The following is a 56,489-nucleotide window of genomic DNA, read 5'->3' on the forward strand; positions in this document are numbered from 1 at the left end:
TGCGGGTGCCGTCGGCGCAGCGCCGCAAGCTGCTGCGCGCGGGATTTGGCGGCGTGGCGCTGGCGCTTGCGGGCGTGGCGCTGCGCGAGGGCGTGCATCGGCTCGGGCTCGACGCGGACTGGCAGAGCGCGATCGGCGAACGGCGCACCGTGAGTCTCGCCGACGGCTCGCAGATGACGATCGACGCGGGCAGCCGGGTTTATCGCGTCGATCGTAGCGATCGCGGCGTGGCGTCCGGCGACCGCGTGCTGCGCGTGTCGGCGGGGCAGGTGCTCGTGCATATGCACGCGTCGCATGCGGGACTTCTGCGCAGCATCGAAACCGAACATGGCGTCGTGCAGACCGAAGGCGGCACGATCAACGTGGGGCGCATCTATCGGCATAGCGTGGTCGCGGTGGGAAAGGGCGAGGCCGTGGTCCTGCAGCCGGGACGCCCGGCGCTGCGCGTGGCGGCGGGCGAGAGCGTCGCGTTCTCGTCCGATGGCGCGCGTCGTCTCGCGCAGCCGTTCGATCTCGTGAGCGCATGGACGCGCGGTATCTTCGTCGCCGACAACGTTTCGCTCGACGCGCTCGTCGACGTCTTCAACCGCTACGAGCCGGGCGTGATCCGCGTGACGGGCGAGGCCCGCGAGGCGCGCGTGAGCGGTGTGTTTCTGCTCGGCGACATTCCGCGCGCGCTCACGCAGGTCGCGGAAAGCGCGCCGGTCCGGCTCACGCGCGTCGGTCCGTATCTGAGCGTGTTCAGCTAGATTTTTTCGCGTACGCGCTGACGCTTTGCGCGTCTCGTTGCACAAGGTGGGCAGAAGCCGCTCGCGCGGCTGTTCCCCTAACCGATGCAACGTGACGGAGTCCCCGCCGTGCGCAGATATTCTTTCGCCGTGCGCGTGCTGCCAGCCTTGCTGGCGCTGCTCGCCGCGTTTCCGTTGCACGCCGCGCCACGCACGATCCTGCGCGACGACTTTGCGTCGTTCGACGCGCGTCGCTGGATTGTGGAGGCCGAGCCTGAGTACGAGACTGTGCCATCGACGAAAGCGAGCATTGACTCGCATTCGTCACGCGCGTCGCCACCGGTCTACACCGATCACCACGCGCTGGTGCTCGACAGCGCGCGCGGCCTGACCGTCTGGCTCGACCGGCGGCTCACGGGCCACTACGAGATCACCTATACGCGCACCGTGGTCGATGCGGGCGGCGCGCATGATCGTGTCTCCGATCTGAACCAGTTCTGGCTGGCCAGCGCGCGCGGCTCGAACGGTCGCGTCGCGCCGTTCGGCGGTTCGGGTCGCTTCGAGGATTACGACGCGCTCGATCTGTTCTACGCGGGCATCGGCGGCAACGGCAACACCACGACGCGTTTTCGCCGCTACGACGGCACGAGCGCGCGTCCGCTGCTCGCGCAATACACGACGCCGCCCTGGCTGCTGCGTGCGAATCATCCGTATCGCGTGCGCATCGTCGTCGACGGGCGCGGCACGCGTTTCTATCTCGACGGCAAGCCGTATTTCGCGGCCTCGCCGCCGCTGCCCGACGCGGGTTGGTTCGGTTTTCGCTCGACGGCCTCGCGCCAGACCATCCGCGACTTCTCCATTCGCGCGCTGCCTTGAAGGCGTCGCGCGTTGCCACTGCTCTTCACTGTATGACGCCGATGATGACCTTCCCGCATTCCCTTCGCCCGCGCCGTGCGGGCCTTTCCTCTTTGTTGTTCGCCGCGCTCGCGCTGTTCGCCGCAACGGCGCATGCCGACGACGCCCCCGTAACGGTGAGCGAAGACGCTGGCACGATCACGCTCGACAACGGCATCGTGCAGATCCGCGTCGAACGCGACGACGGCTATCTCGCCGCGATCCGTCAACACGACGCGATGGGCTGGCACGACCTCGGCGTGACCGCGCAGCGCGCCGCCTACGAAGCGCATGGCGATGACTTCGAAAACGACCCGGAAAAAGCCATGTACTGGGACGCGAACGCCGACGTTGCGGTCGTGCCGCCGGGCTACAAGGAAGACAAGAAAGGTTATTTCCGCATGCGGCCCGGCGAGGCGCAGGTGAGCGTGGTGGCGAACACGCCCGAGCGCGCCGAAGTCAGCGTGCGTTCGCGCCCGACACCCGTGTTTCCGTTCGATATCGACGTGCGTTACACGCTATTGCGCGGCCATAGCGGCTTCTACGCGCAGGCCGAAGTGCATCACGGCGCGGATCAACCGGCGGCGACCTTCTATCAGAACCGCTTCGTCGTGAAGACGGTGATGGACGGCACGTTCGATCACTGGGCCGTGGGCGACGGCAAGTTCGTGCCGATTCCGCAAGGCGCGATCAGCCGCGAACTGAGCGACGCGACCTTCCAGCTCGACGACGGCACGATCAAGACCAAGTACATGAATTCGGTGTTCTGGTCACAGGTGCCGGTGTACGGTTACGTGGGCGCGCAGCGCGGCCTCTGGATGATCGAGGCGAGTCCCGAGTATCACAACGGCGGGCCGGTCAAGCAGGGCCAGACGCTGCACGACAACGTGTTGCTGCGGGTGCTCCAGTCGGTGCACTTCGGCGCGTCGGCGGTCGTGCTCAAGGACGGCGAGGACTGGCGCAAGGTCTACGGTCCGTTCCTCGTCTACGCCAATCGCGCCGACGGCCCCGCCGCGCTGTGGGCCGACGCCGAACGCCAACACGCGAGCGAAGTCGCCGCGTGGCCGTACACGTGGGTCGATACGCCCGCGTATCGGCAGACGCGCGGCGAAGTGAGCGGCAGCGTGAATCTGGCAAATGATGCATCAAAGCCCGCATCAAAGCCCGCATCGAAGCCCGCATCGAAGCCCGTGACGCACGCGTGGGCGATCCTGTCCGACCCCGGCGTGCCCTGGAGCGCGCAGAACAAGGGCTACGCATTCTGGAGCGCGCTCGACGACGTGGGTCATTTCGATCTACACAACGTGATTCCGGGCGTCTACGATCTGCATGTGAGCGGCGCGGATCAACCCGAGGACCTCGTCGTGCGCAATGTGCGCGTGGGCGCGGACCAGCATCTCGATCTCGGCGCGATAACGTGGCCCGTCGAGGAGCCGGGCGTGCGCCTCTGGCAGATCGGCCGCTTCGATCGCTCGGCCGCGGAATTCCGCAACGGCGACGACGCGCGCAACTATCAGATGTTCCGCCGCTATCCGAAGCAGTTTCCGCACGATGTCGATTTCGTGATCGGCAAGAGCGATCCCGCGCGCGACTGGAATTACGCGCAATGGACCGTCTACGCGCAACGTCCGGACTGGCGCATTCATTTCGATCTCGACCGCGCGCAATCGGGCAAGGCCACGCTGACGATCGGCTTTGCGTCCGCGCAGCCCGAGCAGGGCAAGACGCTTACCGATCTGCGCGTGGCCGTGAACGGCACCGAGGTCGCGCAGATCCGTCTGCCCAAGACGGGCACGGCGGGTTATCGCGGCAGCGCGCAGGATTCGCCGTACAACGTGCGCGCGATCGTGTTCGATGCGGCGTTGCTGAAGGCGGGCGAGAACACGGTGAGCCTCTATCACGCCGACGGCGTGCCCTACGCGCGTTTCACGCTCGCGGGCCGCGATCAGCGCGTGCCGGCCAACACCACGCCGGGCCAGGTGATGTACGACGCGCTGCGGCTCGACGTGGACACACATGCGGACAAAAACGCCGCCGTATCCAACCCCTAAGCGCTCTGCCGCGACGCCAGCAGCCAGTTCGCGAGCCGCTGCGCGCCGTCGGGCAATTCGGCGTCGGCGCGCCAGCAGAGATAATAGTGACGGCCGTCGTCGAGTTCGTGGTCGAACAGCTTGCGCAGCGCGCCCGACGCCAGCTCGCGCGAGATCAGCGGCGCGCGCAGCAAGGCCGCGCCGAGGTCGGCGAGCGCGGCGCTCAAGGTGAGCTGGCCGTCTTCGAACAGCGGGCCTTCGACGCGCGTCATGTGACGCGCGCCCACGCTTTGCAGCCAGTTGACCCAGGTGCTGCGGTCTTCGTCGTGCACGAGCGGCACGCCGACGAGATCGGCGGGTTTGCGCAGCGGCCCGTAACGCTGCAGGAAGCGCGGCGTGCAGACCGGCACCACCGCGCCCGACATGAGCGGCGTGCTCGTATAACCGACCCAGTCGCCCGTGCCGAAGCGAATCGAAAGATCGGCCGCGTCGCTGCGGTAATTGCGGTGATTCGCGTAGAGCACGGTTACGTCCACGTCTTCATTCGCCGACAGGAAGTCGTGCAGGCGCGGAATGAACCAGCCCATGCCGAACAGCGGAATCAGGCTGATCGTGATCTGCCGGCGCGACGAACGCTCGCGCACGAAGCCCGTCGCGCTGCGCAGCACCGAAAACGCCGCGCTGATCGAACGGTAATAATCGCGGCCTTCGTCGGTGAGCACGAGCGAGCGGCCGTTGCGCACGGTGAGCGGCGTCTGCACGAACGACTCCAGCAACTGAAGCTGATGGCTCACGGCCGAGGGCGTGATATCGAGCTCCTGGGCCGCCGTGCTCACCGAGCCGTGGCGCGCGAAGGCCTCGAAGGCGCGCACCGCGCGCAGCGGCGGATCATCGGAGAGTTGCTGAATTTTTTTCATGTGTCGAATTATATCGAACGCACGATGCGTCGGGCATTCCTTATTTTGTATCGATAAATCAGTTATTTAAGTGCAAACTGAGCGGGCTGACATAACGATAGAACGAAAGGTCATTTAAGCGTGCGTGGGCCAAACCTTAATCTTTTTCAACTTTCGGAGCTCGCGTAACAGACGCCGGCTTCCTGACTCAACGTATAAGACACGCCCACACGCTCATGAAAAAGAACGCTTTGTTGTTGCCGCTCGCCGCGCTCGCTGTCTCCGCTTTCGCGCCCGGCGCGCACGCCCAGGACGAACAGGTCGTGCTGATCGGCCTGGCCGCGCCGCTCACCGGCGCATCCGCGCGGATCGGCAAGGATCTGGAAAACGGCGCGCAGCTCGCCATCGACGACGCCAACGCGAAGCATCCCACGCTCGGCGGCAAGCCCGTGCTCTACAAACTCGTGAGCGCCGACGATCAGTCCGATCCGCGCACGGCCGTGACGGTCGCGCAGCAACTCGTCGAGCGTCATGTGGTGGGCGTGGTCGGCCACTGGAACACCGGTTGCAGCGTGCCTGCCGCGCGCGTCTATCACGACGCTGGCATCGCGCAGATCGCGCCGGCTTCCACGGGCCATCAGTACACGCTGCAGGGCTTCGACACCTCGTTCCGCATCATGGGCCACGACGACGACAGCGGCGCCTACACCGGCGCTTACGCCGTGAAGACGCTCAAGGCGCAGCGCATCGCCGTGATCGACGATCAGACCGCCTTCGGTGCGGGCCTCGCGAACCAGTTCATCAAGGGCGTGCAGGCCAACGGCGGCACCGTGGTCGATCATCAATATGTGACCGACAAGACCATCGACTTCAGCGGCGTGCTCACGGAAATCAAGGGCAAGCGCGCGGATCTGGTGTTCCTCGGCGGTATCGACGTGGAAGCCGCGCCGCTCGTGCGCCGCATGCGTCAGCTGCATATTCAGGCGCCGCTGCTGGGCGCGGGCGGGTTCGTCAGCCAGACCTTCCTGAAGCTCGCCGGTCCGGCGGGCGAGGGTGTGACGGCGCTGGAGCCGGGCCGTCCGCTCGACCGCATGCCGGGCGGTCCCGCCTTCGACGCGCAATACCGCGCGCGCTGGCATGCGCCGATCGAACTGCACGCGCCGTTCGCCTATGACGCGGCCGCGACGTTGATCGCCGCCACGCAGCAGGTGAATTCCGCCGATCCGAAGAAGATCGTCGCCGCGCTGCATTCGATTCGCCGCGACGGCGTGACCGGCACGATCGCCTTCGACGCGCAAGGCAATCTCAAGGATCCGGCGTACACGATCTATCAGGTGCGTGACGGTAAGTGGGTTGTGGTCGATGTGCTGGGCGGCGGGTCGTCGGCGCAGGCTGCGAAGCCCGCAGTTGCGAAGACCGCCGCAAAGACTGCAGCGCGCTGAGCGGAGCGAGGAGAACACAGCATGACGCAAACTCATCACGAAGGCGGCGCGGAAGAAGTTAGTTCGCAGGAAGTCAACGTCAACGGCGTGACGCTTGGCATTCTCGAACGCCGCCGTATCGAAGCGGAAATCATCAAGCCGATCTACGAGATCATGAAGCGCGAATTCGGCGTGGAGCGCGCGCAGGCCGTGATCGGCGAAGCGGTGCGCGGCGCGGCGGTGAATGCAGGTCGTGAGTTCGCGGCGCGCGAGCCGAATGGCGCGAGCATCGCGTCGTTCGTGGCATTGCAGGTGCTTTGGGAAAAGGACGACGCGCTCGATGTCGAAACGCTGCGCGCCGACGACGAAGCCTACGACTACGACGTGAAGCGCTGCAGCTACGCAGAGATGTATCACGCGATGGGGCTGGGCGAAATCGGCCATCTGCTCAGTTGCGCGCGCGACAGCGAGTTCATCGCGGGCTACGAGCCGGGCGTCGAACTCACGCGCACGAGCACCATCATGCAGGGCGGCAAGCGCTGCGATTTCCGCTATCGCGTGCGCGATGCGCAAGGCGGTACGCATGGCTGAGATCGATACGCCCAACAAGCTCGATACGCTTGAAACGCGCGCCGCGTTGCGCGTGAATGGCCCACGTTTGTGGGACTCGCTCGAACGCATGGCGCGCATCGGCGCGACGCCCAAAGGCGGCGTCTGCCGTCTTGCGCTGACCGAACTCGATCGTGAAAGCCGCGATCTGTTCGTGCAGTGGGCGCGCGAAGCGGGTTGCGAAATTCGCATCGACCGCATCGGCAATATCTTCGCGCGACGCGCGGGCCGCGATGCGAATGCCGCGCCTGTGCTGACCGGCTCGCACGCCGATACCCAGCCGACCGGCGGCCGTTACGACGGCATCTACGGCGTGCTCGGCGGGCTCGAAGTGCTGCGCGCGCTCAACGACGCGAACGTGCAGACGGAACGGCCCATCGAAGTGGTCGTGTGGACCAACGAGGAAGGCTCGCGCTTCGCGCCCGCGATGATCGCGTCGGGCGTCTACGCGGGCGTTTATCCGCTCGATTACGGACTCTCGCGCAGCGACGCGTCGGGCACGACGATCGGCGAGGCGCTTGCGCAGATCGGCTATGCGGGCGACGCGCCCGTGGGTGGCACGGCGGTGCATGCGGCGTACGAACTGCACATCGAGCAGGGCGCGATTCTTGAACGCAGCGGCAAGACCATCGGCGTCGTTACGGCGGGGCAAGGGCAGCGCTGGTACGAGATCGAACTCGACGGCGTCGATGCGCATGCGGGCACCACGCCGATGGATCTGCGTCGCGATGCGCTCGTGGGCGCGGCGCGCGTCATCACGTTCGTGTCGGCGCTCGGGCGCAGCTATGCGCCGTACGGACGCGCCACGGTCGGCATGATCGAAGCGAAACCGAACTCGCGCAACACGGTGCCGGGACGCTGCTTTTTCACGGTGGAGTTTCGTCATCCCGAATCGGCGACGCTCGCTGAAATGGACGCGAAGCTGCGCGAGGAACTCACGCGCATCGCGCACGAAGAGCAGCTTGGTCATCGCATCGAGCAGATCTTCGATTACGCGCCCGTGCCGTTCGCGCCGGAATGCGTGGAGACGGTGCGCCGCGCGGCACAAGCGCTCGATCTTTCGCATGCGGATATCGTCTCCGGCGCGGGCCACGATGCGTGCTATCTCGCGCGCGTTGCGCCCACGGGCATGATTTTCGTGCCCTGCATCGACGGCCTGAGCCACAACGAAGCCGAAGCGATCACGCCCGAATGGGCCGAAGCGGGCGCGAATGTGTTGCTGCATTCGATACTCGCCAGCGCGGGTTGAATCGTCGCCGTTTAATCTGCTGCGGCGGACGAAAACACGCGGACCATATTACGCGCTGAGAATTGCTTATTCCACTGCGTAATTTAAGGGGTTTTCAGGCGAATCGGCGCTCAGCGCGTTGCGCCGATTCGCGCTAAGGTGTGCCTTTTCGTTTCCGCGAGAACGTCATGGCCCACAGTCGTCAATTGCGTCAATTGCATCTGGGCGCCTTCATGCGCCCCGTCAGCCTGCATACCGGCGCGTGGCGTTTTCCGGGCGCATGGCCCGATGCGAATTTCAATTTCGCACATCTGAAACGTCTCGCGCAAACGCTCGAAGCCGCGCGCTTCGACGCGTTTTTCATGGCCGATCATCTGGCCGTGCTGAACATGCCGGTGAGCGCGCTCAAGCGCGGCCACACCGCGACCTCGTTCGAACCGTTCACGCTGCTTTCCGCGCTCGCGGCCGTGACGTCGAAGATCGGCCTCGTCGCCACCGCGTCGACGACCTTCGATGCGCCTTACCACGTCGCGCGCCGTTTCGCTTCGCTCGATCATCTGAGCGGCGGACGTGCCGGCTGGAATCTCGTCACCACCTCGCATCCCGATGCCGCCTTGAATTTCGGCCTCGACGAACATGTGGAGCACGACGAGCGCTATCGTCGCGCGCGCGAATTCTTCGACATCGTGACCGGCCTCTGGGATAGCTGGGACGACGACGCTTTCATACGCGACGTCGCGAGCGGCGAGTATTTCGATCCCGAGAAAATGCACGTGCTCGATCACAAAGGCGAGCACTACTCGGTGCGTGGGCCGCTCAATATCGCGCGGCCGCCGCAAGGTTGGCCCGTGATCGTGCAGGCGGGATCGTCGGAAGCCGGACGCGAACTCGCGGCGCAAACCGCCGAGGCCGTGTTTACGGCGCAGCCGGATCTGGAGACGGGCAAGCGATTTTATGCGGACGTGAAAGGGCGTCTCGCGCGCTACGGGCGCGAACGCGATCATCTGAAGATCCTGCCGGGCGCATTCGTGGTGGTCGGCGAAACGCTCGACGAGGCGCGCGAGAAGCGCGCGCTGCTCGACACGTTCGTGCATGCGGAAAGCGGGATTGCGTCCTTGTCGATCGCGCTGGGTCACGATGTTTCGCGCTTCGATCTGGACGGGCCGCTGCCGGACATTCCCGAAAGCAATGCGAGCCGCTCGGCGCGTCAGCGCGTGGTGGACTGGGCGCGCGAAGAGAACCTGACCGTGCGCCAGCTCGCGCAGCGCGTGGGTGGCTATTCGGGACTGGAGATGGTCGGCACGCCCGAATCTATCGCCGACGAGATGGAGCAATGGCTCGTGCAGGAAGGTAGCGACGGCTTCAACGTGATGTTTCCGTTTTTGCCTGCGGGCGTGGACGATTTCGCGTTGAAGGTCGTGCCCGAGTTGCAGCGTCGCGGTATTTTCCGGCGCGAATACACGGGCGAGACGCTGCGCGATCACCTCGGTCTGCCGCGCCCCGCGAACCGCTTTTTCGCGCGTTGATTCGTCGGAGTTTCGTCAGAAAAACGCGCCTGTTGGCGGCAGTTGACCGTTCAGCAGATTCTGGCCGAGCAGCCGCTCCTTGTAGAGACGCGGATTGTGCGAAGCGATCACCTTGATATTGCGCCAGTGCCGGTCGAGCGCGGCGACGCTCGACACGGCCGAACCCGAACCGAGGTCGATGAGCCAACTCGCCACTTGCGGCGCGAGATCGTCGATCACGACCTTCGCTTCGGACGCGGCGAGCGTCGCGGCCAGTGTGCTCGCATATTCGTCGGGCGTGCCGTGGTGCGTGAGGGCGTCCTGCAGCGCCTGCACGGCGCGGTCCGCAGTGGCTTCGATACTCGCTGCGTAGGCGCGGATGCGGCCGAGCAAGGCCTGTAACGCGGGCTCGTCGGCGGGCTGCGCGGCTTCGCCGTGGTAGAAGTTGCGCTGTCGCGTGCGCAGCACGTCGACAGCATCCCACACCACGCGCCGCGCGATCCCCGCGATGCAGTTGCTCAGATAGACCTGGTGGAACGTGAAGCCCCACGGCGCGGCGTCGGGCTCTTTGGGCGGGTCGGGCGGATAGACGTGCTCGGGCCGCACCACGACATCGCGAAACCGTGCCGTGCCCGAGCCGGTGAGGCGCTGGCCGAAGCCGCGCCAGTCGTCTTCGGTGGCCACGCCGGGGCCGCGTTCGAGCACGTATTGCACGGTCGCGTTCGCGCGGCTTTCGATCGCCTGGCCGACGAAGGCGTCGTTGTAGAGATTGCCCGTGGCGTAGACCTTGTCGCCCGATCCCCGGTAGACCTGCTTGCCCGCATCCCATTCGAGCCGGCTGAGCACGCGGCTCGAGCGCGCGCCCGCGGCTGTCGCATCGCTCTCGACGAAACTGAGCCCGACGGTCTTGCGCTGCCGCGCGAGATCGAGCACGTGCGCATGGAACGGATGCTCGCGGCGCTGCAACGCCGCTTCGACTTGCCAGAGATGATTGCGAAACGCGTGAGCGATGTTCGAATCGGCGGCGGCGAGATCGCGCGCGACCGTAAAGAGCCCGCTCAGCGACACGCCGTGGCCGCCGTCTTCGACGGGCAGACGTAGCGCGCCAAAGCCGAGCGCTTTCAGCGTGGCGATGGCTTCATGCGGCAGACGTTGCTCGCGTTCGCGTTGCGCCGCCGTCGCGGCGATCTCGTTGATCGTCGCCGCGAGTCCGAGCGAGGCGGACAGCGCGGAGACCTGCGCGACCGGATTCGCGGCCTGCGTGGAAGATTCAGCCATACATTTTCCTGTTCATGGCGCAGCGGGCTGCGCCGGGACGGCCCGCCTGGTGCCGGTTAGTGCCGGTTCGTGCCTCAGACCTTGACGCTGTAATCGGCGACCTTGATCGGCGCGCTGATGATCTTGCGTTGCGCGAGCCAGTCGGCCGCGCGCTGGAACTGCGCCATGAAGGCCGCGTCGTCGGGTTCGTGAAACTGGTTCACGCGCTTGAGACTCGCGAGATAGTCGCGGACCTGATCCGGATATTTCGCTTCACGTTGCACGAGCCGTTCCGATTCCTCGGGATGCTGCGATTGCCACGCGCCTTCGACGTAATACGCATCGAGCACGGCGCGCACCAGTTCGGAGTTTTCTTCCGTGAATTTTCGGCGCGACACCAGCGAGCTGTAGTCGATCAGGAAGTCGAGATCGCGTCCTTCGTTGAAGATGTCTTTCGCGTCGTTTGCATAACGCGCGATATCGACGGCGGGCGACCACATCGACCACGCGTCGACGCGGCCTTGCGCGAACGCGGGCGCTGCATCGGGCGGATTCAGATAGACGAACTCAACCTTGCTGCGATCGACATGATTTTTTTCGAGCGCCGCGATCAGCAGAAACTCGCCGAGTCCGGAACGGTTCACCGCCACTTTGCGGCCCGCGAGATCGGCGACCGAATTAATCTTGCTGCTCTTCTTCACGATGATCGCGGTAGAGCGCGGCGAGTACACGTCGAAACCCGTGAAGACGATGGGCGAACCGGCCAGCATCGCGGCGAGCGCGGGCGTAGTCGATCCCCAGAAGCCGAAATCGGCGCTGCCGCCCACCACGGCCTGGATCGAGGGCGCGTGGTTCGGGAAGGGACCGACCCATTCGACCTTGATGTTTTTCGCGGCCAGCGTTTTCTCGAACACGCCGCGCTGCTTCGCGATATCGGGCAGCGCGCCATAGCCCCAGCCGATGCGCACGGTGTCGGTGTTGCGCGTGAGTTTGGCTGGCGGCGTAGCTTGGGCCGCTTGGGCGGCTTGAGCTGCGGGAAGCAGGCGCGCGGCGGCCGCGCCGGCCAGCAGTCCACCCGCCGCGCGCAACAGGCGACGGCGAGTCAGTGAAGCGTCGTTCATTCGGTATCCTTGTTAATTATGTAGCGTGTTTCAGAGCGTCAAAGCCTCAGTGCTCCTGCACGCCGAGTTCCGCGAGGAGCGTCTGCCGCAAGGCGTGCGGCGTGTGATCTTCAGGTTGAAACGCGGCCGCGATTCGCCCCGCACGCATGACGAGAATGCGATCCGCGAGCACGAGCGCTTCGTCCACGTCGTGCGTCACGATGAGCACGCCTGGCGCGTGACGTGCCACCAGCTCCTTGACGAGCCCGTGCATCTTGCGGCGAGTGAGCGCGTCGAGCGCGGCGAACGGCTCGTCGAGCAGCAACAGCGCGGGATCGCGCACGAGCGCGCGAGCGAGCGCGACACGCTGCGCCTGACCGCCGGAGAGATGGCGCGGCCAGTCAAGTTCGCGTCCTGCGAGGCCGACTTCGGCCAGCGCGTGCGACGCGCCGCTGCGTCCGATGCTCGATTCGTGGCCGAGCGCGACGTTCTCCCACAACGTCGCCCACGGCAGCAGACGATGCTCCTGAAACACCACGGAAGGCCGTGCGGGCGCGCGAATCTGTCCCGCGTCCGGTGTGTCGAGGCCCGCGAGCGCGCGCAGCAGCGTGGTCTTGCCGCAACCGCTTTCGCCCAGCAACGCGACGAATTCGCCCTTGCGAATATCGAGGTCGAGTGCGTCGATCACGACGCGCGAGCCATATCGGCGCTGAAGTCCGCGTACGGATACGGCCAGTGTCGAGTCGGCGGAGGCGGTTTCGATGTCGTTGTCGATATTGTTGCCGCGCTGAACCGAGGCGTTCGCGCGCGGCGACAAAGTGGCGGAAGCGCTCATGCTTTTTCTCCCTTCGTGTAATTCGCGTGCCACGACAGGAAGCGCGTTTCGAGCGCGCGAACCAGCGCGTCGGCGACCACGCCGATGATCGCGTAAATAATCATGGTCAGCACAATGACGTTGGTTTGCAGGAATTCGCGCGCGTCCATCGCGAGAAAGCCGATGCCTTTGGTGGTCGCGAGTGTTTCGGCGATCACGAGCGCGAGCCATGCGTGGGCGAGCGCATAACGCACGCCGGTGAGGATGGCGGGCATCGCGCCCGGCAGAATGATGCGTCGCACGACGGCGGGCCATTTCATGCCGATCACCTTGGCCAGTTCCATCAGCTTCGGATCGATCTGGCGAATGCCGAGCATCGTGTTGATATAAACGGGAAACAGCACGGCGAGCGCGACGAGAAAAATCTTCGCGCCTTCGCCCACGCCGAACCACACGATCACCAGCGGCAGCATCGCGAGAAACGGAATGGCGCGCACCATCTGGATCGAGCGGTCAAAAAGGGCTTGCGCGAGCCGCGAAAAGCCAACGAGCACGCCCAGCGCCAAACCGATCGTGCCGCCGATCAGAAAGCCGGTCAGCGCGCGCAGCAGCGACACGCCGAGGTGCACGAAGAGGTCGCCGCTGCGCGCGAGATTCCATGCGGTTTCGGCGACGCTGCTGGGCGACGGCAGCACTTGCGGTTCGATCCAGCCCACGCGCGCGGCGAACTCCCAGATCGCGAGAATCAGAATGGGGATGGCCCACGAGAGCCGGTTGTAGAAGCGGTCGCCGCTGAATAGCGAGGTAGCCCGCGACGGTGAGAGGTCGCGATGCGAGGAAGAGGTGACGTCAGCCATGTCGGTTCCGTGATGGAGATGAACGGAGATAACCGTGGGTAAAAAGCCTTCCATGCGGTTGGCTGCGAGGCAGGGTTCGCCCGACATTCGGGGGAGCGGCGGTTGTCCGCACGCTGTATTGCAAAAATCCGCGTTTGTGCGCCATGAAGCTGGCTATTAAAAGCGCATAGGCATGGCGCTGACAAACGGTTTTTTATGCTTTGCTTTTCGGAAATGCTGCGCTGGAAATCACACTTGACTCATGCGCGTGTTGCATGATTAAATGTGAAAAATATGTTTGTAGGGAATGGTGATCGCGCGCTGCTCAGCCGCTGTCGAGTGGCCTGACTCGACAGCCTTCGCCGTTATTTGGCGGTTTGCGCCGGAAAGTAATCGGGCAGGCGATAGCCCTGATACGTGGCGTTGCGCAGGATGGCGGTGCGAAAGGCGTCGGCGCGATAGGCGGCCACAATATCGGCGGTTGCCTGTGAATTTCGGTTCGATGCTTTCACGACCACCTGGTTCACATACGGCGACTGCATGTTTTCGAGCGCCAGCGCTTCAGTCAGCTTGTGGCCGCTGGAAATGGCGAAGTTGCCCTGAATCGCCGCGAAATCCACGTCTTCGAGCGCACGCGGCGCCTGCGCCGTATCGAGCGGCACGATGCGAATCCCGGCGGGATTGGCGATCACATCATGTTCGGACACATCCACGGGATTGGGATTCTCGCGGATGCGGACCCATCCCACCGCCTGCAATATCTTCAGCGCGCGTTCGAGATTGACGGGGTCGTTCGGCACGGCCACCGTGGCGCCGTGCTTCACATCCGATAGCGCATGATGGCGCGTCGAATAGAGGCCCATCGGCGGCGTCGGCACCTGCACGACGCCCACGAGGTCCGTGCCGTTGCGGTCGTTATAGGCTTTCAGATAGACGCTGTGCTGCATTACGTCGGCGGCAATTTCGTCGTGCCACACGGCCTGATTCGCTTCGAGCCCCGTGCTGAAATTCACGTACTGCACGGTGTAGCCCTTGAGCTTGAGCTGCGGCTCCACGCCTTCGCGGAATTCATCGGCATACGGACCGGGAACGAAGCCCACGCGCAATACGCGCGGCGCGGTGTCGGCTGCGTGCGTGGCCGGCGATTGCAGCGCGAACAGGGCAATCGTGGCGAGTAACGTTCGTGTGAATAATCGATGCCGCATGATGGCTCCTTGCACGTGGGCTGAATGAAGTCATCGATTATTCGTAAGCGCCGGGCGCGCGGTCAAACAACGAAAAGTGCAATGCGTTCGTGCGCGCGTGGTTTGCTTCGACGCTGTGGTTACGCAGCGGTTACGCAGCGCGCGCCATGACGTGCGAGTCCAACGCAGGCGCAGGCATAACCACATGCCAATTCGGTGGTTAGATGCATGCCGCCGTCTCCCTATACTTTTTCTCCTGGTGAATTTCGCGTTTCGGGAGTGCGAGCGAGATGAGTAGAACTTCGGCGGCCAATACACCGCGCCAGTTGCATCTGAACGTCAATATTCTGCACTCGGGTTTTGTGCCGTCGGCATGGCGTCTCGACGATGCCGATCCGCGCGCGTTCGTCGATGTCGCGCATTACGTGCGCGTCGCTCAACTCGCCGAACGCGCGAAGTTCGACGCGGTCTTTCTCGCCGACAATGCGGCTATCGTCGATCAGATCGACTTTCGTCCGATCACCGCGCTCGAACCGACGATTCTGCTCGCGAGCATTGCCGCGGCGACCACGCATATCGGCGTGATCGGCACGGCGTCGACGAGTTATAACGAGCCGTATAACATCGCGCGCCGCTTTGCCACGCTCGATCATGTGAGCGGCGGGCGCGCCGGCTGGAACGTCGTGACGACGGCCGATCTGCCCTCGGCGCGCAATTTCGGCCACGATACGGTGCCGGACCACGCGCAGCGCTATGCGCGCGCGGCCGAGTTCACCGAGGTGGTCAAGGCGCTCTGGGATAGCTGGGACGATGATGCTTTCGTCGGCGACAAACAGGGCGGCCGCTTTATCGACGTGACGAAAGTGCGGCCCGTGGCGCACGAAGGGCGCTTTTTCAAGGTGCAGGGGCCGCTGAATCTGCCGCGCTCGCCGCAAGGGCACCCGGTGCTGGTGCAGGCCGGTGCGTCGGGCGATGGCCGCGATCTCGCCGCGCGGCATGCGGAGGCGGTGTTCTCGGCGTCGCAATCGTTCGAGGAGTCGGTGGCGTACCGGCGCGATCTTCACGCCCGCGCCGCGGCTTACGGGCGTGCGCAAGGCGTGCAGGTGCTGGCGGGGCTCACGACCATCATCGGCGCAACCGAAGCGGAAGCGTTAAAGCGCCGCGATGAACTCGTCGATCTGATTCCGTGGCGCTACAGTCTCGCGCGGCTGGCCGGCACGCTGGGCATCACGCCGGACCAACTCGCTCTCGACGCGCGCCTGCCCGACAATCTCGCGCTGCCGAACGGCGGCAACGGCAATCACACGTTCTTTCACGCGACGCTGGCCGAGGCGCGGCGTGGCGGTTATACGGTGCGCGAGCTGATTCGCGCGCTTGCGGGCGGCGGCGGGCATCGCGTGATTGTCGGAACGCCCGAGCAGATCGCCGACGATATCGAACACTGGTTCAAGGGCGAAGCCGTCGACGGTTTCAATCTGATGCCGGACGCGTTGCCGGACGGTCTTGCTGCATTCGTCGACGGCGTGGTGCCGATTCTGCAGCGGCGCGGACTCTTTCGAACCGAATACGCGGGCGGTACCTTGCGCTCGCATCTCGGTCTCGAGCGGCTGACGCGGGTCGACGTAACGGTGTAACGACGTGACGACTTAAATGCCTGTGATCCGGCTGCGTATTGCATAAGTATTCCTGAAATGCTTGGTTGTCCGATGAAATATCGAGGAATAGATTGGACCTTATGCAATGCCACGGAGGCGTCGTTATGTCGATTCCGATTTCATCCCTGTTTTTCAAGGTATTCCGCAGCGAGCCTGCGCGTTCACGCGACATCGTTGAAGCGAAAAATGCGCGCGAGGAAACGCACGAACGCGTGGAGCGCGCCGCGCTCTATGCGCGGCACGGATACTTTCACTTGAGCTATACGCCGCTGCTTTATCCCTTCGTTCCGGAAATCCCGCTCGAATAAGCGCGATCATCGTCCCTGCGCTTGCCTGCGCGTTTAATCTCGCGCGTCGGCAAGCGTCACGTCTTTTCAGTCCCAGAAAACAAGTGCGCGCAATTCAATACTGCGACGCGGCGCGGCGTCCTCCGGCGTGTGCGGATCGTCGAAAGCCGTGTGCGCGGTGAATCGCGCCGTCCCTTCCTCGCGCGAATCGTAGATCTTCAGCAACAGCACTTCGTCGGCACGCAGACGGGGAAAATAAAACCAGCGATGTCGCGCGTTCGCGAGAAACGAATACGTTTCCCCGGTTTTGTCGCGGTAGACGAGATCGGTGGGCACGAGATCGTCGGGCGCAATGGAGCGTGCGTCGCAGAGCGCGAGCGGCAATTGCTCGACTTCGTTCAAGGGCCGCCACAGATTGATGATCGCGAAGCGCCGCTGAAGACGCTGCGCGGCTTCGTCCGCGTTCAGATGATCGCGGACGCGCCTCGGCCCCGAAACGAAAGTCTGATCGTTATGCACGCGGCGTACCGGTTCGCGCAGCGCGGCGTTGTCGCGCGAACCGCGTGCGCTGTCGCGCAGCGTGTGATCGAAGATCACGACTTTCGCGGCGCCCGTAACCGTGCGCAGCAGCGCTTCGGCTTCGGGCAGATAGACGTCGCGAATCTGCGCCTCGTCGCTGAAATCGTGCAGCGCGCTCGCATGCGCCACGTGCTGGAAGCCTTGCGTGTCGAGCGAAATACCGCCGCTTTGCGCGAGCGGGCGCGCATTATGAATCGTTACACGGCGCGGATCGAGCGTGCCCGAACTCCACGGTATGCCCGCGGGCGGTTCGAACGTGTAATTGACGGGCCGGACTGTGCCCGGCGCGAGATAGTTGAGTTCCGCTTCGACGGACGGGGCGGCGAACGGCAGCGCCTGCGCGTCCGGGTGGGCTGGCGGGGCGGCTAACACGGTGCTCATGAGTGCTCCGATGATCAGAACATACGTTCAAGATCATTCAAAGCTAGTCGCCGGCCGAGCTTTTTAGAACGAACGAAACCTCATATGGTTATGAGGCGGCGTTTGCCACTACGCGTACAGAATCTTGATGCCGAGACCGGTGATCCAGTTAGCGAATTCGGCATCGAGCCCTTCATCGGTAATCAGATAGTCGATCTGGTCCATCGCGCCGAAAGTCGCGAACTCGCGCTTGCCGAACTTCTTCGAATCGGCGAGCAGATACACGGTTTTCGCCGCGTCGATCATCGCGCGCTTCACGTGCAGGTCGATAAAGTCGGGATAGGAAATGCCCGATTCCATGGCGACGCCGCCCGCCGCGAGAAAGAGTTTGTCGACGAACATGCCTTCGAAAAAGGTCGATGCCTTTTCGCCCGACACGGCAATCGTCTCCGCCTTGAAGATGCCGCCCGTGAGCATCACGCGGTTGGTCGGCTCCGCGCCGAGCAGGATCGCAATGTTCAGCGCGTTGGTGACGATGCGCAGATTCTGGCGGTCCAGCAGATTGTTCGCGAGTTCGGTGGTGGTCGCGCCGCAATCGAGAATGACGGCGTCGCCGTTCGCGATAAGCGTCGCCGCCTTGCGGCCGATCTGCGCCTTTTCCTCGCTCGTCGGCAGAATGCTGGCGCTCGGCGCTTTGGGGGCGGGCTCGGCTTGCGCGGTCTTGAGGCGCACGTTGCCATGAACGCGCTCGACGTGTCCGAGGCGCTGCAACTCGTCAATGTCTTTTCGAATAGTGGGCATCGAAACGCCGAATTCGCTGGAAAGCTCCGAAAGCTTCACCAGCTTGGCCGCCTGCACCTTTTCGAAAATCTTCTCTGTTCTGGTCCTTTGGTCCATGTTTTTTCCCTGCAAGCCGCCCGCGCCCGCAAACCCGGACGTTATGGGTTGTATTTTGCCCGATTCGCGGCCGTATCGCGACCGACCTGGTGTTTTCCCTCTTTGCTTTTATTTCTCTTTGACTTTCTAAGGAAAGTAACAGAAACTGCATTTCACGCAAACAGGAAGTTCGGGAGCAGGGAATGGAAAACCCCTACAAGCAGTCTGGCGAGCCGCTGCACAGGCGGGCGCAGGAGATCCGCAAGAAGATCTGCGTGATGAATTCGGCGGCGAAGAGCGGCCATACGGGCGGCGACATGTCGGAAGCGGACATCCTCGCGGCGCTGTATTTCCATGTGCTCCGCTACGAGGTGCAGGGCGATCGCACCGTGAAGTGGCAGGACGAATTCATTCTCAGCAAGGGTCACGGCGTGGGCGGTCTGTATTCCTGCTTCGCGGAACTCGGCTGGCTCGAAGGCGCCGAACTGCCCACCTATCTGCAGGACCATTCGCGGCTGCCGGGCCATCCTGTCAGGCAAAAGCTGCCGACGCTCGTGACGGTCAACACCGGCGGCCTCGGTCACGGCATGCCGATCGCGGCGGGTCTCGCGATGGCCAAACAGCGCCATGCTCAAGCGTCGGAAGGCCCGGTCGGGCGCGTGTTCGTGCTGACCGGCGACGGCGAACTCGAGGAAGGATCGAACTGGGAAGCCGCGATGGCGGCGGCGCATTTCGAGCTGTCGAACCTCGTCGTGATCGTCGACCGCAACCGCCTGCAACTCGCCGACTTCACGCACAAGATCATGGATCTCGACCCGCTGGACGAGAAATTCCGCGCGTTCGGATTCGAGGTGCACGACGTCAATGGAAATGATTCGGACGCGATTTGGAAACTAATCGAAAGTCTCGATGGGGGAAATGGAAAGCCGAAAGTGTTGATCGCGCACACCATCAAGGGCCGTGGCGTGTCGTTCATGGAGAACGTGCCGGCCTGGCATCACAAATTCCCTGACGAGCAACAACTCAAGCAAGCACTGGAGGAGCTGGACCATGCGTAATTCCGCCGATTTGCGCGACGGTGCGGTCAGCGCGCTGAGCCGCCTGACGGCTGCGGGCCAGGACATCATCGTGATGGTGGCCGACTCCACCTCGACCTCGAAGATCGGCCCGTTTCTCGAAACCTATCCCGAACGCGTGATCAACGTGGGCATTGCCGAGCAGAACATGGTCGGCATGGCGGCGGGCCTCGCGCTGGGCGGACATATCGTATTCACGGCCAACGCCGCGCCGTTCCTCGTGGGCCGCGCGAACGAGCAGGTCAAGAACGACATCTGCTATAGCGCCACCAACGTGAAGATGCTGGGCCTGAACGCGGGCGTGGCCTACGGTCCGCTGGCGTCCACGCACCATGCGATCGACGACATCTCGATCATGAGCGGCTTCGGCAACGTGCAGATTTTCGCGCCGTGCGACGAAGCCGAAGTCGTGCAGATGATCGACTACGCGGCCGCCGTCGACGGCCCGGTCTACATCCGTCTCGACAACGCGAAATTTCCCGTCGTTCACGACGCGTCGTACCGCTTCCAGCCGGGCCGTCCCGACGTACTGATCGAAGGTCGCGGTGTGGCCGTGATCGCGCTGGGTTCGGTGGTCGGCGAAGCGCTCGAAGCGTGCGAGCGTCTGCAGCAGCAAGGCGTGCATCCGACGCTCGTGAATCTTTCGTCGCTGCGTCCGCTCGATCAGGACGCGCTTGCGACGATCATCGAACGCCACGACGCGATCGTCACGGTCGAAGAACATTCGCTGCATGGCGGAATTGGCGCGATGGTCGCGATGTTGATGGCGCGCCGCCAGATTCCGCGCCGCCTGACCACGCTCGGCGTGACCGAAGGCGAATTCGCGCAATACGGCACGCGCAAGGGCATTCGCCGCCATTACGGTATCGACGCCGATGGCATTGCCGAAGCCATACAGGCACAATCCGCGCGCTGACGCAGAGTGTCGCGACGCGTCGCACAGCATTTCATTGCCGCCCCCAGAGGCACAAGAAGGAGACAGAAAAGTGAGCATTCAATATGACATGTCGCTGCGCCACGGCGTCGATTTCGACTTTCGTCTGGACGGCAAAGTCGCGGTCGTGACCGGCGGCCTCGGCGGCATCGCCATGGCGACCAACACGGCGCTGATCGCGAAAGGCGCGCGCGTTGCGATCCTTTATCCGGCATTCGAGGAGCCGCGCGTGCAGGCCGCCGTCGAAGAACTCGGCGCAGCCAACGCGAAAGCTTTCGCCTGCGATGTCGCCAACGAAGCCGACGTCGAGCGCGCCATGAAAGCCGCCGTCCAGCATTTCGGCGACATTCATCTGCTCGTGAACGCCGCGGGCTGCATCACGCTCACGCCTGCTGAAGATATCGGCTTCGACGAATGGCAGAAGCAGATCGCCGTGAATCTCACCGGTCCTTTCCTCTGTTCAAAGCACTTCGCGCGTCACGTATTGGCGCGCGGGCATCGCGGCAAGATCGTCAACATCGCCTCGCAGGCGGCGACCGTCGCCATTGACCAGCACTGCGCCTATACGTCGGCGAAGGCGGGCTTGATCGGCATGACCAAGGTGCTCGCGAAGGAGTGGGCCGCGCGCGGCATTACCGTGAATACGGTGTCGCCGACGGTGGTGTTGACGCCGATGGGCGCGGCCGCCTGGGACGGTGAAAAAGGCGAGAACATGAAGAAGCTGATTCCGGTGGGCCGTTTCGCCTACACCGACGAAATTGCCGCCGCCATTCTGTTTCTGCTCTCGAACGGCGCGGACATGATTACCGGCGCGGACATCATGATCGACGGCGGCTACACCATTTGCTGACATGGCAGTGCGGGTGCGGCATCGCGCAAGGCGAGCCGCTTCTTGAAGAAAAAGAAGTTCAATCCGGAGACAAAACATGTGGAAGAAGCTTGCACTCACGGCCGCGGTCGCTGCCACCTGCGTAGCGGCACTGCAACCGGTCGACGCGCTCGCGGCGAGTAAAGGCACGATCGCGATTCTGGTGAACGCGCTCGACAATCCGTATTACGCGGCTGAAGCGAAAGGCGCGGAAAAGGAAGCGAAGAAACTCGGTTACGACACGATCGTGCTTTCGCATGGCGAGGACGTCAACAAGCAAAACGAACTGGTGAATCTCGTCATCGGCAAGGGCGTGAAGGGCATCATTCTCGATAACGCCGATTCGAATGCTAGCGTGGCGACGGTGCGCACGGCGAAAGAAAAACACGTGCCGGTGGTGCTGATCAATCGCGAGATTCCGAAAGACGGTATCGCCATCGCGCAGCTCAGCCATAACAATCTGGAAGCCGGTTCGGAAGTCGCGCAACGCTTTGTCGAAGCGATTGGCGAAAAGGGCGACTATGTGGAGCTGACCTGCAATCTCGCGGACAAAAACTGCGTGACGCGCTCGCAGGCGTTTCATCAGGTGCTCGACCAGTATCCGGATCTGAAGATGGTCGCGCGTCAGGACGTGAAGGGCGCGCTGCTGCCGGCCAAGCAGGCGATGGACTCGATTCTTCAGGAACATCAGAACATCAAGGGTGTGATTGCGGGTAATGGTCCGGCGGCGCTCGGCGCAATTGCTTCGCTCGATTCGGCGAATCGCAAGGACGTGATCGTCATGGGTATCGACGGCAGCAACGACGAACGCGATTCGATCCGCGCGGGCAAGCTGAAAGCCACCGTCATGCTGCAGGCGCAAGGTATTGCGCAGCACGGCGTCGATCTGCTCGACAAATACATTCGCACCGGTTCGACGGGCGAACCCGAACGTCAGCTCACGCGCGGCATCCTGATCACAAAGGACAACGCCTCGAAAGTGAACGATTTCTACTACACCAAGTAACGGATTGCCGGTGTCAAACGGGCATGGCGTGCGCCGTGCCCGTGGAAGTCTTCAAGTGAGGTCGTCATGGTGGATTCGATTGGCGCAGTGGTGCGACGCACATTCGGCGGCGCTGCGAAAAGCTTGCGGGTTGTGCTGGGCGTGGGCGTCGTTGCCGCCGTGGGCGGCTGTCATGTCGTGACCGATCAGGAGCTGGCAGCGATTCGCGCGCAAGGCCAGCATCACGGTCCGGATCCGGTCAAGATGTTCAACGACCAGATGATTCCGTATGCCGACAAGAACGCTAAACCCGCGGCACAGGTGATCGGCGCGCTCAGCCAGAATTTCGACGACGCGTGCAAGCAGTACGGGTTCCGCCAAAGCTCGGCGTTTCCCTGCAATTTCTGGATTCGCGTGGCGGGCAAGGTCACGCGTATCGACACGACTTCGCGCGTGGGCCGCGCTTACGTGGACGTGACGCCCCCGAGCGGCGGCGAAGCGGTTCATGTGGCGCTGGAGACCGGTCCCGTTGTGATCGGCACCGGCGTACGCGATGGTTTTCCCGGCGTGAAATATGGCGACTTCGACGATCAATCGAAATTCGCGGTGTTCGGCCAGGAAATCAACAAGCTCGTCGTCGCGCATGCGCAGGAATCGCTCAAGCTCAAGGTCGGTCAGAGCGTGGACGTGGCCGCGGTTTATAGCAGCTGGAGCGAACCGGCAGGCGAAATTCGGGCGATACCGGTGGCATGGAAATGAGCGAAGCGATCGAAGCGAATGAGGCACGGCTCGCGAACTCCGTGAATGTTATCGAAACGCGCGGTCTGTCGAAAATCTATCCGGGCACGGCTGCGCTCGTAGAAGTCGATTACAAGGTTCGCCGCGGCAAGGTGAACGTGTTGATCGGCGAGAATGGCGCGGGTAAATCGACGCTGATGAAACTGCTCGCGGGCGCGGAAACGGCCACGTCAGGCGAGATTCGCATCGACGGAAAAGTCGCCGCGATTACCGATGTGCGCAGCGCCGAAGCACACGGCGTGGGCATTATCTTTCAGGAGCTGAATCTCTTTCCCGACCTGAGCGTCGCCGAGAATATATTTACCGGCAACGAGCTGACGAGCGGCGGTGTGATCCGTTCGAAAGACGAAGTGCATCAGGCGAAGATTTTGCTGGACCGTTTGCAGATTCCGATTAATCCGCGCACGCGTCTGGGCGATCTTTACGTCGGCCAGCAGCAGCTCGTGGAAATCGCCAAAGCGCTCTCCAAGCACATCAAGGTGCTGATCATGGACGAGCCGACTTCCGCGCTCTCGCGCCACGAAGTGGAGATTCTCTTCAAGATTATCGGTCAGCTCAAGGAAGAGGGCGTGACCGTGATTTATATCTCGCATCGCCTCGAAGAAATCATGGCGATTGGCGATTGCATCACGGTGCTGCGCAATGGACGGCTCGTGGCCGAAGACGATATCGCGGACATCGATATTCCGTGGATCATCGAAGCGATGGTTGGTTCGTCGAAGAAGCGCTTCGCGTTTGAACAGCACGCAATCGGCGAAGAAATCCTGAAGGTCAACGATCTGGCTTTAAAGCGCTCGAATGGCATTTACGCCGTCGATCATGTGTCTTTCTCGGTGCGTGCCGGTGAAGTGATCGGCATTTACGGACTCATGGGCGCGGGCCGCACCGAACTCCTCGAAACGCTGCTGGGCGCGCAGCCGCACGCATTGGGCGAAATCGAACTGGCGGGCAAGGCGATCGAAGATCTGCCGATTCCGAAGCGTATCGAAGCGGGCATCGCGCTGGTGCCCGAGGATCGCCAGAAGCAGGGCATGATTCAGCTGATGTCGATTCTCGAGAACATGACCTTGTCGAGTCTCGGCAAGTTCGTCAACCGGCTGAAATTCGGCGCGCTCAAGCGCGAGAAGCAGGTCGAAGCGGCCGAGGACATCGTCAAGCGGCTCGCTATCAAGGCCGCCTCGGTGGACGCGCCGATCACATCGCTTTCCGGCGGCAACATGCAGAAAGTGGTGATCGGCAAGGCGCTGCTGACGTCGCCGAAAGTGCTGCTGATGGACGAACCGACGCGCGGTATCGACGTGGGCGCCAAGGAAGACGTCTACAAGACGATCAGCCTGCTCGCGAAGTCCGGCATCGCCGTCATTTACGCGACCTCCGAACTCGACGAGGCCGTGGCGGTTTCCAATCGGGTCTTCGTGATGGCGAGCGGCAAGCTCACGGCCATCATGGAACGGTCACAGTTTGACAGCGAACGCATCGTGCGCGCATCGACACCGGCCACGGCAGTGGTCTGAGGCAACCGAGGTAGACACCATGAATACTCCCAATAGCAGCAATCCTTCGCTGCATCCGGTGCATACGAAGCACAACCGGCAGAGCGCCTATATGGTGGCGCGCTTCACGGTCAATCTGCTCAAGCTGCGCATTTTCATCGCGCTGTTTGTGATCTTCATTGTCTTCTCGCTCACGGCGGATAACTTCCTCTCGGCCAGCAACATGCTGATCATGGCGAAGCACGTGACTGTCGTGGCGATTCTGTCGATCGGCATGACGCTCGTGATCCTGACCGGCGGTATCGATCTTTCGGTGGGCTCGATTGTCGGGATCAGCGGCATGGCGGCGGGTTATCTGCTGCTCCAGGGCGTACATATCGGCCATTACGTAGTGTTCTTCAATCCGCTTGGCGTCGCGCTGCTCGCGTGTGTTCTCGGCGCGTTGATTGGCGCCGTGAATGGTTATTTGATTACCGCGCTCAACGTCGCGCCGTTCATCGCGACGCTGGGCATGTTGTATGTCGTGCGCGGCGCCGCGCTGCTGGTGAACAACGGCAGCACGTATGCGGACCTCGAAGGCAATGCGGCGCTCGGCAATACGGGTTTTGAATTCATCGGCAACGGTACGATCATGGGGCTTTCCGTGCCGGTGTGGATCATGTTGTTGCTGGCGGCCGTCACCATTTTCATCGCACGCAAAACGCCGCTGGGCCGGCGCATTTATGCCATCGGCGGCAATGAACAGGCCGCGCGTTTCTCGGGTATTCGCACCAACCGCGTGAAGCTGTTCGTCTACACGTTCTCGGGTTTTTGCGCGGCAATCGTCGGGCTGGTGATTACCGCGCAGTTGCAGACCGCCCACCCGCTCACGGGCGAAACCTACGAACTGAACGCGATCGCCGCCGTGGTGCTGGGCGGCACGGCGTTGATGGGCGGACGCGGAACGGTGTTCGGCTCGGTGGTGGGCGCGTGCGTGATCAGCATTCTCGGCGACGGCATGGTGATGTGCGGCATCAGCGACTTCTGGCAGATGGTCATCAAGGGGCTCGTGATTATCTTCGCCGTCGTGGTGGACCAGTTGCAGCAGCGCCTCCAGTCGCGCATGGTTGCGATGACCGCCTGATCGATACCGGGATAAAAACATGCAATACGTTCTGGCCATCGATCAAGGCACCAGTGGCACGAAGGCGCTCGTTTTCGACGCCGAAGGACAGGTTCACGCGCGCGGCTTCGTTGCGGTCTCGTGCACGCATCCGCAGGCGGGTTTCGTCGAGCAGGATGCCGACGCGATTTACGATTCCGTGCTGCAGGCCGTTGCGCTGTGTCTCGCCGCATTCAAGGGCGAGCAGCGCGATATCGTCGGCGTGGGGATTTCGAATCAGCGCGAAACCGTGGTGTTGTGGGACGAGCAGGGCAGGCCGATCGTGCCCGCCGTGTCGTGGCAATGCCAGCGCTCGCTGCCGATCTGCGAGCGGCTCAAGCGCGACGGGCTCGCGCCACGCATCGCCGCGAAAACCGGTTTGCTGATCGACCCGTATTTTTCAGGCACCAAACTCATCTGGCTCACTGAAAACGATGCGCGCGTGCAGGCGCATATTCAGCGCGGCAGCGCGTATTTCGGCACGGTGGATAGCTGGCTGCTGTATCGGTTGACGAAGGGTGCCGCGTATTGCGCCGACTATACGAACGCGTCGCGCACGATGCTGTTCAACCTCGCGTCGCTCGAATGGGATCGGGAACTGGTCGAGGAATTCGGCTTGCGCGGGTTGCGTTTGCCGGAACTGAAACCGTCGGCCTCGCATTTTGGCGAAACGGATTTCAACGGCTTGCTGGCGCACGCGGTGCCGATTGTGTCGATGATCGGCGACTCTCACGCGGCTGCCGTGGGCGAGGGCTGTTTGACGCCGGGCGTGGCGAAGGCCACGATGGGCACGGGCTCGTCGATCATGATGAACGTGGGGCGCGAACCGCAAGCGCCCGCGCACGGCCTCGTCTCGACCTTGTGCTTCGCCACGGGTTCGCGCGTGGACTATGCGATGGAAGGCATCATCATCAGCGCGGGTTCGACGCCGGCTTTTCTCAAGGAGAAGTTCAATCTATTCGGCGATTTTGCCGAGGCCGAGCGCGCATTCACGGAATACGACAACGGCGGCGTCTTTCTGATTCCCGCGTTTTCCGGCATCGGCTGCCCGCACTGGAAATATCCGGGCGGCGCGCAGATCGTCGGGCTGCAGTTTTCAACGGCCTGGCAGCACGTTGCGCGCGCGGCGTACGAATCGATCGTCTATCAGATCAAGGACGTCATTACGGTGATGGAGGAGTCGGCCAACGTGCGTCTGAGCGAACTGCATCTCGATGGCGGCCTCGTGCAGCGGCCCTTCCTGCTGCAATACCTGGCCGACACGTTGAACCGGCCGGTCAGCACGCTGGCGCTCAGTGAAATATCGGCGGCCGGTGCGGCGGCGTTGGCGCTGCTCGAAACGGGCCTGATTCCGTCGCTCGACGCGCATCGCGCGAACCGCGTGATCGCGCGCCGCGTGGAGCCGGGCACGGGCGTGGACGCCGCCGCGCGCAATCACGAACAATGGCTGAAGTGGATCGGCCGTCTTTAAACGCAGGGTTTCCGGAGAATACACCGTGAGTAACGAAGCAAAGCGGTTCGCAGGCAAGGTGGTGGTCGTGACGGGCGGAAGCCGCGGTATTGGATTGGGTATCGCGGAGCGCTTCGCGCAGGAAGGCGCGAAGGTGTGCGTGTCGGCGAACGAGAAGAGCGTGCACGATGCAGCGGCCGGCTTGCGCGACGCGGGCTATGAAGCGATCGCCGTCGAGGTCGACGTGACGAGCAAAGCGCAAGTCGTGGCGCTCTACGACGAAGTGGCCGCGAAACTCGGCGAAGTCGATATTTCGGTGCAGAACGCGGGCGTGATTACGATCGCGAAGCTGCCCGATCTGAGCGAAGCCGAGTGGGACAAGGTGATGGCCGTGAACACCAAAGGCGTGTTCCTGTGCTGCCAGGAAGCGGCCACGCGCATGCTGCGTGCGGGCAAGGGCGGCCGCCTGATCAACACGGCGTCGGGCCAGGCGCGTCAGGGTTTCGTCTATACGCCGCACTACGCGGCGAGCAAATTCGGCGTGCTCGGCATTACGCAGAGTCTCGCGAAAGAACTCGCGCCCACGGGCATCACGGTCAACGCGTTCTGTCCGGGCATCATCACCACGGATATGTGGGCGTACAACGACGAGGCGTGGGGCAAGCTGCTCGGCGATTACAAACCGGGCGAGCTCATGAAGGAGTGGGTCGACAACATTCCGATGAAACGCGCGGGCAGCGGTAAGGACGTGGCCGGTCTCGTGGCGTTTCTCGCTTCGGACGACGCGTCCTATATCACCGGCCAGACGATCAACGTGGACGGCGGCATGTTCATGTCGTAAGCGCAGCGCGGGCGTGAACAGGCGACGCCGTGCGAGGCACGGGCGTCGCCACGGCGCGTGTTAGCGCACCGGCAGGGCGGCGAGCTTGCTGACCGTATCGGCGCAAGCGTGCGCGGCTTCCGCGCCCTTGACGACGAAATGCTCGCGGAAATACTTCACGTGTTCTTCGCCGTGGAAATGATGCGGCGTGAGCACGACCGAAAACACCGGCGTGCCGGTTTCCAGTTGCACCTGCATCAGGCCGTCGATGACGGCCGTCGCGACGAAGTCGTGGCGATAGATGCCGCCGTCGACCACGAGGCCCGCTGCCACGATGCCGGCATAGCGGCCCGTTTGCGCGAGGCGTTTGGCGTGCAGCGGAATTTCGAAGGCGCCCGGCACTTCGTACAGATCGACGTCGTCGGCGCTGTAACCGTGCTTCTGGATCGATTGCACGAAGGAATGCTTGGCCTGATCGACGATGTCGCGATGCCAGCAAGCCTGAATGAAAGCGAGACGCGGACGTTGACCGGCGGATGCAGCGACAGCCTGGGATTCGATGGTGCTAGAGGTGTTCATGGACTTCAGCCTGTTTTGTGTGAACAGGGCGTAGAACGGCAGCGCCTTTCGCGAGACGCGAAAAGACGGAGGCCATCCTGTTCTCTTTCATCCGGACTATGACCGTCGGCCCCGGAATCCAACCGGGTCTGCTGACCTCTGCAACCGCAGAGCGCTCGCGGGCTACGTCGTGTTTAACGCCGATTACCGCCGGTGGGGAATTGCACCCCGCCCCGAGAACGTGTTCGTTAGCGTGTTGATTAACGAACGGGTTGTACGGTAGCACGAAACCCGGTTTTGTGCACAGCCGCAATCAGCCTGAGTTTGTACTCTAAATCTGGCACTCAATTCGTTGCGCCGTCATGTTGTCGATTGCGGTGCTCGAACGCATCAGGATCGAATGAGGAGCGAATGTCATGAAGCGCAAGCTGGTGTTGGGCAACTGGAAGATGAATGGATTGGTGGCGGCGAAGCGGATGATGGAGAAGGCTCGCGCGTTCGCCGAGGCGTTGGCATGACGGCCGCGAATCGCCTCCGCGTTCCACCGCGCGCGTCGAAGCAATGGTTGCTGCCGATGCCGCACGAATCGGTTCGCAGCTTGTCGTTGAATGCGCATCTCGCGCTGGAAGCGTGCCGCGAGGGACGGGGTCATCAACGCGAAAATCAACGCGGCAATCAGCCGATGCTCAATGAACTCACGCGCCTCACCTACCTCTCGTATTTTCTGTGGAAGACCGGTCTGGGACACGCCGACGATGGCGTTTATGCCGGTGCGGAAGATGCGTTGAATGCCGCCGTCGAGCGTGCGCAGCACAGCGGAGAATGGATGATCGGCTCTTGCGACGTTGCCGCGATTCAGGCGTTGCTCAAGGTGTACGACGAACAATTGGCTTCGGTAACGGCGCGCGACTATTGCGCCGCCGTCCAGCGTTTGAACAAACTGCTTGAGACGCCGCGAACGGTTTCTCCTGTGATCCGGCAGACTTCGCACGCGGTATGACGCGCCCGATCTCTGAGTGCCGCGACTGGAAAACGTTTGCGCCCAACGCATTCGCGGTTCATCAACGCGCTTAGAATAGGCGGTCTTCTTTGTCGCGCACACTCGATGCTTACCGTCCTGCCTCTCAGCAACGAATCGGCCAGCGACCGCGCAAGCGTGTTGCGCGTGTTCGTCGAAGCCGCTTCTTACACAGCGCTCGTGGAAGGCCGTCCTCCCTCGGAAAGCGATGTCGACGACTTCTTTTTCGGTAAGCCAGTGAGCAAGGCTTTCGCCGATAAAACGGTATTCGGTTTCTACGCCGGGCAAGACATGATCGGCTGCGCGGACGTCATTCGTGCGTATCCCGCTCACGATTGCATCTGGATCGGCCTCATGCTGTTTTCAGAAGGCCATCAAGGACGAGGCTACGGAAGGGCTGCATTACGCCTGCTGTTTGAAATGGCGGCGACGTGGGGTTATCGCACCGCGCAGCTTGCCGTTGTTGCCACCAATGCGCGCGCATACGCGTTCTGGAAGCGCGAAGGTTTCGCGGAGATTCGGCGCGCGAGCAATGCGAGATTCACGGGCGAACTGATCGTCATGCAACGCGCGATCCTCTAATCGTCTCGCGCAGAAACAGAAAAAGTGACCGACGCCCGTTGGTGTCGCGGTCTTAAGCGCTGGCTTAAACCTGCCACGGCAAATCGATGTCGACAAAGACGATTTGCGTCGTAATAACCGACACAAGGTGGGTCGATAACACGATCCGCTTGACGAGATTGCCGCGCGTGCGCACCATGCGTTTCCGTATCGACAATTCGCGCCGCGCTTCAACATTGGCGTGAGCGAACCGACGGGATGGAAACGTTTACGCATGGCGACCCATCGCACATTTCACGCTCGAATGTTGTCCTCCGAAATGAGCGTTGGTGCGTTTGTCATGAATGGAGGCGCTGCGAGCGCATTGAGAGCCGGTTATCACCTCATAGCCATCGGGGGGATTCAAGCGGCTTCCTGCGTTTTCCATACAGTCTCGATACGGCTTGGAAGCCTGATTCGTACGATCTCGCGATATCGAAGTAAAAAAAACTTAGGAAAGCTTTGATGCGTTTTTTGAGGAGAGGCTTGGCCGTCGAGGCCGAGCGCTGGTTCGGTCCAGATGGGCATACGCGCGTCGAGGCGCGTGAGAATGGCTGGGCGATCGCCACGCCCGATGGCTGGTGGCCAGTCGCGCCCGGCGACTGGATTCTCACGGATGAAACCGGCAATGCGCGGGCCTTGAGCGACCGTCAGTTCAGCGCGCTTTACGCACCGGCTTGAATGTGTGCGATCGCGCCCGCGCGCCAGGCTGGCGGCGGGTGCGAACCATTGCTTGCTTCATGCCCTGAAATTCGCGCTTTCGCGCGGCGCCGCTAGAGCGTCGATAGTGGCTTCGGTTTGGCCACTCTGCGCTCGCAAGGCGGCGTTTTCATTCTGAACGGTATTGAGATCGACTGACGTTTCGCTTATTGCGCAAACGTTAGCCGATATTGAAATGTACGCGAATATCCTGTTCGGATTCAATCGCGTGACCGTCTTTCAAGGCGGGCGAAAATCGCCAGCTTTTCAAAGTTTCCATCAGCAATTGATTCAGTCGCGGATTAGGCGTCGGCTTGATTAGCGCGACGTCGACTGTGCCATCGACGTGAATCGTGAAGCGTGCCAGCGCGATCGCGCGATAGGCGTACGCGCGCAGATCGTCGGGAATCTCGGGCAGCGGTTGCACAACCGGACGCGCGGCGACGTCGCCAGACGGGCCGGAGGCGACGGTAGGCGTAGCGTGTGTTGGCGGTGTCGCGTCGTCCGTTGCTGAAGATGTGGATGGCGTGGTCACCGAGTTTGACTGGGTTGGCGCAGCGGTGGCTGGCGGCGCGAGAGGCACGATGTGTGCGGGCGGCGAAGGCGGTGCAACGGGTTGTCTGGCAACTTGCGTCGGATGGTGCTGCGCGACGGGGCGCATCGCGTGCGTCACGGCAATAGCTGGCGAAGGCGCAGGCTTCGGTGGCGCAATGTCGACGAGTCGCGCATCGAGCGTTGGCGGCGGTGCGCTGGTTTTTTCGCGTGGCTTGAAACGCTCCATCAAGCAATCGATCGACAGCGCGCACAACACGGCGGCGAGCACGCAGCACACCAGCGTTCTTGGGCCTTGTGCGTCGAGCAGCGTGACGAGGCGCGCAGAGTTATTCGTGCTCACGTTGAACCGCGATGAGAAAGTGAGCGGCGCCGCCTTCGCGTGCCCGCAACATGGCCTGCACGACGAGTCCATTCGGCGCGCCGGCATCCGCGGCAACGACCACGTTGCCATCGGCACCGAGCAGACGTTTGATCGATGCAGGAATGTCCTGCAACTGCACGGTCCGGCGATTCAGCGCGATCAGACCGTTACGGTCGATGCTCAGCGTGAGCGGTTGCTGCGCGGCAAGCGGCTGTGCGTTGCCCTGAGGCAATTCGAGCTTCACCGCATCGAGCCGTTGCATCGTCAGCGACGCCAGCATGAAAGTGGCGAGCAGAAAAAACATCACATCGATCATCGGAATGATTTCGATGCGGCCGCGTTTCGATGTGCGGGAGCGACGCAATTTCATGGCGTAGTCGCCTCGCTTTCATTCACGCTTTCATTGGCAAGACGCACATCGCTGAGCCACGCATTGGTCTGCATTTCGAGTTCATCGACGAGCCGGTCGATACGCCGCGAAAAATAGTTGAACGCGAACAGCGAGACGAGCGCGATGACGATGCCGATCGCGGTGGCCACCAGCGCCTGCGCGACTCCGCCGGTCACGCCGCCCGGGTTGACGAGACCCGCATGCCCGATCAGCCTGAACGCCTGCATCATGCCGACGAGTGTGCCGAGCAGGCCGAGCAGCGGCGCGGCCGTGACGATCGTTTCGAGCATCCAGAGTCCTCGCGACATGTCGCGCTGGACTTCGAGTGCGAGGCCTTCGGCGCGAGCTTCGATCCACCACGCGGGTTTCGTGGCGTTGCGCAGTAGCGGTTCGAGCAATCTGCGAAGCGCATGACGCGCGGGCAGCTGACGCAACGTCTCGTCGCGCAACGCTACGTGTGACAGGTCGTCTTGCATGACGGCGCGTCCGGGCATGGACGCGAAGCGCCAGAATACCCAGGCGCGGTCGAGAATAATGACGAGCGCGATTGCCGCGAGCAGCGTGAGCGGATAGACCACCCAGCCGCCCACGCTCGCCGCGTCCATAATGCCTTGCCAGTTTTGCATGAGCGTAGATGCGAAGAGATTCGTCAGAAGTATTTCGTGAGGCCGGCGTAGAACGCGCGATATGGGCCGTATTGCGGCGCGAATACGCCGATGCCGGAGCCGTCGCGCAATTCATAGGTTCGACCGAATGCGTTTTCCACCACGAAGCGACCATCCACCTTGCCGATCATCGGCAAATTGAAGTGCTGAATCACGGCCAGATTGAACTGTGCATAGAGCGGCAGCTTGCCGGTATTCGCGAAGCCGTTGCGCAGGCCGCTGCCCACGGTGCCATCCATTGTGAACGTGGTGCGATGCCAGTTGTACGCCCCGCCGAACGACGCGGTCACGCGCTGGTCGTGATCGAGAAAGACCCAGTGATTGCTGATGAACGCGAGTTCGTCCGCACCGAAATTGAATTGCGCGGAATCCACGTTCTTGCCTTGCGCACGGCTGAACGCCACATTCAGATAGGCGGAAACATTGTCGTGCTTGTAATTGGCCGTGAATTCCACGCCATACACGCGCCCATACTGGTAGTTGAACGGCGTATAAATGAGTGCGGTGCCGAACTGGCCGAGATCGAGCAGGTTGTGCGCTTTCTTGTAGTAAGCGTCGAGTCCCAGCGTGAGATCCGAGCCGAGTTGTTGCGTGACGCCCAGGTCGAAATAATCGTCGCGCTCGGGCTGCACCGGATCGTTTTGCGTGACCTCGCTTTGATTCGTCGTGCCGTTGTAACGGCTGATGGTCGAATTCGACACGAGTTCGAATGACGGCGGCGTGAAGTAACGCGCATAACCGGCGTGAAACGACGTGGTGGGCGTGAGCTTGAAAATCGCGCCGATACGCGGACTCAACTGGCTCGCCTGCACGTACTCGTCCATGCCGTCGTAACGCAATCCATAGTTGAGCGTCAGGCGATCGGTGATCTTCCATTCGTCCTGTATATAGGCGCTGTAGAGATAGCCGGTCTTGCTGCTGGAGTCGGAGAGCGTGTAGGGCACGTCCGAAGTTTGATTGCCATCGGCGTCGGCCGGAAATACCGAGACGTTGTCCCAGAAGTTCGCATGCTCCTGCTGGAACAACACGCCCGCGCGCAACGTGTGATGCTCGTTGAGCCGGTAGGTGGTATCCGCTTGCAGACCGTTGGCGGTATCGCTGTGAAAGTCCTGCGAGGCCACGCCGTTGTAGATCAGATCGCCGACCGGATCCGGATTGAATTGCGTGCGCGTGTAGCGCGTGAACAGCGCGACCTGATAGTCGAGCGCGCCGCCATTCGTGCCTTGCAGTGCCACCACCGCAAAGTTATTCAATTCCGACTGCGTTTCATTCAGATTCGCGGAATTGAAACTCGGCGTACCGGCCAGCATGAAACTGGGTGTAAGGCCCGGCGTGTTCGGAATCTGAAACTGATTGGCCGCCGTGCCGAACATCACACTCACGCGTGTGAGCGGATTGATGATGTACGACATATAACCGAACGCGTTACCTTGGCGCGTATGGTCGTGAATCGGATTCGGCGACGCAGTGGGCGCCTCGATGCCCAGATTGTTTTCTCCGAGCGAACCGCTAAAGAAATAACTGAAATCGCCCTTGCTGCCGTACACGTCGGCGCTCGTCTGCAAGGTCTGGTGACTGCCGCCATAGACGTCGATCGACCCGCCATCGCCGAAATCGCCTGATTTCGTGCGGATATCGACAATGCCGGCGGTGCGATAGCCGTATTCGGCGGGCAGCGCGCCGGTGAGCAGATTGACCTGATCGATGATGCGCGTATCGAGCGACTGGCCAAAACCGCTAATCGGCTCGGGAATCATGATGCCGTTGATCCGGTATTGCAGATCGGCGTGATCGCCGCGCACGTGCAATTGCCCATAGGAGTCGTTCGCGACGCCGGGTGCCTGCAGAAGCACCTGATTCAACGGCGTATTCGCACCTTGCGGCATCGACTGAATATCGCTTTGAGTAATGCGATAAATGCTGCTGCCGGTTTCCGGAAGCAGGCCGTTGCGCGCTTCGTCGAGGCGCTTTGCATTGACCTGCACGTCGAGCGTGTTTGCGCTCGCGTTGCTGGCCGTGGCGGCGTTATTCGTCGTGGCGTCGGTCGGGGTGTCGGTCTCTGCGCTACGGGCCGGATTGGCCGCGACGATGGCGAACGCGACGAGCGCCGCGCGAGCAAGGAGTGTGCGGTGGTGGTTCATGGTGCCGTTGGGCGTAGGTTATTTTTGGCTGGCAGCGTTGCGCGACGACGCAGAACTCGCGTCGGTCACCGGGAAAATTTCGTGGAATGATATAACGTAACATTGAGAAAATTCCAGAGAATTCGATGGAAAGAAAAATCGTCAGCAATTGAATTTAGTTTGTAATGTTTGTGTTTGGTATATCGAATGAAAGAGGCTCGATTTTTGGCGCTTTTTAGCTTTCAGATGTAATAAATTCGTTTGACGGGATTGCGCGGCGAGGCGAAGTGGGTGGCGGCGCGGCCGGGCATGGTGTATGCACGCTATCAATCAGCTACGCAGGGATACGTCGAGGCGACCGGCGCGCAGGCGCAGCCGATGCAAGGAGGAAGTGAATCATGAACGCCCAATCCACACGCCCGCATTACCAGGTCAACATTTGCCGCGGCGATTTTCGCCACGTCCGCGAATGTTTCGTTACATGGAAAAGCGAACCGCTTGTTTATCGCCTGAATCAGAAAATGTTCGAAGGGCGCAACGAGGTTCGCCCCTTGTCGGACCAGTGCTACGACGACACGGAAAAAGCCCGCAAGGCGCTCCAGCTCGCGTGCAGTCCACAAGATCCCTATGCGCTGGCCGCCGAAGTCTGCAATGACGACCGCGCCATGTGGATTGTGATGGCCGCGTACGGCGAATGACGGCGAATGACGGCGACCGGCGCGTGGGTTAGCGCGTCACCAACTGACGATTAGCGCTTCGCCTGATATCGCCGGCGTGCATTCTTCTTCATAGTATGCTTTCGCGAAACGGTGCCGCATCGCCCTTGCGTGCGTTATTCAATTTGCGAATCATCCGCTCAGGAGGAGACGTCGAATGAAGCTTGCGAAGCTGCTGTTCACGGGTGTGCTTGCCGCCTCGGCATGGGGTGCGATGTCGGTGGCCGCGCATGCGGAAGATCTGCTCGACAGCGTGAAGCAGTCGGGCGTGCTCAAGGTCGGTCTCGAGGGTACGTATCCGCCGTTCGATTCACGCAACAGTGCAGGACAGCTCGAAGGTTTTGATGTCGACGTGGCGAAAGCCGTGGCGGCGAAACTCGGCGTCAAACCCGAGTTCGTTCCCACGGAGTGGAGCGGCATCATTGCTGCGCTGCAGGCAGGTAAATTCGACGTAATCGTCAATCAGGTGACCATCACGCCGCAACGTCAGCAGGCCGTGGATTTCAGTCAGCCTTATACGTATTCGGCGGCGCAATTGATTCAGCGCGCCGACGATAAACGCGAATTCAAATCGCTCGACGAATTCAAGGGCGACAAGAAACTCGGCGTGACGCTCGGCACGAATTACGATCAGATGGCGCGCGCGGTGCCGGGCATCAACGTGCAGACCTATCCGGGCGCGCCGGAGAAATTGCGCGATCTCGCGGCGAAGCGCATCGACGCCACTATCGACGATCGGCTGATGCTGCCGTACATGATCAAGACTTCGCATTTGCCGCTGCGTCCCGGCGCGGTGCTTCAGGGCGCAAACCAGGAAATGGGCATTCCGTTCCGCAAGAACAATCCCAAGTTCGAGAAGGCGATCAACGACGCGCTGACGCAATTGAAGCAGGACGGCACGCTCAAGAAAATCTCGATGCACTGGTTCGGCAGCGATGTGACCGTGCCGATCGCGCAGTAAAGGCCAAAGCGAAGGCCAAAGCGCGCGCCGCCCTGATCGTGGCTTAACCGCCCGTATAGAGATTGCAGAAACTCACCGGCCCGACGCAGACGGTTTGCGGCGAGCCGGTTTCGCTCGTGCCTTGCATGGGCGCGCCCATGCCGCTAGCGTGCGCCGTCTGGCTGTGCTCGACCTGTTGAGCGAAGACGGGGCTGACGTCGGGATAGGAGGCGTCGGTGACGAAGCGTGAACCGTTGGCCTGCGCTTCGATCAATTGTTCGCGAACCTGTTCGCGCGTGAGACCTTGAGCGGATGCGGCGATCGATGCGCTCATGGAGGCGCAGACGGACAGCGTAAGGACGAGCGTGCGGGGGAATTTCATTTCGAACTCCTCAGGATAAGGAAGAATTCGGCGGGAAGAACATGTCCGGCCGGTGCGAAAGAGACTGCACCGGTTATACCGTCGCGGGGCGCACGCTATTCCCGTGCATTTGTAACGACGTGCAGGATGGCGACGCAAGCGCACGCGTCGCCATCCACGAAGTTTATTTTCGTTCGGGAAGGAACCAGTTCATCACGAGCGCGCAGATACCGCCCGTCGCGACGCCCGATTCCAGCACATTCTTGAGCGCATGCGGCAGGCTCGTCAGAATCTCCGGCACCTGCGAAACGCCGAGACCCAGCGCCAGCGAAACGGCGATGATCAGCAGCGCGCGGCGATCGAGCGTAATGCCCGACAGAATGTTGATGCCGGACGCGGCCACCGCGCCGAACATCACCATCGCTGCGCCACCGAGCACCGGCTCCGGCACGGCTTGCAACACGCCCGCGACCGGCGGGAACAAACCGAGCAGCACGAGCATGCCCGCGATCCAGAGGCCGACGTGGCGGCTCGCAATGCCCGTGAGTTGAATCACGCCGTTGTTCTGCGCGAACACCGAACTCGGGAACGTGTTGAACACGCCGGCCAGCAGCGAATTGAAACCATTGACGAGCACGCCGCCTTTAATGCGCTGCATCCACAGGGGACCTTCGACAGGCTGCTTCGAAATCTTGCTGGTCGCGGTGACGTCGCCGATCGCTTCGAGCGAAGTGACGAGGTAAATAATCAGCATCGGCACGAACAGCGACCACGAGAAACCAATGCCGAAATGCAGCGGGGTCGGAATCTGAAACACGGCGGCTTCGCGCGCGCCCGTAAAGTCGAGACGACCGAGCAGGCCTGCCACGAGATAGCCGATGGCGAGTGCGATCACGAGCGCCGTGCTGCGAACCCACACCACGGGCACGCGATTGAGCAGAATGATCGTGCCCAGCACGGTGCACGACAGCGCGAGATTCTGCGGGCTCGCGAAATTGCCCTTCGCGATTGCGCTATAGCCGCCGCCCATGCTGATGAGACCGACCTTGATCAGCGTGAGGCCGATGAGCAGCACCACGATGCCCGTGACGAGCGGCGTGATCAGGCGCTTGACGAAGGGCAGGATGCGCGAGACGCCCATTTCCACCAACGAGCCCGCGATGACCACGCCGAAAATAGCCGACATCACCGTTTCGACCGGCGTGCCTTGCTTGACCATCAGACTGCCGCCCGCGATCAGCGGACCGACGAAATTGAAGCTGGTGCCCTGAACGATGAGCAGGCCCGCGCCCAGCGGGCCGAAACGCTTGCACTGCAGGAAGGTAGCGATGCCCGAAATCACGAGCGACATCGAAACGATCAGCGTGGTGTCGCGGCTGGATACGTTGAGCGCCTGGCAGATCAGCAGGCCGGGCGTGACGATAGGCACGAGAATGGCCAGCAGATGCTGTAGCGCGGCCACGAACGCGATGGTCGGGGCGGGGCGGTCGTCGGGGCCGTAGACGAGGTCGTGCGTCGGGTCGGCGTCGTCGCCGCTCGGGGTGGCGCGTGGGGCGGGGGAAGCGGGTTGCATCGGCGAGGCGGTGAAGGCGGTTGGAAAGGAAAAGGCGAGATTTTACCGGGTTGGTGCCGATCATGGCCGACGTCGGCGGTTTCGGGGCTCTCGCGCACTCAGGAAACTGTAGCGACGGTGGAACTTTTCAGGCGACTGGCCCCCTTATTTACTGGGGCCAATTCCACAAAGGCGAACAGGAAAACGATGACCATCCGTATTCATTTACGCGCAGCCACGGCTTGCGGCTTCGCATTGCTGCTCGCGAGCGGCGCTGCCGATGCCGCCGACGCACCGCAAACCAGTCAGGCGACGCAGGCAAGCGGCAATCAAGCCGTTCTGCTCTGCCGGACGGATCAACTCTCCTTACGTCTGGACGATGGCGGCGGCGATTTCAATGGCATGTCGCATAGCGGCACGTATATCGTGCTGCGCAATCGCGGCAACACAGCCTGCGTGTTGCCCGGACGCGTTCCGGTGTCGTTTCTCGATTCGCACAAGCGTGTGCTGCGCGCCTCGGTGCAACCGATGCCGGGCATGCATCCCGGACCGGTGGTGCGGCCCGTCACGCTGGCGGCGAAGGGCGACGCGAAAGGGAGTTTGCGCTGGGTATCCGGCGAGGTGTTCGACAACACGCAATGTATCGATCCCGCTTATGTGCGGCTGCGTATCGGAGAAGGCGCGTTGACGGCGCGTATTCGCGGCCATCTGTGCGGGACGGCGAACGACGGTCCGCGTTATCAGGTCGTCCCATTCACGTCATCGCCGGAATGATCGAACTCGTTGTACGCGCCTGAAATGGAGCGTTTGCGAAGCCTTCAATCGGCTCGTGAAGAATTGATGAAAAAAGGCTTCGCAAATCGAAAGTTTGTCGATACAATGGCGACCCTCTTGCTCAGGTGGCGAAATTGGTAGACGCACTATCTTGAGGGGGTAGCGCCGCGAGGCATGCGGGTTCGAGTCCCGCCCTGAGCACCAGAGAGTATCCTTTTCTCGAGGATACTAATGATCGAAGAAGGTAAAAGACCCACGGGTCTTTTGCACTTCTTGTTCGATCTGCCAGCATTTACGCCGTTGTTTTCGGCGCAAACAATGCTTCGGCTTTTCCATTTTCATACTGTCTGTTTAAAAATCCGCTCGGGTTTTTAACGCTTTTCCGCGCCTGCTGCCATTCGCGCGTGAAGGCCAACGTCAACGTCAACGCGGACAACACGTCGCAGCGCCGACCACCACATTGCGCGCCACCGTGACGCATATCAATGCTCGCAGAGCCTTCGGTTTCCTTTCGCGCTCGCTAACAACAAAATGGCCGCGCCTGTCGCGCGAACTTCGCACGCATTTCGTTGATTGATCGCGCGCTCAAGGCTCCGACCTGAAATTTGCCCGCACCACGAAGCCTGCTTTCGCCCGATGTTCCGCCGATCGAACCGCCTTACCGCCTGGCTTGGGATCTTTGCGATCCTGCTGGCCGTATGCGCGCCGCTCGGCACGCAACTGATCGAACGCGGGCAGGTGCCTGTCGATGTGCTTTGCAGCGCCGCCGGTCACGATGGCGCAAGCGGCACCAGCACACAAACCGGAAAATCTTTAGCCGCGCATCTCGACGCGTGCGGCTATTGCAGCCTGCTCGCGCATTCGCCCGCATTAAGCACGGCTTCGCACCAGATCACTCGATTCAATCTCGGCGTGCGTTTATCCGTGCCGACGATGGTTCGTGTCGATCTCCCACGCGTGCGCTATCTGCGCCGTCCACTGCGCGCGCCGCCATTCGACGCCTGATCGCGTTTCATCGCTTTCCTGCTGCCAGTCATTGCCTCACCGTGCGATTGCTCTGTATCGCGCGGGGTGGCTCTATTGGACTTGTCGAATTGGTTTGTCGAATGGGTTGGGTCGAATGTTCAATTCAAAAGCTTCTTCCGCGATTCACGTCGCGGCACGTATGGCGTTTATTTTCGGATCGGTGTTGTGCCGATCATTTGATGCACAAGCCGCGTCTCAGGACGATGTATCGAGCGGCGTCGTTCCGGAGGCGGAGTTCGTGCTTCCACGCGTCGAAGTGGTCGCGCGTCCGCTCAAGAATTCTTTTATCTCCGTTACCGATCCCAAAACGCCGCGTCAGCCGTTACCCGCGAGTGACGGCGCTGATTATCTGAAGACCGTGCCGGGTTTCACGGCGATTCGCAGTGGCGGCACCAATGGCGATCCCGTTCTGCGCGGCATGTTCGGCTCGCGTCTGAATCTGCTTGCGAATGGCGCGCCGACACAAGGTGCGTGTCCGGCGCGCATGGACTCGCCGTCGTCATACGTCGCGCCGGAGAGCTACGACAAGGTCACGGTTATCAAAGGGCCGCAAACCGTGTTGTATGGTCCCGGCGCATCGGCGGGCACGGTGTTGTTCGAGCGCGAAGCACCGCGCTTCGACACAGCCGGTGCGCACGTGGATGCGAGTGTGATGGGGGGCTCGAACGGACGCAACGACGAGAATCTCGAATTCACGGCGGGCAATCCCGATGTCTACGCGCGCGTGAACGCGAACAAATCGCACGCGCAGGATTATCATGACGGCAACGGTCAATCGGTGCCTTCCGCCTGGGATAAATGGAATACCGATATCGCACTCGGCGTGACGCCCGATGCGGATACGCGCATCGAACTCGACGCGGGAACGGGAAACGGTCACGCGCGTTACGCCGGCCGCAGCATGGATGGCGTGCGTTTCAAGCGTGACAGCGTTGCATTGCGATTCGAGAAACAGCATCTTGGCAGCGTGATCCGGAAGATCGAAGCGCAGGTCTACTACAATGCGTTCGAACATCGTATGGATAACTATACGTTGCGCGAGACGCCGTCCGGCAGCATGGCGATGGCCTCGGATGTGCGTCGCCGAACGGCAGGCGGCCGCGTAGCGGCGACGCTCGATACCGGCGACAACCTGCAATGGATCGTGGGTTTCGACGCGCAGACGAACTGGCTCGATTCGCGTTCGGCGATGGGGCTGCAAAGTCCGTCTGATTTGTCGTGGACGCCCTCTGCGCAAATGACGAACTACGGCCTGTTTTCCGAGGTCACATGGGACGCGAGCGAAACGCAGCGCGTGGTGGCGGGTCTTCGTCTCGATCGCGCGGCCGCCACCGACGAGCGCGAGACCACGAGCGCTTCCATGATGTCGATGGCGCAGCCCAATCCCACCGCGAATGCCACCCGCACGCGCACGTTGCCCGGCGGATTCCTTCGCTACGAACAAACTGCACGCACGTTGCCGCTGACGTGGTACGCCGGCGTCGGCCATACCGAACGTTTTCCGAATTACTGGGAACTGTTTTCGCCCACACGCGGACCCGCAAATGCCGCCAACGCATTCGCAGGTATCGAGCCTGAAAAAACAACGCAATTCGATATCGGTGCGCATTATCGTAGCGATGCGATCGATGCGTGGATTTCGGCTTATGCGGGCTATGTCGACGATTTCATTCTGTTCACCTACGGCACAGGGACGCAATCGAATGTCTCGCAGGCCAGCAACGTGAATGCGCAAATCATGGGCGGCGAATTGGGCGCAACATGGCGCGCGGGCGCGGGATGGAAACTGGGCATGTCGGCGGCCTATGCGTGGGGACGCAACGCCGGCAGCGGTGAACCGCTGCCGCAAATTCCGCCACTCGACGTGCGTCTGAATGCCGACTATACGTGGCGTGCGTGGTCGGTCGGCGCGCTCTGGCGCATCGTCGCGCCGCAACGGCGTTATGCGCTGCACGAAGGCAATGTGGTCGGGCAGGACTTCGGGCCGAGCGCGGGTTTCGGCGTGGTGTCGCTGCATGCACAATACGATCTGGATAAACGCACGCAATTCTCGATTGGCGTCGACAACCTGTTTGACAAGGCCTATAGCGAGCATCTGAATCTCGCGGGCAACGCGGGATTCGGCTATCCCGGCGGCGTCGCCATCATGGAGCCGGGGCGCACGATCTGGGGCCGATTGCGCTTCAGAATGTGAGGCGCTGAAGACACAAATGCTGTCGTGTGCAAACGTGAAGCCCACCACATCCAGATCATTTTTGCGGGCGTGGGCGAGCGTTGGTAAAATACGCACACGCCGCTTCCGGCTGAAGCCTTTCTGCTGATCCGCTACGCCCGCGTCACTATTTTTTCGCCGTTTCTTTTTTACCGATGACTGCGATTCGCGCCCGATGTTTGCGTCCATTTGACGCAGATTTCGGGCGCTGCGTGCGTTCGGAATTCGTTTCAAGACCCTACTGACGTATTCGGTTTTTTAAAACACTCACACAATTTTCTTTCTGCGATGTTAAGTTAGAAAGAACCCCGCAGCGAATCCGGTTATCCGTATTTTCTCCGCTATTTAGCGCGGATTGACCGAACAATCGCTTTTATTATTCGCCTCTCTAAAACAGTTCCATGCACATCAACGAACAACCCGTCGATGCGGCGTCGCTACGCCCCGGCGCCGAAACGACATTGCGTCAGTGGCTCGCGGTTTTTGCCGTCGCCATTAGCGCATTCGCTTTCGTCACGTCCGAATTTCTTCCGGTCGGGCTCCTGCCCCAGATTGCGCGCGATCTTGGCGTGACGCCGGGCACGGCGGGTCTGATGGTGACCACGCCAGGCGTACTCGCTGCGATTTTCGCGCCTGGCATGCTGATTCTCGCGGGCCGTATGGATCGGCGCCGCGTGTTTCTGCTGCTCACCGCCATGCTGCTCGCGTCCAATATCGTGTCGGCCATGTCGACGAATTTCGCCGTCATGCTGATCGGCCGCGCGATGCTCGGCGCGGCGCTCGGCGGTTTCTGGACGCTCGCGACTGCCGCAGCCGGACGTCTCGTACAAGTCAGCGACGCCGCGCGCGCCACCGCCATCATTCTCACGGGCGTGACCTGCGCCACGGTGATCGGCGTGCCGCTCGGCACCTTTATCGCAGGCCTGGCGTCGTGGCGCGCGTCGTTTCTCACGACGGGCGGGCTCGTTGCGGTCGCGCTGATTGCGCAGGCGCTCCTCGTGCCGTCGCTGCCGTCCGCCACCGCGCTGCGTATCGCGAATTTCGTCGAATTGATGCGCCGTCCGCACACGCGTCTGAGCATGCTGATGGTCGCACTGGTTTTCGGCGCGCATTTTTCGACCTATACGTTTATTGCGCCGCTGTTGCAGCAGGATTTTTCGCTGGGCGCCATTACGCTGTTGTTGCTCGCATTCGGCGTGATTGGCTTTTTCTCGAATGCGTTGTTGTCGATGGTGGTGGCGAATCGTTTGAAAACATCGGTCGCGGCGATGACGGCGCTGCTGCTGTGCGCGCTTTCGTCAATGCTGTTGCTCGATCACGTGCGCATCGGCGAAATCGCAGCGATGCTGATGTGGGGCGTCGCGTTCGGCGCACTCCCGCTGTGCTTCAGCGTGTGGATTCAGCGCGGAACGGCGGATCGGCCCGAAGCCGGTTCGGCGATGTTCGTCAGTGTGATTCAGGTCGCGATCGCGCTCGGTTCGTCGGTGGGCGGCACGATCGTCGATCATGCGGGCGTGCGCGCCGACTTCGTGCTCGGCTGCGGGCTGGCCGTGCTGGGGCTCATCACGTTGCAGCGTCTCGCGGCGATGGAACGTCCGCGTCCGGCGGCCGCCTCGTCGCTCGAATGCAATTGCGGCGCGTCGCTCGACTGATTTGCGGGTGTGCCGGCGGAGCGGGCTGTTTTTTCGCCCGAACGCCAGCGCCAGCGCTTCGAGTACTCGATTACTCGATTACTCGAATACAAAAGATAAAAGACTAAAAGCGCTCCTCGCCGGGATCGAGTTTCGATCCCGCTTCCATCGACACTCTGCCGTCGCGCGCGCTTGCCATGCGCGCGCGTCTGGCGCATCGTGCATCCTTCGTTCAACGCATTGTCAGTGTGTCATTGCGCGGTTTGCTTCTAACCGGGAGGTCTCACGATGTCGCTCGCGCTTTATGGTCATCCGTTTTCTTCCTATACGCAGAAGGTGCTCGTTGCGCTCTACGAGAACGACACGCCGTTCGCGTTCCGCACGATCGGGCCCGAAACGCCGCAGCACACGCAGGCGTGGCTGACGCTCTGGCCGCTGCGCAAGTTTCCCGTGCTGGTGGACGGCGAACGCAGCGTGGCGGAGACCAGCATCATCATCGAGTATCTGCAGCTCGCGCATGGCGGGGCGCAGCGGTTTTTGCCGTCCGAGCCGATGGCCGCGCTGGACGTGCGCTTTCTCGACCGCTTCTTCGACCTGCACGTGATGACGCCGGTGCAATGCGCGGTGGAGGGGGCGTTGACGGGCGACGCGGCGCAGCGCGAAGCGGCGCACGTGTACGCGGCGGGCAAGCTCGATCTGGCCTACGCGTGGCTCGATGAACGGCTCGCGGACCGAACCTGGGCGGCGGGCGAGGACTTCACGCTGGCGGACTGCGCGGCCGCGCCTTCGCTCTTCTACGCCGACTGGACGCACCGTATTTCCGAGCGCTTCGGCGCGCTGCGGGCGTATCGTGCGCGGCTGCTCGCGCGTCCGTCGTTTGCGCGCGCGGTGGAGGAGGCGCGACCGTATCGGCACCTGTTTCCGCTGGGCGCGCCTGATCGCGACTGAGTGTCCATCGCCGTAGTTAATCGGCGAAAATGTGCCGATTAACGAGGAAAATTAGCGATAAAAGGTAAAATTATGCCGATTAAAAAATTTAGTGTATGTGTTCATGTAACCGGTAATTTTCCGCCGTTTACCGACCTATATAAACCATAAACGGTATAATTATGCCTGTTACAGACCGTGGAGCAGGCGATGCTGTTCGATCTCGCGACAGTCGAGGAAATCGCGGGCGCACTGGCTCAGAAGCTGCGCGCCCTGAGGCTTCAGCAGTCCCTCACGCAAGCCGAGCTGGCGGCGCGCGCGGGCGTGTCCGAGCGCGCGCTGCGTAATTTCGAGCGTAGTGGCCAGGCGACGCTGGAGACCTTCCTGCGCGTGGCGCAGGCGCTCGGGCGCGCGTCCGATCTGGAGGCGCTGTTTGAGCTCAAGGTGCGCTCGATTCGCGCGATGGAGCAGGCGAGCGCGAACCGGCAACGTGCGCCGCGCCGCGCGTCCGCCAAAACGTCGACCGGGAGATCCGGCCAATGAAACGCCTGCGCGTGATCTACGAAGGCTGGGGCGAGCAGTTCGACCTGGGCGTGCTCGCGGACGACGGCCAGCATCTCCTCTTCGAATACACGCAGGCGGCGCGCGAGCGGGGCCTCGAACTCTCGCGCTTCAAACTCCCGCTGCAAGCGGCCGCGTTCGGCGACTTTCCGCAGCATCAGCAACGCTTGCCCGGCCTCGTCGCCGACAGCCTGCCCGACGGCTGGGGCATGCTGCTGATGGACCGCCTGTTCCGCGTGCGCGGCATCGACCCGTATTCGGTTTCGCCGCTCGATCGCCTCGCCGTGGTGGGGCATCGCGGCATGGGCGCGCTGAGCTATGCGCCCGAGAGCGAAGCGCCCATCGTGGTCGCCGATGTGAATCTCCACACCATCGCCGACGAAGTGCAGCAGGCGATGGCGGGCGCGAGCGAATCCGTGCTGCGCGAACTGGTGCTGATGGGCGGCTCGCCGCATGGCGCGCGGCCGAAAGTGCTGGTCAACGTGGATCACGCCGCCAATCGCATGTGGAATTCGGAAGACGCGCCCGGCACGCCGTGGCTCGTGAAGTTTCCCGCGCAAAACGAAGCGCCCGAAGTGTGCGCGATCGAAATGCTTTATTCGGATCTCGTGCGCGCGTGCGGGATCGAGATGCCGCCCACCGCGTATTTCGATCTCGGCGCGCAGGGCGCTGCGTTCGGCATCGCGCGCTTCGATCGCGAGGACGGTCAGCGCGTGCCCGTGCATACGGCGGCGGGCGTGGCGCACGTGGACTTCCGGCTGCCGTCGCTCGACTATACGAATCTGCTGCGCCTCGCGGGCTTCGTGACGCGCGACGTGCGCGAAGTCGAGGCCTTGTACGCGCGCTGCGTCTTCAACGTGATCTTCAATAATCGCGACGATCACGCGAAGAACTTCTCGTTCCGGCTCGATCGCGACGATCACTGGCGCATTGCGCCCGCGTACGACATCACGTTCAATCGCGGTCCGGCGGGACAGCATCAGATGGATATCGGCGGCGAGGCGCGTGCGCCCGCGCGCGCCCATTTGCTGAAACTCGCGAAAGAGAGCGGCGTGAAGGCGGCGAGCGCCGCGCGCATCATCGATCGCTCGGCGCGCATCGCGGGCGAACTGGCGGCGCGTGCTGCCGATTATCCGATTTCAGCGGCCACGGTCGCGGAAATCGTGGCTGCCGTGGAAGCGAACCGCTTGCGCCTGCTCGCCGCAAACTGAACGCAAGCGGCCGGGTATGCAACCTGCTGCCGATGTCACGATTGCGCACGCTTTCGTGCGATGCGAGCCGCGTCCATGCCCAGCGAGACAGAAACCCGCCAGTCCGCCCGTTCCACCCAATTCACGATGAGCGCCGATATAAACCATCGAGCCGCGATCGTCGAAACCGATCTCCCGGCGCGCCTCGACCGCTTGCCGTGGGGCCGCTTTCACGTGCTGATCGTCGTTGCGCTCGGCGTGACGTGGTTGCTCGACGGACTCGAAGTGACGCTCGCGGGCGCGGTGGCGAGTGCGTTGAAAACGAGTCCGGCGCTGCACGTCGACAACGCGCAAATCGGACTCGCGGGCAGCGCGTACATTGCGGGCGCGGTGCTGGGCGCGCTCGGCTTCGGCTGGCTCACCGACCGGCTCGGACGACGCAAGCTGTTCTTCATCACGCTCGCGGTCTATCTGCTCGCGACGGCCGCCACGGCGTGCTCATGGAGCTTCGCGAGCTTCATGGTGTTTCGCGCGCTGACCGGCGCGGGCATCGGCGGCGAATACGCGGCCATCAATTCGACCATTCAGGAATTCACGCCCGCCCGCGTACGCGGTTGGACCGATCTCAGCATCAACGGCACGTTCTGGGTCGGCGCGGGCATCGGCGCGCTGGGCTCATACGCGCTGCTCGATCCGCATTTTTTGCCGCCGGATTGGGGCTGGCGCGCGTGCTTCTTCATCGGCGCGGTGCTCGCGCTGATCATTTTGCCGCTGCGCCGCTGGATTCCCGAAAGCCCGCGCTGGCTGCTCACGCATGGCGAGCACGACGAAGCACGCGCGATCGTCGAGCGCATCGAATCGCGCTTTCGCGAAGTCGGCCATACGCTCGACGACAGCGCGACGCCACCGCTGCGTCTGCGCGCGCGTCGTCACACGCCGTTGAGCGAAGTGATGCACGCGATCTTCGTGCGCCATCGCCGCCGCGCCTTCGTGGGTTTATCGTTGATGACAGCGCAGGCCTTCTTCTACAACGCGATCTTCTTCACTTACGCGCTCGTGCTCACGGAGTTCTATCGCGTGCCGGGCGGCGACGTGGGCCTGTATCTGCTGCCGTTCGCGCTCGGCAATTTCCTCGGGCCGCTCGTGCTCGGCAGACTGTTCGACGTGCTGGGCCGCCGCAAGATGATCGCGGCCACCTACGCGCTATCGGGCGTGTTGTTGAGCGCGAGCGGCTATCTGTTCGCGCACGGTTGGCTCACCGTCGTGCAGCAGACGATAGCGTGGATGGTGATTTTCTTCTTCGCTTCGGCGGCGGCGAGTTCGGCGTATCTGACTGTGAGCGAATCGTTTCCGCTCGAGATCCGCGCGCTGGCAATCGCGGTGTTTTATGCCTTCGGCACCGGGCTCGGCGGCATTATCGGACCGGCATTCTTCGGACGACTGATCGATACGCATCAGCGCAGCGAAGTGTTCACGGGCTATCTCGTCGGCTCCGCGCTGATGCTGGGCGCAGCGCTGATCGCCGCGATCTGGGGCGTGGACGCCGAACGCAAATCGCTCGAACATGTGGCCACGCCGCTTTCCGCTATCGACGATGCCTAACGCCGCCTAATCACTAAAACGCGCTGCGATACGCATACAAACCGGGCAGGCCGCCCGTCATCACGAACAGTACGTTCTCTTGTGCGCCATAGCGGCCGCTCCGCACGTTCTCCAGCAGACCCGCAAACGCCTTGCCGCCATACACGGGATCGATCAGCAGACCTTCCGTCGAGGCGAGCAGGCGCACGGCGGCGCGCATGGCATCGGTGGGCAGGCCGTAACCGTCGCCGAGTTGTGATTCGTCGATCACGATGTCGCCGGCTTCAACGAGCAAACTCGCGTCGATGAGGCGCGCAGTTTGATTCGCCTTGTCGAGCGTCGTGGCGTGCGCTTTCTCCGCGCTGGCGTAAACCGCGAACGCCGTCACGCTGGACGGATTCAGACCAAGTGCTTTCATGCCCGCCACGAAGCCCGCGTGCATGCCGCCGCTGCCGTTGGGCATGACGGTGTGATCGAACGCGACACCGCTCGCGCGCGATTGCGCGGCGATTTCCGCTGCACCCTCGGCATAACCGAGGCAGCCAATCGGGCTCGATCCGCCGAGCGGACACACATAGACGTTGCGGCCTTGCGTGCGCAACGTATCGGCGCGTGCTTCGGCGAATGACAGCGAGTCAGTGCCAGCGGGCAGATCATGCACGTGCGCCGCAAGCAGATCGTCGAGCAGAATATTGCCGTTTTCAAGGTACTCCGCGTCGAATCGCGGCACCGAGCGCGTGAGCACCAACTCGCACTGCAGTCCCGCACGCGCGGCCGCCGCCGCCGTCAGGCGCGCATGATTCGACTGCCGCGCGCCGACGGTGATGATCGTATCCGCGCCACGCGCGAGCGCTTCGCCCATCAGGAATTCGAGCTTGCGCAGCTTGTTTCCGCCGCCGCCGAGTCCGTTCAGATCGTCGCGTTTCACATAGATATTCGCGCCGCCCAACTGCTTGCTGAGCCGCGATAAATGTTGAACAGGCGTCGGGCCTTCGAGCAGCGCGTAGCGGGGGAAGGTCGAAAGATCGAGTGAGGTCGGGTTCATGAAAGGGCGGAGGACGTTGTGTATCGATGAGCGGGCGTTATCGCCCGTTGCGCGCGCGGGCCTGTTCGGCGAGCGCCTTGTAATCGTAGGTTGGATAGAACTCGGTGCGATAGCCGCCCCAGGCCGTTTCCTCGATGGCGCGATTCACTTCGCGCAACCGTGCCGCAGGCACGCGCAAGGTGACGACCTGGCCCAGTCCCATCATCACGTACCACGACACGACTTCGATGCCCGGCGGCGGAAAGGCCTTGTAAAAGCCTTGTTCGGCGAGTTGCTGATTGATCTTCGGCAGCGGTTTGGATTCGTCGTGTTTGAGGACGATGGTCAGCAGAAAGGTGCCGTCGCCGGCGGGCGTGACGGGCATGCCGGGCGGCACGGCGTTGGTGTTTTCCGCCGTGTTCGTGGATTGCGCTGCGGTGAAGGGCGCGAAAGCGCTCAGCGCGGCGGCGAGCGCAACGGCCGCCGTCCAGTTATATACGCGATGCATCGGCATGCTCCAGATCGAGGTTGGAGTACGGACACGCATGACTTGCGCCGTGGCCTGACCGCGGCGCAGCGTGCAGGATACACGCTTCGTGCCGATCTCGCGTGACCCGCCGATGACGCCGCGTTCAGCCGTTTTGCGGTGTGCGCAGCGCGCGCGTATTGCGCTCGATGGCGAGCAGCAGCAGGAGCACAGTGAGGAAGCCCGCCAACGCGAGCAGCGTGCCCAGCGACGAGCGGAATTGCGCGCTGCGCGCCTGGGCCGCCTCGATCAGCGATTGCGCCGAGGCGATGCGCTCGATCTTGAAGCGCGCGTATTGATTCATCGCCGTCGCCACGTAGCGGTCGCGGTCGTCCCATTCCCAGGCCGACGCATGGTGCATCGCGCGCGCGATGACCTGGCCGAGTTCATCGACGAATTGCTGGCGGTCGGCGAGCGGTACATTGTCGAGCCACGCGTCGAGCATCGGCTGACTCGCATTGTGCTGATCGAGCACGGCGCGCAACGGCGCGGGCAACGCCAGCCCGGCGGCGGCGGGAAGCTCGAGCGTGGCCTCGTCGTCGTTCGCGCTGTTGACGTTGTTGTTCGAAATGGCGTCGTTGGCCGCTTCCGTGCCTGGAATCGAGGCGAGCACGGCGCTCGCGCTCACGGGCGGATCGGCGCTCACGTCCGCGTTGCCGGAGGCGGATAGAGCGGCGATCACCGCCATCATCGCCAGCACCGCGCCGACGAGCGCCACGATGCACAACACGCGCGCCGTACCCAGCAGGCGCCGTTCCAGATTGTCCGCGAGCCTCATTTCAACCCCGTAAATTGCGTGCGATTGTGCGCGAGCGCGTCTGTCATGGCTCGCGCAAATAACGTTCCGAAAGCGCTTCGTAAAGCGGCGGCGCGAAAAAGCGCGAGACGCGGCTCGCGATCAGCGCGGTCGCCATGAGCGACAGCACGAGCGCATGCCCGTTGATCATTTCGATGACGATCACGAACGCCGTGATCGGACTCTGCGTGACCGCCGCGAGATAACCGACCATGCCGAGCGCAATCAGCATCGAGAGTTGCATCTGCGAAAACACCATATGCAGCGTATTGCCGATGCCCGCGCCAATTGCAAGCGACGGCGCGAACAGGCCGCCCGGCGCGCCGGGCAGATACGAGCCCACCATCGATACGATCTTGAACAGCGGATACGCGGCGCTCACGTGCGCGTTGCCTTCAAGCATGCTGCGCGCTTCGGCATAACCGCTGCCAAACGCGTGGCCGTGCGAAATCACGCCGACGATCGCGATGATCAGCCCGCACAGCGCACCGAAGCGCACCGGCTGTTTCGCGCGCATGTCGAGCAGTCGGGCGGGCATCCAGCGCCGCGTGTTGAGTAGCAGCCAGCAGAAGCAGCCGCCGAGCACGCCCGCAATCACGCCGATCAGCATGACGGCCACCGTGAGCCACTTCGGCAAACCCGCACCGATGTCGATGGTGCCGAAATACACGTAATTGCCTTGCAGGCCGAGCGAAACGATACCCGCGAAGATAATCGCTGTGATCAGCACGCCGCTGGTGCGTGCAGAGAAACTGCGCATCAGTTCTTCGATGGCGAACACCACGCCCGCGAGCGGCGCATTGAACGCTGCCGACAAGCCTGCCGCGGCGCCCGCGAGCGCGAGCCGGCGTTCGAGCGCGCCGTGGCTGATCGCACGAAAACGCTGCGGATAGAAACGGCGCAGGCTGAACATGAGCGCCGCGCCCACGTGGATGGTCGGACCTTCGCGGCCGATGGTGAAGCCGCCGAGAATGGCGAGAAACGACACGAAAATCTTGCCGACGAGAATGCGCAACGTGAGCAGCCGGGGCCCGAGCGCATCGGGGCCATGCAGCATGGCGATCACCTGCGGGATGCCGCTGCCTTCCGCGCCGTCGAAAAAGCGCCGCGTGATCCAGACCGTCAATGCGCCCATCGCGGGCGCAATCAGCAGCGGCAACCAGAAGTGCTCGGCGGCGTAGCGCAGAAAGAGCGCGTAACCGAAGTCGATGAGCTTGGCGTAAAGCACGGCGACGAGGCCCACGGCCACCGCGCCCAGCCAGAACACGCCGTAGTGCAGCCAAAGCCGGTTGGCGCGCTGGATCGCGCGCCGGTCGATCAGCCCGAAAATGCGCACGGTGCCGTCTCTCCTGTTGTTGATTGCTGTTGTGTGGATAGCGCCGTCGCGCGCGTCGTTTCCGATGATCGAAAAAAAACCCAGCGATCACGCTGGGTCAGGGGAAGCCACCACCAGTTGGCGCCGGTGGCAACTGGACGTACAGTCCGGCATGCTGAGGACATCACCATGTCACGCGACCCGACGGCGCACCCATTACCGGTGCGCTGCGATGAACGATCACGATGTGACATATCGATCAATTTAAGCCGGGATACTTAAAGGAAACTTAAAAAACGCTTAAACGGCGCGGCGGACATCAGGCCTGCTCGTCACGGAACGCCCAGCCGAACGACTGCACTTCCGACTTGTGCAGCGCGGCCAGCTTCATCAGACAACGCTCGCCCTCGGCCGTGAGATGCACCTGAACCTGACGCCGATCGTGCGCGCTCGGCACGCGTTCGACCAGACCGGCCGCCTCGCAGCGCGTGACCAGCGCCACGGTGCCATGCGAGGACGCCTGCAGCCGTTCGGCGAGTTCGCCCACGGTGGCCCAGTCGCGATCCGGGAAGGCGCGCGTGTGCAGCATCAGCATGTATTGCAGCGGCGTCACGCCTTCGGCGTGCACGATCTCTTCGGAATAGCGCAGAAAGCGGCGCAGACGATAGCGGAACTCGGAAAGCTCCTCCAGATCGGCGCGCGAGATCTGCTCCGTGGCCTTGCGGCGTGGCGATGACATGAAGCGTTGCCGTGCGGGTCAGCTCAGCGGCTTGACGTAATTTTCCGAAAGCCAGTAGCTCATCTGGCCATGCGGGCCGTTGATGAGCACCGCGTGCGGATCGTCGACGCCATCGTCCGCGATGGTGCACGCAATGGTGCCGTCCGGAATCATCGTGACCTGCTGGGCGTTCGCGAGCCGCGCGAGCTTCTGCGCGCTGAGCGGATAGAGATGGGTGTAGATGTCGTAGCTGATCGCGCCCGGCGCATCGCCCTCGATCCGCACTTGCGGACCTTCGGTGCAGGTGTGCGCGAACGCGCTCGCCGTCCAGACGCCGACCAACGCGGCAAGGAAAAGTCGCTTCATGGGCTTCCTCTGCTGAATCAAGACTGCGTTCGACGCGGTGCGCGCAACGTCGTGCATGCAACGCCGAACGCCCGCATCGGCGGGAACTCAGCGTGCATTATACGTTTCTTACGATCTGAAGGTATTTCACATCGTGACATTTCGCGCGATTCGGCCGCGATCGCAGAGGCTTTCGTGTGCCCGAACGGGCGTCGGGCTTACGCGCGCTCGCGCGACGCGGTCCAGTCGATGGCGGCGTCGAACAGACGCAGCCCGGCTTCGGAGAGGTTAGGAAACGAATCGTTGTCCATGAAGAACATCGTGCGGCGCGCGGGCGCGAGTGCTTCGTAGTCCATCGTCGCGCCTTTCTCGTAGGTGAAAATCGCGGCCTTTTCCGGCTGACCATAGATCGTGGCGATGATCGACGCGCCAAGTCCCGGCTTGCCCCAGCTCATCGGCGCCTGCTTGCGGAACACGTTGGTCACGCCGGCGCTCAGGCCGCCCGAGGCCGCGTGCGGCGCATTCACGAGCCATAGATAGCGCTCTTTTTCTACTTCGCCGAAATCGGTGTCGTGCCGTTTGCCGCTCATCGCGAGGTCGTCGAGCAGATCGTTTTCCCACGTGAGCAGCGGCACGGGCGCGCTGCGCCAGCCCGCGGGCACGTCCTTCGCGGAGACCGTCGACGAGATGATGACGAGCCGCGCGTCGCGCGCGAGCGCGGGATCGAAGTTCTGATCGACGAGTCGCACGGTGTAGCCGCGCGTTTGCAGATGTGCGGCGATGGCCTGATCGACGGCGAGATTCGGTCCCTTGAGTTGCACCACCAACAGCACCGTGCCGGAGGTGTCGGGACGTTGTGCGCGCGCACCGGGCGCGGCGAAGGACGCGGCGAGCGCGCCGAGCGTGAGCAGCGCATGGCGCCGCGAAAGCGTGCCGGGCGTGCTCGCCGCCGATGAAGAAGAACGCGATTTCGTGCGGTTTTTCATGAGGTGTCGTGTGCCGGTCAGAATTCGAAGGTGGAGAGCAGCGAGACCTGGCGCGCGTCGCCGACGGCAACGAAATAGCGGTTCGCGCTCGACGGGTAATAGGTCTTGTTGAAGAGGTTCTTCACGTTCAACTGAAACGAAACGCGATGGCCGCCCCATTTCGTGTCGTAGGTCGCGAACGCGTCCGCGACCGTGTAGGCGGGCAGCGTGAAGCTGTTGGCCGAGTCGCCGGGCCGTGCGCCCACGTAATGCGCGCCCGCGCCCACGCGCAATTGATCGCCGCCGAACAGCGCGCCAAAGTCGTAGACCGCAGCCAGCGACGCCGTATTCTGCGCGACGTTCCAGAGCCGGTTGCCTGCGTATTCGGGGTCTTCGGTGGTCTTCGCGTCGATATACGCGTAGCTCGCGATCACGCTCCAGTGCTCGCCGATCTGCCCGGACACGTCCAGCTCCACGCCGCGCGAACGCGCCTTGCCCGAGGTGCGCCAGTCGGTTTCCTTGGTCGTGTCGTTGTACTGCGAAACCAGCACGTTCGACTTGTCGATGTTGAACAGCGCGAGCGTGCCGGTGAGACCGGCGGGCATGGCGATCTTCGCGCCGAGTTCCCACGAAGTGGCTTCCTCGGGCCGCACCGCCGAATCGATCACCACGCCCGTGCTGAGCGGCGCGATCGTCGACGTCGGCTTGAGCGACTGCGTATAGCTGCCGTAGAACGAGACGTTATCGGTCCATTTGTAGATCACACCCGCGCGCGGCAGCCATTTGGTGCCGTTCAAATCGGTATTCGCCTTGAACGGCCGGCCTTTGCCCGCTACCTGGTTGTACGAAATAAATCGCGCGCCGCCCACGAGTATCCACTTGCTGGTCAGATGCAGACTGTCCTGCAGAAAAACGGAGGTGTCGTGCAGCGTGTCGGTCTGATCGCTGTCGCTGGCGGACACCGTGCTTGACGGGCTTTCGCGCCCGTACACGGGATTCAGATAATTGAACGTATATTGCGTGGCCTGACGCAGCAGATCCGCGCGATAGATACGCCGGTATTCGTCGTCCACGCCGACCTGCAGATCGTTGCGCAGCCCCGCGATATCGAAGTGACCATCGACATAGGCAATGCCGTAACTGTCTGTGCTCAGCGCGCCGTGCGTCGCGTCGTTGCTCCGCGAAAGCGCGCCCGTCGTGCTATTCACGCCTTGCACGCGCAACTGGTTTGCGTCGTAGGTTTCGCGGTTGTAGCTATAGCCGACATGGACTTTCCAGTTCGGATCGATCTGATGATCGACGAGCAGTTGAGCGAGATGCGATTCGCCGCTCATGTTGTTGAACGGTTCGTCGAGACGCTCGCGCGCGGAGATCGCCAGCGGCGCATTGGTCTTGGGATCGAGCGCGGTGCCGCGATCGAACGGATAGAGAAATTTGCGGTACTGATAGGAGAGCACCACCTGCGTATCGCGGCCATACCACGCGACCGAAGGCGCGACGAGCGTTTCGCGATGCTCGCCGAAATTGCGCCAGTATTGCTCGTTGACCTGATCGAGCACGAGACGATAGGCGAGCCCCGTATCGCCGATCGGACCGGTGGTGTCGAGCGTCGCGCCGCCGCCGTTGCGGCCGTGACCGTACGTGGAGCCGAGCACCGAAATCGCGTGATACGGCGTGAGCATCGGCTGCTTGCTGACCACGTTGACCACGCCGCCCGGGTCCATGATGCCGTAGAGCAGCGACGTCGGGCCCTTGAGCACTTCCACGCTGTCCACTGCGTCGTTCAGCGCGCGGCCCTGCACGAGCGGCATGCCGTTTTCCATGATCGAGCCGTCACGGTTGCCGCCGAAGCCGCGCTTGAGCAGCGTGTCCTGCGTGCCCGCGAGCGTGTTGCCCTGCACGATGCCGCTCACGTTCGCGAGCGCGTCGTCGAGATTACGCGGACGCTGATCGCGCAGCACCTGCGCGGGCACCACGTTGATCGCCTGCGCCGTGTCGAGCACGGGCGTGTCCGAACGCGTGATGTTCGCTTCGGCGGGCGCGCGATAGCTGCCCGCCTTGATCGCCGATGCGCCCACCTTCACGGCGGGCAGCACGGCGCGATCGTCGAGATCAGCATTGGCGGGATCTTCGGTCAGCGTGTAGCTGCCGTTCGCCTGTGCGTTCGCCGCGAGTCCCGTGTTGCGCAGAATGCGCGCGAGGCCTTCGGCCACGCCATATTCGCCATGCAATCCCGCGCTCGTGCGATTCGCCGCGAGCGCGCCCGGATACGCAATCATCACACCGGCCTGCTGGCCGAACTGATTCAACGCGGCGTCGAGCGGACCGGCGGCGATGTCGTAGGTTTGCCGCGCCGAGGCTTGCTGCGCGGCATCGTTCGCATTCGAAGCCGACGTTGCCGCGGCGGCGAGCGTGGGCGTCGTGGCGCTGATCGCAAAGAGGGCGAGCGCCGCGATGCCGATCCAGTGGCGCTGGCGCAAGGCGTGAGGCGCCTCGGCGTGGTGAGGTGAATGCATGGTCGTGAAGGCTGGAAAAAGT

General features: G+C 62.6%; 55 protein-coding genes, 1 tRNA gene and 1 riboswitch. Of the genes, 32 read left to right on the forward strand and 24 right to left on the reverse strand.

Annotated elements, in window-relative coordinates; translation table 11 throughout:
- The 3 genes from G3N97_RS00005 to G3N97_RS00015 all read left to right on the forward strand — a co-directional run.
- Positions 1-749, forward strand: a 749-nt coding sequence (locus G3N97_RS00005; RefSeq protein ID WP_205991293.1) for a FecR domain-containing protein, incomplete at its 5' end; no start/stop codon positions are given.
- 108 nt (positions 750-857) lie between these two features.
- Positions 858-1,604: a DUF6250 domain-containing protein gene (locus tag G3N97_RS00010; RefSeq protein ID WP_205991294.1), complete on the forward strand. Its 747-nt coding sequence runs from the start codon at positions 858-860 to the stop codon at positions 1,602-1,604.
- A gap of 44 nt (positions 1,605-1,648) precedes the next feature.
- Positions 1,649-3,673, forward strand: a complete 2,025-nt coding sequence (locus G3N97_RS00015; protein WP_241030269.1) for a polysaccharide lyase family protein — start codon at positions 1,649-1,651, stop codon at positions 3,671-3,673.
- Here G3N97_RS00015 and G3N97_RS00020 read toward each other — a convergent pair.
- The gene (locus G3N97_RS00020; RefSeq protein ID WP_205991296.1) at positions 3,670-4,569 is read right to left on the reverse strand and encodes a LysR substrate-binding domain-containing protein; all 900 of its coding nucleotides are present in this window, start codon (positions 4,567-4,569) and stop codon (positions 3,670-3,672) included. The genes G3N97_RS00015 and G3N97_RS00020 overlap by 4 nt on opposite strands.
- 215 nt (positions 4,570-4,784) lie before the next feature.
- Here G3N97_RS00020 and G3N97_RS00025 point away from each other — a divergent pair, with 215 nt between their 5' ends.
- The 4 genes from G3N97_RS00025 (at position 4,785) to G3N97_RS00040 (ending at position 9,332) form a co-directional block, all read left to right on the forward strand.
- Complete coding sequence (locus tag G3N97_RS00025; protein WP_205991297.1) at positions 4,785-5,990, forward strand: branched-chain amino acid ABC transporter substrate-binding protein; 1,206 nt, start codon at positions 4,785-4,787, stop codon at positions 5,988-5,990.
- A gap of 21 nt (positions 5,991-6,011) precedes the next feature.
- Positions 6,012-6,560 carry an L-2-amino-thiazoline-4-carboxylic acid hydrolase gene (locus G3N97_RS00030; protein ID WP_205991298.1) on the forward strand — a complete coding sequence of 183 codons (549 nt, stop codon included), beginning with the start codon at positions 6,012-6,014 and terminating at the stop codon, positions 6,558-6,560.
- Entirely contained in the window at positions 6,553-7,827 is a 1,275-nt protein-coding gene (locus G3N97_RS00035; protein ID WP_205991299.1) for a Zn-dependent hydrolase, read from the forward strand. Before G3N97_RS00030 ends, G3N97_RS00035 begins: the two co-directional genes overlap by 8 nt.
- Positions 7,828-7,994: 167 nt before the next feature.
- The gene (locus G3N97_RS00040; RefSeq protein ID WP_205991300.1) at positions 7,995-9,332 is read left to right on the forward strand and encodes an LLM class flavin-dependent oxidoreductase; all 1,338 of its coding nucleotides are present in this window, start codon (positions 7,995-7,997) and stop codon (positions 9,330-9,332) included.
- Positions 9,333-9,347: 15 nt separating this feature from the next.
- Here the strand turns inward: G3N97_RS00040 and G3N97_RS00045 are convergent, their stop codons facing one another.
- The 5 genes from G3N97_RS00045 to G3N97_RS00065 all read right to left on the reverse strand — a co-directional run bounded on the left by G3N97_RS00045 (position 9,348) and on the right by G3N97_RS00065 (position 14,523).
- Positions 9,348-10,589 (reverse strand): acyl-CoA dehydrogenase family protein, encoded by a 1,242-nt coding sequence (locus G3N97_RS00045; protein ID WP_205991301.1) that lies wholly within the window; start codon positions 10,587-10,589, stop codon positions 9,348-9,350.
- A gap of 74 nt (positions 10,590-10,663) precedes the next feature.
- Entirely contained in the window at positions 10,664-11,689 is a 1,026-nt protein-coding gene (locus tag G3N97_RS00050; RefSeq protein ID WP_205991302.1) for an NrtA/SsuA/CpmA family ABC transporter substrate-binding protein, read from the reverse strand.
- A gap of 46 nt (positions 11,690-11,735) precedes the next feature.
- Positions 11,736-12,503: an ABC transporter ATP-binding protein gene (locus G3N97_RS00055; protein ID WP_205991303.1), complete on the reverse strand. Its 768-nt coding sequence runs from the start codon at positions 12,501-12,503 to the stop codon at positions 11,736-11,738.
- Entirely contained in the window at positions 12,500-13,339 is an 840-nt protein-coding gene (locus tag G3N97_RS00060; protein WP_205991304.1) for an ABC transporter permease subunit, read from the reverse strand. The genes G3N97_RS00055 and G3N97_RS00060 overlap by 4 nt, the downstream gene beginning before the upstream one ends.
- 344 nt (positions 13,340-13,683) lie before the next feature.
- Positions 13,684-14,523, reverse strand: coding sequence for a MetQ/NlpA family ABC transporter substrate-binding protein (locus G3N97_RS00065; protein ID WP_205991305.1), 840 nt, complete (start codon positions 14,521-14,523; stop codon positions 13,684-13,686).
- Positions 14,524-14,792: 269 nt separating this feature from the next.
- On the opposite strand from G3N97_RS00065, the gene G3N97_RS00070 reads away from it, so the two are divergent.
- Positions 14,793-16,136, forward strand: a complete 1,344-nt coding sequence (locus G3N97_RS00070; RefSeq protein WP_205991306.1) for an LLM class flavin-dependent oxidoreductase — start codon at positions 14,793-14,795, stop codon at positions 16,134-16,136.
- A 125-nt stretch (positions 16,137-16,261) separates the two neighbouring features.
- Positions 16,262-16,465, forward strand: a complete 204-nt coding sequence (locus G3N97_RS00075; protein ID WP_205991307.1) for a hypothetical protein — start codon at positions 16,262-16,264, stop codon at positions 16,463-16,465.
- 66 nt (positions 16,466-16,531) lie between these two features.
- Here the strand turns inward: G3N97_RS00075 and G3N97_RS00080 are convergent, their stop codons facing one another.
- On the reverse strand, positions 16,532-17,404 hold the full coding sequence (locus G3N97_RS00080) for a CmcJ/NvfI family oxidoreductase (protein ID WP_241030262.1): 873 nt from the start codon (positions 17,402-17,404) through the stop codon (positions 16,532-16,534).
- Between the two features lie 108 nt (positions 17,405-17,512).
- The gene (locus G3N97_RS00085; RefSeq protein ID WP_205991308.1) at positions 17,513-18,280 is read right to left on the reverse strand and encodes a DeoR/GlpR family DNA-binding transcription regulator; all 768 of its coding nucleotides are present in this window, start codon (positions 18,278-18,280) and stop codon (positions 17,513-17,515) included.
- Between the two features lie 182 nt (positions 18,281-18,462).
- Between G3N97_RS00085 and G3N97_RS00090 the strand changes: the two genes are divergently transcribed.
- From G3N97_RS00090 to G3N97_RS00130, 9 genes are all read left to right on the forward strand, one after another.
- Positions 18,463-19,317 (forward strand): transketolase, encoded by an 855-nt coding sequence (locus tag G3N97_RS00090; protein ID WP_205991309.1) that lies wholly within the window; start codon positions 18,463-18,465, stop codon positions 19,315-19,317.
- A complete protein-coding gene (locus G3N97_RS00095) occupies positions 19,310-20,251 on the forward strand; it encodes a transketolase C-terminal domain-containing protein (protein ID WP_205991310.1) in 942 nt (313 codons plus the stop codon). Before G3N97_RS00090 ends, G3N97_RS00095 begins: the two co-directional genes overlap by 8 nt.
- Positions 20,252-20,321: 70 nt before the next feature.
- Entirely contained in the window at positions 20,322-21,119 is a 798-nt protein-coding gene (locus G3N97_RS00100; RefSeq protein WP_346777991.1) for a GolD/DthD family dehydrogenase, read from the forward strand.
- Between the two features lie 76 nt (positions 21,120-21,195).
- A complete protein-coding gene (locus G3N97_RS00105) occupies positions 21,196-22,143 on the forward strand; it encodes a D-ribose ABC transporter substrate-binding protein (protein WP_080180739.1) in 948 nt (315 codons plus the stop codon).
- Between the two features lie 66 nt (positions 22,144-22,209).
- Positions 22,210-22,881: a DUF2291 family protein gene (locus G3N97_RS00110; protein WP_205991311.1), complete on the forward strand. Its 672-nt coding sequence runs from the start codon at positions 22,210-22,212 to the stop codon at positions 22,879-22,881.
- Positions 22,878-24,434 carry a sugar ABC transporter ATP-binding protein gene (locus G3N97_RS00115; protein WP_205991312.1) on the forward strand — a complete coding sequence of 519 codons (1,557 nt, stop codon included), beginning with the start codon at positions 22,878-22,880 and terminating at the stop codon, positions 24,432-24,434. The genes G3N97_RS00110 and G3N97_RS00115 overlap by 4 nt, the downstream gene beginning before the upstream one ends.
- A 19-nt stretch (positions 24,435-24,453) precedes the next feature.
- Positions 24,454-25,536, forward strand: coding sequence for an ABC transporter permease (locus tag G3N97_RS00120; RefSeq protein WP_205991313.1), 1,083 nt, complete (start codon positions 24,454-24,456; stop codon positions 25,534-25,536).
- Positions 25,537-25,555: 19 nt separating this feature from the next.
- Entirely contained in the window at positions 25,556-27,025 is a 1,470-nt protein-coding gene (locus G3N97_RS00125; protein ID WP_205991314.1) for an FGGY family carbohydrate kinase, read from the forward strand.
- Positions 27,026-27,050: 25 nt separating this feature from the next.
- Positions 27,051-27,845 carry a glucose 1-dehydrogenase gene (locus tag G3N97_RS00130; RefSeq protein WP_065059783.1) on the forward strand — a complete coding sequence of 265 codons (795 nt, stop codon included), beginning with the start codon at positions 27,051-27,053 and terminating at the stop codon, positions 27,843-27,845.
- Positions 27,846-27,905: 60 nt separating this feature from the next.
- Here G3N97_RS00130 and G3N97_RS00135 read toward each other — a convergent pair whose 3' ends face one another.
- Positions 27,906-28,403: a 6,7-dimethyl-8-ribityllumazine synthase gene (locus G3N97_RS00135; protein ID WP_205991315.1), complete on the reverse strand. Its 498-nt coding sequence runs from the start codon at positions 28,401-28,403 to the stop codon at positions 27,906-27,908.
- A gap of 75 nt (positions 28,404-28,478) precedes the next feature.
- Positions 28,479-28,627: riboswitch (FMN riboswitch) on the reverse strand.
- Positions 28,628-28,896: 269 nt separating this feature from the next.
- On the opposite strand from G3N97_RS00135, the gene G3N97_RS00140 reads away from it, so the two are divergent.
- The 3 genes from G3N97_RS00140 to G3N97_RS00150 all read left to right on the forward strand — a co-directional run bounded on the left by G3N97_RS00140 (position 28,897) and on the right by G3N97_RS00150 (position 30,681).
- Entirely contained in the window at positions 28,897-29,382 is a 486-nt protein-coding gene (locus tag G3N97_RS00140; RefSeq protein WP_205991316.1) for a hypothetical protein, read from the forward strand.
- A gap of 105 nt (positions 29,383-29,487) precedes the next feature.
- Positions 29,488-29,982, forward strand: coding sequence for a GNAT family N-acetyltransferase (locus tag G3N97_RS39905; RefSeq protein ID WP_277397715.1), 495 nt, complete (start codon positions 29,488-29,490; stop codon positions 29,980-29,982).
- Positions 29,983-30,486: 504 nt separating this feature from the next.
- Positions 30,487-30,681, forward strand: a complete 195-nt coding sequence (locus G3N97_RS00150) for a hypothetical protein (protein ID WP_241030263.1) — start codon at positions 30,487-30,489, stop codon at positions 30,679-30,681.
- Positions 30,682-30,880: 199 nt separating this feature from the next.
- Here the strand turns inward: G3N97_RS00150 and G3N97_RS00155 are convergent, their stop codons facing one another.
- The 4 genes from G3N97_RS00155 to G3N97_RS00170 are packed head-to-tail and all read right to left on the reverse strand — an operon-like array spanning position 30,881 to position 34,812.
- The gene (locus G3N97_RS00155) at positions 30,881-31,522 is read right to left on the reverse strand and encodes a TonB family protein (RefSeq protein WP_346777992.1); all 642 of its coding nucleotides are present in this window, start codon (positions 31,520-31,522) and stop codon (positions 30,881-30,883) included.
- Between the two features lie 58 nt (positions 31,523-31,580).
- Positions 31,581-31,985, reverse strand: coding sequence for a biopolymer transporter ExbD (locus G3N97_RS00160; protein WP_205991319.1), 405 nt, complete (start codon positions 31,983-31,985; stop codon positions 31,581-31,583).
- Positions 31,982-32,632, reverse strand: a complete 651-nt coding sequence (locus G3N97_RS00165; protein ID WP_205991320.1) for a MotA/TolQ/ExbB proton channel family protein — start codon at positions 32,630-32,632, stop codon at positions 31,982-31,984. Before G3N97_RS00165 ends, G3N97_RS00160 begins: the two co-directional genes overlap by 4 nt.
- A gap of 23 nt (positions 32,633-32,655) precedes the next feature.
- Entirely contained in the window at positions 32,656-34,812 is a 2,157-nt protein-coding gene (locus G3N97_RS00170; protein ID WP_205991321.1) for a TonB-dependent receptor, read from the reverse strand.
- Between the two features lie 377 nt (positions 34,813-35,189).
- On the opposite strand from G3N97_RS00170, the gene G3N97_RS00175 reads away from it, so the two are divergent.
- Positions 35,190-35,489 (forward strand): hypothetical protein, encoded by a 300-nt coding sequence (locus G3N97_RS00175; RefSeq protein ID WP_205991322.1) that lies wholly within the window; start codon positions 35,190-35,192, stop codon positions 35,487-35,489.
- A 175-nt stretch (positions 35,490-35,664) separates the two neighbouring features.
- The gene (locus G3N97_RS00180) at positions 35,665-36,468 is read left to right on the forward strand and encodes a transporter substrate-binding domain-containing protein (protein ID WP_205991323.1); all 804 of its coding nucleotides are present in this window, start codon (positions 35,665-35,667) and stop codon (positions 36,466-36,468) included.
- 43 nt (positions 36,469-36,511) lie between these two features.
- Here G3N97_RS00180 and G3N97_RS00185 read toward each other — a convergent pair whose 3' ends face one another.
- Entirely contained in the window at positions 36,512-36,829 is a 318-nt protein-coding gene (locus G3N97_RS00185; RefSeq protein ID WP_205991324.1) for a DUF4148 domain-containing protein, read from the reverse strand.
- A 163-nt stretch (positions 36,830-36,992) separates the two neighbouring features.
- Complete coding sequence (locus tag G3N97_RS00190) at positions 36,993-38,381, reverse strand: uracil-xanthine permease family protein (protein ID WP_205991325.1); 1,389 nt, start codon at positions 38,379-38,381, stop codon at positions 36,993-36,995.
- Positions 38,382-38,567: 186 nt separating this feature from the next.
- Between G3N97_RS00190 and G3N97_RS00195 the strand changes: the two genes are divergently transcribed.
- Together G3N97_RS00195 and G3N97_RS00200 are read left to right on the forward strand one after the other, a co-directional pair.
- Entirely contained in the window at positions 38,568-39,134 is a 567-nt protein-coding gene (locus G3N97_RS00195) for a DUF4232 domain-containing protein (RefSeq protein WP_205991326.1), read from the forward strand.
- Between the two features lie 119 nt (positions 39,135-39,253).
- Positions 39,254-39,338 (forward strand) — tRNA-Leu (locus tag G3N97_RS00200).
- Between the two features lie 88 nt (positions 39,339-39,426).
- On the opposite strand, the gene G3N97_RS00205 is transcribed toward G3N97_RS00200, so the two are convergent.
- Positions 39,427-39,615 carry a hypothetical protein gene (locus tag G3N97_RS00205; protein ID WP_205991327.1) on the reverse strand — a complete coding sequence of 63 codons (189 nt, stop codon included), beginning with the start codon at positions 39,613-39,615 and terminating at the stop codon, positions 39,427-39,429.
- Between the two features lie 92 nt (positions 39,616-39,707).
- Here G3N97_RS00205 and G3N97_RS00210 point away from each other — a divergent pair, with 92 nt between their 5' ends.
- From G3N97_RS00210 to G3N97_RS00240, 7 genes are all read left to right on the forward strand, one after another.
- Entirely contained in the window at positions 39,708-40,139 is a 432-nt protein-coding gene (locus tag G3N97_RS00210) for a DUF2946 domain-containing protein (RefSeq protein ID WP_205991328.1), read from the forward strand.
- Between the two features lie 160 nt (positions 40,140-40,299).
- Entirely contained in the window at positions 40,300-42,354 is a 2,055-nt protein-coding gene (locus G3N97_RS00215; RefSeq protein ID WP_241030264.1) for a TonB-dependent copper receptor, read from the forward strand.
- 419 nt (positions 42,355-42,773) lie between these two features.
- Entirely contained in the window at positions 42,774-44,024 is a 1,251-nt protein-coding gene (locus tag G3N97_RS00220; protein ID WP_205991330.1) for an MFS transporter, read from the forward strand.
- 267 nt (positions 44,025-44,291) lie between these two features.
- Positions 44,292-44,951 carry a glutathione S-transferase family protein gene (locus G3N97_RS00225; protein ID WP_205991331.1) on the forward strand — a complete coding sequence of 220 codons (660 nt, stop codon included), beginning with the start codon at positions 44,292-44,294 and terminating at the stop codon, positions 44,949-44,951.
- A 189-nt stretch (positions 44,952-45,140) separates the two neighbouring features.
- A complete protein-coding gene (locus G3N97_RS00230; RefSeq protein ID WP_205991332.1) occupies positions 45,141-45,473 on the forward strand; it encodes a helix-turn-helix domain-containing protein in 333 nt (110 codons plus the stop codon).
- Positions 45,470-46,702, forward strand: a complete 1,233-nt coding sequence (locus tag G3N97_RS00235) for a type II toxin-antitoxin system HipA family toxin (RefSeq protein ID WP_205991333.1) — start codon at positions 45,470-45,472, stop codon at positions 46,700-46,702. The genes G3N97_RS00230 and G3N97_RS00235 overlap by 4 nt, the downstream gene beginning before the upstream one ends.
- Before the next feature lie 126 nt (positions 46,703-46,828).
- Entirely contained in the window at positions 46,829-48,283 is a 1,455-nt protein-coding gene (locus G3N97_RS00240) for an MFS transporter (RefSeq protein ID WP_205991334.1), read from the forward strand.
- A 13-nt stretch (positions 48,284-48,296) separates the two neighbouring features.
- Here the strand turns inward: G3N97_RS00240 and G3N97_RS00245 are convergent, their stop codons facing one another.
- From G3N97_RS00245 to G3N97_RS00280, 8 genes are all read right to left on the reverse strand, one after another.
- Positions 48,297-49,307 carry a D-cysteine desulfhydrase family protein gene (locus G3N97_RS00245; protein ID WP_205991335.1) on the reverse strand — a complete coding sequence of 337 codons (1,011 nt, stop codon included), beginning with the start codon at positions 49,305-49,307 and terminating at the stop codon, positions 48,297-48,299.
- Between the two features lie 37 nt (positions 49,308-49,344).
- Positions 49,345-49,794, reverse strand: a complete 450-nt coding sequence (locus G3N97_RS00250) for a hypothetical protein (RefSeq protein ID WP_205991336.1) — start codon at positions 49,792-49,794, stop codon at positions 49,345-49,347.
- A 124-nt stretch (positions 49,795-49,918) separates the two neighbouring features.
- Positions 49,919-50,590 carry a hypothetical protein gene (locus tag G3N97_RS00255; RefSeq protein WP_205991337.1) on the reverse strand — a complete coding sequence of 224 codons (672 nt, stop codon included), beginning with the start codon at positions 50,588-50,590 and terminating at the stop codon, positions 49,919-49,921.
- Between the two features lie 43 nt (positions 50,591-50,633).
- Positions 50,634-51,944, reverse strand: coding sequence for a chloride channel protein (locus G3N97_RS00260; RefSeq protein WP_205991338.1), 1,311 nt, complete (start codon positions 51,942-51,944; stop codon positions 50,634-50,636).
- A gap of 298 nt (positions 51,945-52,242) precedes the next feature.
- Positions 52,243-52,662, reverse strand: coding sequence for a MarR family winged helix-turn-helix transcriptional regulator (locus G3N97_RS00265; RefSeq protein ID WP_205991339.1), 420 nt, complete (start codon positions 52,660-52,662; stop codon positions 52,243-52,245).
- An 18-nt stretch (positions 52,663-52,680) separates the two neighbouring features.
- Complete coding sequence (locus tag G3N97_RS00270; protein ID WP_205991340.1) at positions 52,681-53,007, reverse strand: hypothetical protein; 327 nt, start codon at positions 53,005-53,007, stop codon at positions 52,681-52,683.
- Positions 53,008-53,204: 197 nt separating this feature from the next.
- Positions 53,205-53,972, reverse strand: a complete 768-nt coding sequence (locus G3N97_RS00275; RefSeq protein WP_205991341.1) for a hypothetical protein — start codon at positions 53,970-53,972, stop codon at positions 53,205-53,207.
- Between the two features lie 17 nt (positions 53,973-53,989).
- Complete coding sequence (locus tag G3N97_RS00280; RefSeq protein ID WP_205991342.1) at positions 53,990-56,467, reverse strand: TonB-dependent receptor; 2,478 nt, start codon at positions 56,465-56,467, stop codon at positions 53,990-53,992.
- Positions 56,468-56,489 lie beyond the last annotated feature (22 nt).

The organism is Paraburkholderia sp. Ac-20347, from assembly GCF_017104805.1.
Classification (GTDB): domain Bacteria; phylum Pseudomonadota; class Gammaproteobacteria; order Burkholderiales; family Burkholderiaceae; genus Paraburkholderia; species Paraburkholderia tropica.

Coding starts and splice junctions, on each gene's coding strand:
- G3N97_RS00270 (WP_205991340.1), bottom strand. CDS start 53,007: ATGAAGCGACTTTTCCTTGCCGCGTTGGTCGGCGTCTGGACGGCGAGC.
- G3N97_RS00050 (WP_205991302.1), bottom strand. CDS start 11,689: ATGAACGACGCTTCACTGACTCGCCGTCGCCTGTTGCGCGCGGCGGGT.
- G3N97_RS00235 (WP_205991333.1), top strand. CDS start 45,470: ATGAAACGCCTGCGCGTGATCTACGAAGGCTGGGGCGAGCAGTTCGAC.
- G3N97_RS00105 (WP_080180739.1), top strand. CDS start 21,196: ATGTGGAAGAAGCTTGCACTCACGGCCGCGGTCGCTGCCACCTGCGTA.
- G3N97_RS00040 (WP_205991300.1), top strand. CDS start 7,995: ATGGCCCACAGTCGTCAATTGCGTCAATTGCATCTGGGCGCCTTCATG.
- G3N97_RS00080 (WP_241030262.1), bottom strand. CDS start 17,404: ATGAGCACCGTGTTAGCCGCCCCGCCAGCCCACCCGGACGCGCAGGCG.
- G3N97_RS00030 (WP_205991298.1), top strand. CDS start 6,012: ATGACGCAAACTCATCACGAAGGCGGCGCGGAAGAAGTTAGTTCGCAG.
- G3N97_RS00230 (WP_205991332.1), top strand. CDS start 45,141: ATGCTGTTCGATCTCGCGACAGTCGAGGAAATCGCGGGCGCACTGGCT.
- G3N97_RS00190 (WP_205991325.1), bottom strand. CDS start 38,381: ATGCAACCCGCTTCCCCCGCCCCACGCGCCACCCCGAGCGGCGACGAC.
- G3N97_RS00140 (WP_205991316.1), top strand. CDS start 28,897: ATGACGGCCGCGAATCGCCTCCGCGTTCCACCGCGCGCGTCGAAGCAA.
- G3N97_RS00255 (WP_205991337.1), bottom strand. CDS start 50,590: ATGAGGCTCGCGGACAATCTGGAACGGCGCCTGCTGGGTACGGCGCGC.
- G3N97_RS00045 (WP_205991301.1), bottom strand. CDS start 10,589: ATGGCTGAATCTTCCACGCAGGCCGCGAATCCGGTCGCGCAGGTCTCC.
- G3N97_RS00060 (WP_205991304.1), bottom strand. CDS start 13,339: ATGGCTGACGTCACCTCTTCCTCGCATCGCGACCTCTCACCGTCGCGG.
- G3N97_RS00115 (WP_205991312.1), top strand. CDS start 22,878: ATGAGCGAAGCGATCGAAGCGAATGAGGCACGGCTCGCGAACTCCGTG.
- G3N97_RS00220 (WP_205991330.1), top strand. CDS start 42,774: ATGCACATCAACGAACAACCCGTCGATGCGGCGTCGCTACGCCCCGGC.
- G3N97_RS00240 (WP_205991334.1), top strand. CDS start 46,829: ATGAGCGCCGATATAAACCATCGAGCCGCGATCGTCGAAACCGATCTC.
- G3N97_RS00125 (WP_205991314.1), top strand. CDS start 25,556: ATGCAATACGTTCTGGCCATCGATCAAGGCACCAGTGGCACGAAGGCG.
- G3N97_RS00275 (WP_205991341.1), bottom strand. CDS start 53,972: ATGAAAAACCGCACGAAATCGCGTTCTTCTTCATCGGCGGCGAGCACG.
- G3N97_RS00175 (WP_205991322.1), top strand. CDS start 35,190: ATGAACGCCCAATCCACACGCCCGCATTACCAGGTCAACATTTGCCGC.
- G3N97_RS00095 (WP_205991310.1), top strand. CDS start 19,310: ATGCGTAATTCCGCCGATTTGCGCGACGGTGCGGTCAGCGCGCTGAGC.
- G3N97_RS00245 (WP_205991335.1), bottom strand. CDS start 49,307: ATGAACCCGACCTCACTCGATCTTTCGACCTTCCCCCGCTACGCGCTG.
- G3N97_RS00180 (WP_205991323.1), top strand. CDS start 35,665: ATGAAGCTTGCGAAGCTGCTGTTCACGGGTGTGCTTGCCGCCTCGGCA.
- G3N97_RS00055 (WP_205991303.1), bottom strand. CDS start 12,503: ATGAGCGCTTCCGCCACTTTGTCGCCGCGCGCGAACGCCTCGGTTCAG.
- G3N97_RS00065 (WP_205991305.1), bottom strand. CDS start 14,523: ATGCGGCATCGATTATTCACACGAACGTTACTCGCCACGATTGCCCTG.
- G3N97_RS00215 (WP_241030264.1), top strand. CDS start 40,300: ATGGCGTTTATTTTCGGATCGGTGTTGTGCCGATCATTTGATGCACAA.
- G3N97_RS00090 (WP_205991309.1), top strand. CDS start 18,463: ATGGAAAACCCCTACAAGCAGTCTGGCGAGCCGCTGCACAGGCGGGCG.
- G3N97_RS00250 (WP_205991336.1), bottom strand. CDS start 49,794: ATGCATCGCGTATATAACTGGACGGCGGCCGTTGCGCTCGCCGCCGCG.
- G3N97_RS00075 (WP_205991307.1), top strand. CDS start 16,262: ATGTCGATTCCGATTTCATCCCTGTTTTTCAAGGTATTCCGCAGCGAG.
- G3N97_RS00110 (WP_205991311.1), top strand. CDS start 22,210: ATGGTGGATTCGATTGGCGCAGTGGTGCGACGCACATTCGGCGGCGCT.
- G3N97_RS00280 (WP_205991342.1), bottom strand. CDS start 56,467: ATGCATTCACCTCACCACGCCGAGGCGCCTCACGCCTTGCGCCAGCGC.
- G3N97_RS00035 (WP_205991299.1), top strand. CDS start 6,553: ATGGCTGAGATCGATACGCCCAACAAGCTCGATACGCTTGAAACGCGC.
- G3N97_RS00185 (WP_205991324.1), bottom strand. CDS start 36,829: ATGAAATTCCCCCGCACGCTCGTCCTTACGCTGTCCGTCTGCGCCTCC.
- G3N97_RS00265 (WP_205991339.1), bottom strand. CDS start 52,662: ATGTCATCGCCACGCCGCAAGGCCACGGAGCAGATCTCGCGCGCCGAT.
- G3N97_RS00070 (WP_205991306.1), top strand. CDS start 14,793: ATGAGTAGAACTTCGGCGGCCAATACACCGCGCCAGTTGCATCTGAAC.
- G3N97_RS00170 (WP_205991321.1), bottom strand. CDS start 34,812: ATGAACCACCACCGCACACTCCTTGCTCGCGCGGCGCTCGTCGCGTTC.
- G3N97_RS00025 (WP_205991297.1), top strand. CDS start 4,785: ATGAAAAAGAACGCTTTGTTGTTGCCGCTCGCCGCGCTCGCTGTCTCC.
- G3N97_RS00160 (WP_205991319.1), bottom strand. CDS start 31,985: ATGAAATTGCGTCGCTCCCGCACATCGAAACGCGGCCGCATCGAAATC.
- G3N97_RS00015 (WP_241030269.1), top strand. CDS start 1,649: ATGACCTTCCCGCATTCCCTTCGCCCGCGCCGTGCGGGCCTTTCCTCT.
- G3N97_RS00085 (WP_205991308.1), bottom strand. CDS start 18,280: ATGGACCAAAGGACCAGAACAGAGAAGATTTTCGAAAAGGTGCAGGCG.
- G3N97_RS00020 (WP_205991296.1), bottom strand. CDS start 4,569: ATGAAAAAAATTCAGCAACTCTCCGATGATCCGCCGCTGCGCGCGGTG.
- G3N97_RS00225 (WP_205991331.1), top strand. CDS start 44,292: ATGTCGCTCGCGCTTTATGGTCATCCGTTTTCTTCCTATACGCAGAAG.
- G3N97_RS00205 (WP_205991327.1), bottom strand. CDS start 39,615: ATGCGTCACGGTGGCGCGCAATGTGGTGGTCGGCGCTGCGACGTGTTG.
- G3N97_RS00165 (WP_205991320.1), bottom strand. CDS start 32,632: ATGCAAAACTGGCAAGGCATTATGGACGCGGCGAGCGTGGGCGGCTGG.
- G3N97_RS00135 (WP_205991315.1), bottom strand. CDS start 28,403: ATGAACACCTCTAGCACCATCGAATCCCAGGCTGTCGCTGCATCCGCC.
- G3N97_RS39905 (WP_277397715.1), top strand. CDS start 29,488: ATGCTTACCGTCCTGCCTCTCAGCAACGAATCGGCCAGCGACCGCGCA.
- G3N97_RS00195 (WP_205991326.1), top strand. CDS start 38,568: ATGACCATCCGTATTCATTTACGCGCAGCCACGGCTTGCGGCTTCGCA.
- G3N97_RS00120 (WP_205991313.1), top strand. CDS start 24,454: ATGAATACTCCCAATAGCAGCAATCCTTCGCTGCATCCGGTGCATACG.